The 57,671-nt window shown below is 51.9% G+C and carries 46 protein-coding genes; 25 read left to right on the top strand and 21 right to left on the bottom strand.

Features of this window, described 5'->3' with window-relative positions; translation table 11 throughout:
• Positions 1-39: 39 nt before the first annotated feature.
• The gene (locus H8L32_RS11385) at positions 40-858 is read right to left on the bottom strand and encodes a sugar phosphate isomerase/epimerase family protein (RefSeq protein WP_186947357.1); all 819 of its coding nucleotides are present in this window, start codon (positions 856-858) and stop codon (positions 40-42) included.
• A 38-nt stretch (positions 859-896) separates the two neighbouring features.
• A complete protein-coding gene (locus tag H8L32_RS11380; protein WP_186947356.1) occupies positions 897-1,736 on the bottom strand; it encodes a phytanoyl-CoA dioxygenase family protein in 840 nt (279 codons plus the stop codon).
• Positions 1,737-1,909: 173 nt separating this feature from the next.
• Here H8L32_RS11380 and H8L32_RS11375 point away from each other — a divergent pair, with 173 nt between their 5' ends.
• On the top strand, positions 1,910-2,839 hold the full coding sequence (locus H8L32_RS11375; RefSeq protein WP_230412167.1) for a LysR family transcriptional regulator: 930 nt from the start codon (positions 1,910-1,912) through the stop codon (positions 2,837-2,839).
• A gap of 1 nt (position 2,840) precedes the next feature.
• Here H8L32_RS11375 and H8L32_RS11370 read toward each other — a convergent pair whose 3' ends face one another.
• Positions 2,841-4,283: an aminotransferase-like domain-containing protein gene (locus H8L32_RS11370; protein WP_230412166.1), complete on the bottom strand. Its 1,443-nt coding sequence runs from the start codon at positions 4,281-4,283 to the stop codon at positions 2,841-2,843.
• Between the two features lie 88 nt (positions 4,284-4,371).
• On the opposite strand from H8L32_RS11370, the gene H8L32_RS11365 reads away from it, so the two are divergent.
• Positions 4,372-5,667: a benzoate/H(+) symporter BenE family transporter gene (locus H8L32_RS11365; protein WP_186947354.1), complete on the top strand. Its 1,296-nt coding sequence runs from the start codon at positions 4,372-4,374 to the stop codon at positions 5,665-5,667.
• A 12-nt stretch (positions 5,668-5,679) separates the two neighbouring features.
• Here the strand turns inward: H8L32_RS11365 and H8L32_RS11360 are convergent, their stop codons facing one another.
• From H8L32_RS11360 to H8L32_RS11350, 3 genes are all read right to left on the bottom strand, one after another.
• A complete protein-coding gene (locus H8L32_RS11360; protein ID WP_186947353.1) occupies positions 5,680-7,944 on the bottom strand; it encodes a CHASE2 domain-containing protein in 2,265 nt (754 codons plus the stop codon).
• Positions 7,945-7,982: 38 nt separating this feature from the next.
• Positions 7,983-9,623: a GAF and HD-GYP domain-containing protein gene (locus H8L32_RS11355; RefSeq protein WP_186947352.1), complete on the bottom strand. Its 1,641-nt coding sequence runs from the start codon at positions 9,621-9,623 to the stop codon at positions 7,983-7,985.
• Between the two features lie 102 nt (positions 9,624-9,725).
• Entirely contained in the window at positions 9,726-10,490 is a 765-nt protein-coding gene (locus tag H8L32_RS11350) for a 3',5'-cyclic-nucleotide phosphodiesterase (RefSeq protein WP_186947351.1), read from the bottom strand.
• A gap of 478 nt (positions 10,491-10,968) precedes the next feature.
• On the opposite strand from H8L32_RS11350, the gene H8L32_RS11345 reads away from it, so the two are divergent.
• Complete coding sequence (locus tag H8L32_RS11345; RefSeq protein ID WP_186947350.1) at positions 10,969-13,344, top strand: GspE/PulE family protein; 2,376 nt, start codon at positions 10,969-10,971, stop codon at positions 13,342-13,344.
• A 104-nt stretch (positions 13,345-13,448) separates the two neighbouring features.
• Positions 13,449-13,868, top strand: coding sequence for a VOC family protein (locus H8L32_RS11340; protein WP_186947349.1), 420 nt, complete (start codon positions 13,449-13,451; stop codon positions 13,866-13,868).
• 332 nt (positions 13,869-14,200) lie between these two features.
• Here the strand turns inward: H8L32_RS11340 and pgi are convergent, their stop codons facing one another.
• Entirely contained in the window at positions 14,201-15,847 is a 1,647-nt protein-coding gene (gene pgi / locus H8L32_RS11335; RefSeq protein WP_186947348.1) for a glucose-6-phosphate isomerase, read from the bottom strand.
• 488 nt (positions 15,848-16,335) lie between these two features.
• Here pgi and H8L32_RS11330 point away from each other — a divergent pair, with 488 nt between their 5' ends.
• A complete protein-coding gene (locus H8L32_RS11330; protein WP_222619325.1) occupies positions 16,336-16,773 on the top strand; it encodes a response regulator in 438 nt (145 codons plus the stop codon).
• Between the two features lie 50 nt (positions 16,774-16,823).
• Here H8L32_RS11330 and rsmA read toward each other — a convergent pair whose 3' ends face one another.
• The 4 genes from rsmA to H8L32_RS11310 form a co-directional block, all read right to left on the bottom strand.
• Positions 16,824-17,600, bottom strand: a complete 777-nt coding sequence (gene rsmA, locus H8L32_RS11325) for a 16S rRNA (adenine(1518)-N(6)/adenine(1519)-N(6))-dimethyltransferase RsmA (RefSeq protein ID WP_186947347.1) — start codon at positions 17,598-17,600, stop codon at positions 16,824-16,826.
• Positions 17,601-17,655: 55 nt separating this feature from the next.
• Complete coding sequence (pdxA, locus tag H8L32_RS11320; protein ID WP_186947346.1) at positions 17,656-18,690, bottom strand: 4-hydroxythreonine-4-phosphate dehydrogenase PdxA; 1,035 nt, start codon at positions 18,688-18,690, stop codon at positions 17,656-17,658.
• The gene (locus H8L32_RS11315; RefSeq protein ID WP_230412165.1) at positions 18,690-20,087 is read right to left on the bottom strand and encodes a peptidylprolyl isomerase; all 1,398 of its coding nucleotides are present in this window, start codon (positions 20,085-20,087) and stop codon (positions 18,690-18,692) included. The genes pdxA and H8L32_RS11315 overlap by 1 nt, the downstream gene beginning before the upstream one ends.
• 153 nt (positions 20,088-20,240) lie before the next feature.
• Positions 20,241-22,511: an LPS-assembly protein LptD gene (locus H8L32_RS11310; protein ID WP_186947345.1), complete on the bottom strand. Its 2,271-nt coding sequence runs from the start codon at positions 22,509-22,511 to the stop codon at positions 20,241-20,243.
• Between the two features lie 147 nt (positions 22,512-22,658).
• Between H8L32_RS11310 and H8L32_RS11305 the strand changes: the two genes are divergently transcribed.
• The 6 genes from H8L32_RS11305 to H8L32_RS11280 all read left to right on the top strand — a co-directional run bounded on the left by H8L32_RS11305 (position 22,659) and on the right by H8L32_RS11280 (position 29,349).
• On the top strand, positions 22,659-23,723 hold the full coding sequence (locus H8L32_RS11305; protein ID WP_186947344.1) for an aminoglycoside phosphotransferase family protein: 1,065 nt from the start codon (positions 22,659-22,661) through the stop codon (positions 23,721-23,723).
• Positions 23,724-23,732: 9 nt separating this feature from the next.
• The gene (murU, locus tag H8L32_RS11300; RefSeq protein WP_186947343.1) at positions 23,733-24,452 is read left to right on the top strand and encodes an N-acetylmuramate alpha-1-phosphate uridylyltransferase MurU; all 720 of its coding nucleotides are present in this window, start codon (positions 23,733-23,735) and stop codon (positions 24,450-24,452) included.
• Positions 24,449-25,819 carry an aminopeptidase P N-terminal domain-containing protein gene (locus H8L32_RS11295; RefSeq protein ID WP_186947342.1) on the top strand — a complete coding sequence of 457 codons (1,371 nt, stop codon included), beginning with the start codon at positions 24,449-24,451 and terminating at the stop codon, positions 25,817-25,819. The genes murU and H8L32_RS11295 overlap by 4 nt, the downstream gene beginning before the upstream one ends.
• A 14-nt stretch (positions 25,820-25,833) precedes the next feature.
• A complete protein-coding gene (locus tag H8L32_RS11290) occupies positions 25,834-27,027 on the top strand; it encodes an FAD-dependent monooxygenase (RefSeq protein WP_186947341.1) in 1,194 nt (397 codons plus the stop codon).
• Between the two features lie 96 nt (positions 27,028-27,123).
• On the top strand, positions 27,124-27,336 hold the full coding sequence (locus tag H8L32_RS11285; protein ID WP_186947340.1) for a hypothetical protein: 213 nt from the start codon (positions 27,124-27,126) through the stop codon (positions 27,334-27,336).
• A 366-nt stretch (positions 27,337-27,702) separates the two neighbouring features.
• Positions 27,703-29,349: a CehA/McbA family metallohydrolase domain-containing protein gene (locus H8L32_RS11280; RefSeq protein ID WP_186947339.1), complete on the top strand. Its 1,647-nt coding sequence runs from the start codon at positions 27,703-27,705 to the stop codon at positions 29,347-29,349.
• 256 nt (positions 29,350-29,605) lie between these two features.
• Here H8L32_RS11280 and H8L32_RS11275 read toward each other — a convergent pair whose 3' ends face one another.
• The 4 genes from H8L32_RS11275 to H8L32_RS11260 all read right to left on the bottom strand — a co-directional run bounded on the left by H8L32_RS11275 (position 29,606) and on the right by H8L32_RS11260 (position 34,078).
• Positions 29,606-31,267, bottom strand: a complete 1,662-nt coding sequence (locus tag H8L32_RS11275) for a DUF262 domain-containing protein (RefSeq protein ID WP_186947338.1) — start codon at positions 31,265-31,267, stop codon at positions 29,606-29,608.
• Between the two features lie 12 nt (positions 31,268-31,279).
• Positions 31,280-32,296 (bottom strand): hypothetical protein, encoded by a 1,017-nt coding sequence (locus H8L32_RS11270; protein WP_186947337.1) that lies wholly within the window; start codon positions 32,294-32,296, stop codon positions 31,280-31,282.
• Positions 32,293-33,549 (bottom strand): AAA family ATPase, encoded by a 1,257-nt coding sequence (locus tag H8L32_RS11265; protein WP_186947336.1) that lies wholly within the window; start codon positions 33,547-33,549, stop codon positions 32,293-32,295. The genes H8L32_RS11270 and H8L32_RS11265 overlap by 4 nt, the downstream gene beginning before the upstream one ends.
• A gap of 73 nt (positions 33,550-33,622) precedes the next feature.
• The gene (locus H8L32_RS11260; protein WP_186947335.1) at positions 33,623-34,078 is read right to left on the bottom strand and encodes an Lrp/AsnC family transcriptional regulator; all 456 of its coding nucleotides are present in this window, start codon (positions 34,076-34,078) and stop codon (positions 33,623-33,625) included.
• Between the two features lie 394 nt (positions 34,079-34,472).
• On the opposite strand from H8L32_RS11260, the gene H8L32_RS11255 reads away from it, so the two are divergent.
• Both H8L32_RS11255 and rocF read left to right on the top strand, forming a co-directional pair.
• Positions 34,473-35,546 (top strand): ornithine cyclodeaminase, encoded by a 1,074-nt coding sequence (locus H8L32_RS11255; RefSeq protein ID WP_186947333.1) that lies wholly within the window; start codon positions 34,473-34,475, stop codon positions 35,544-35,546.
• Between the two features lie 32 nt (positions 35,547-35,578).
• The gene (gene rocF, locus H8L32_RS11250; RefSeq protein ID WP_186947331.1) at positions 35,579-36,490 is read left to right on the top strand and encodes an arginase; all 912 of its coding nucleotides are present in this window, start codon (positions 35,579-35,581) and stop codon (positions 36,488-36,490) included.
• Positions 36,491-36,510: 20 nt separating this feature from the next.
• Here the strand turns inward: rocF and H8L32_RS11245 are convergent, their stop codons facing one another.
• Together H8L32_RS11245 and cadR are read right to left on the bottom strand one after the other, a co-directional pair.
• On the bottom strand, positions 36,511-37,563 hold the full coding sequence (locus H8L32_RS11245; protein ID WP_186947330.1) for a DMT family transporter: 1,053 nt from the start codon (positions 37,561-37,563) through the stop codon (positions 36,511-36,513).
• Between the two features lie 51 nt (positions 37,564-37,614).
• Positions 37,615-38,067 carry a Cd(II)/Pb(II)-responsive transcriptional regulator gene (cadR, locus tag H8L32_RS11240; protein ID WP_329605179.1) on the bottom strand — a complete coding sequence of 151 codons (453 nt, stop codon included), beginning with the start codon at positions 38,065-38,067 and terminating at the stop codon, positions 37,615-37,617.
• A 194-nt stretch (positions 38,068-38,261) separates the two neighbouring features.
• Between cadR and H8L32_RS11235 the strand changes: the two genes are divergently transcribed.
• The 5 genes from H8L32_RS11235 to H8L32_RS11215 all read left to right on the top strand — a co-directional run bounded on the left by H8L32_RS11235 (position 38,262) and on the right by H8L32_RS11215 (position 47,375).
• Positions 38,262-40,595 carry a heavy metal translocating P-type ATPase gene (locus H8L32_RS11235; protein WP_186947328.1) on the top strand — a complete coding sequence of 778 codons (2,334 nt, stop codon included), beginning with the start codon at positions 38,262-38,264 and terminating at the stop codon, positions 40,593-40,595.
• A 117-nt stretch (positions 40,596-40,712) separates the two neighbouring features.
• Positions 40,713-41,120, top strand: coding sequence for a hypothetical protein (locus tag H8L32_RS11230; RefSeq protein ID WP_186947327.1), 408 nt, complete (start codon positions 40,713-40,715; stop codon positions 41,118-41,120).
• A gap of 110 nt (positions 41,121-41,230) precedes the next feature.
• Complete coding sequence (locus tag H8L32_RS11225; RefSeq protein ID WP_186947325.1) at positions 41,231-42,601, top strand: TolC family protein; 1,371 nt, start codon at positions 41,231-41,233, stop codon at positions 42,599-42,601.
• Entirely contained in the window at positions 42,598-44,178 is a 1,581-nt protein-coding gene (locus tag H8L32_RS11220) for an efflux RND transporter periplasmic adaptor subunit (RefSeq protein ID WP_186947324.1), read from the top strand. The genes H8L32_RS11225 and H8L32_RS11220 overlap by 4 nt, the downstream gene beginning before the upstream one ends.
• An 11-nt stretch (positions 44,179-44,189) precedes the next feature.
• Complete coding sequence (locus H8L32_RS11215; RefSeq protein ID WP_186947322.1) at positions 44,190-47,375, top strand: efflux RND transporter permease subunit; 3,186 nt, start codon at positions 44,190-44,192, stop codon at positions 47,373-47,375.
• A gap of 133 nt (positions 47,376-47,508) precedes the next feature.
• Here the strand turns inward: H8L32_RS11215 and H8L32_RS11210 are convergent, their stop codons facing one another.
• The 4 genes from H8L32_RS11210 to H8L32_RS11195 form a co-directional block, all read right to left on the bottom strand.
• Positions 47,509-48,942 carry an NAD(P)(+) transhydrogenase (Re/Si-specific) subunit beta gene (locus H8L32_RS11210; protein WP_186947321.1) on the bottom strand — a complete coding sequence of 478 codons (1,434 nt, stop codon included), beginning with the start codon at positions 48,940-48,942 and terminating at the stop codon, positions 47,509-47,511.
• The gene (locus tag H8L32_RS11205) at positions 48,942-49,253 is read right to left on the bottom strand and encodes an NAD(P) transhydrogenase subunit alpha (protein ID WP_186947319.1); all 312 of its coding nucleotides are present in this window, start codon (positions 49,251-49,253) and stop codon (positions 48,942-48,944) included. Before H8L32_RS11205 ends, H8L32_RS11210 begins: the two co-directional genes overlap by 1 nt.
• A 90-nt stretch (positions 49,254-49,343) precedes the next feature.
• Entirely contained in the window at positions 49,344-49,709 is a 366-nt protein-coding gene (panD, locus tag H8L32_RS11200) for an aspartate 1-decarboxylase (RefSeq protein WP_110255112.1), read from the bottom strand.
• A gap of 73 nt (positions 49,710-49,782) precedes the next feature.
• Complete coding sequence (locus H8L32_RS11195; RefSeq protein WP_186947317.1) at positions 49,783-50,898, bottom strand: Re/Si-specific NAD(P)(+) transhydrogenase subunit alpha; 1,116 nt, start codon at positions 50,896-50,898, stop codon at positions 49,783-49,785.
• A gap of 541 nt (positions 50,899-51,439) precedes the next feature.
• Between H8L32_RS11195 and H8L32_RS11190 the strand changes: the two genes are divergently transcribed.
• The 7 genes from H8L32_RS11190 to H8L32_RS11160 all read left to right on the top strand — a co-directional run bounded on the left by H8L32_RS11190 (position 51,440) and on the right by H8L32_RS11160 (position 57,426).
• On the top strand, positions 51,440-51,928 hold the full coding sequence (locus H8L32_RS11190; RefSeq protein ID WP_186947316.1) for an NUDIX hydrolase: 489 nt from the start codon (positions 51,440-51,442) through the stop codon (positions 51,926-51,928).
• The gene (mnmA, locus tag H8L32_RS11185; RefSeq protein ID WP_186947314.1) at positions 51,928-53,040 is read left to right on the top strand and encodes a tRNA 2-thiouridine(34) synthase MnmA; all 1,113 of its coding nucleotides are present in this window, start codon (positions 51,928-51,930) and stop codon (positions 53,038-53,040) included. Before H8L32_RS11190 ends, mnmA begins: the two co-directional genes overlap by 1 nt.
• A 392-nt stretch (positions 53,041-53,432) precedes the next feature.
• On the top strand, positions 53,433-54,380 hold the full coding sequence (locus H8L32_RS11180) for a MurR/RpiR family transcriptional regulator (protein WP_186947312.1): 948 nt from the start codon (positions 53,433-53,435) through the stop codon (positions 54,378-54,380).
• A gap of 15 nt (positions 54,381-54,395) precedes the next feature.
• Positions 54,396-55,433, top strand: coding sequence for an isoaspartyl peptidase/L-asparaginase family protein (locus H8L32_RS11175; RefSeq protein ID WP_186947311.1), 1,038 nt, complete (start codon positions 54,396-54,398; stop codon positions 55,431-55,433).
• 102 nt (positions 55,434-55,535) lie between these two features.
• Positions 55,536-56,324, top strand: coding sequence for a prohibitin family protein (locus H8L32_RS11170; RefSeq protein WP_186947310.1), 789 nt, complete (start codon positions 55,536-55,538; stop codon positions 56,322-56,324).
• A gap of 31 nt (positions 56,325-56,355) precedes the next feature.
• On the top strand, positions 56,356-56,700 hold the full coding sequence (locus H8L32_RS11165) for a hypothetical protein (protein WP_186947308.1): 345 nt from the start codon (positions 56,356-56,358) through the stop codon (positions 56,698-56,700).
• A gap of 453 nt (positions 56,701-57,153) precedes the next feature.
• Positions 57,154-57,426: a hypothetical protein gene (locus tag H8L32_RS11160; RefSeq protein ID WP_186947307.1), complete on the top strand. Its 273-nt coding sequence runs from the start codon at positions 57,154-57,156 to the stop codon at positions 57,424-57,426.
• Positions 57,427-57,671 lie beyond the last annotated feature (245 nt).

The raw sequence follows: 57,671 nt of genomic DNA, 5'->3' as shown, positions 1-57,671 counted from the left end.
ATTTCAGTCCCGATTTCAGCCCCGATTTCAGCCCCGATTTCAGCCCTGATAGCGTGCACGCAATAACTGCATCATTGCCACATTCTGCTCCCACGCATCGGAAACCACCTGGTTCGTATACGGCAGGGTCTGCGTGTAGGGGGATGGCCCAAATTCTGGCGTCAGCGTGATCTGTTGTTTGCCGGATGCGCGCTGCTGGTGGATGATGGCATCCCACCACGACAGATGCTGTTGCAATGCAGCCGCATGTTCTGGTGCACGGAAATCATTCACCTGCGGACCCTGGCTATGACCAACACGGGCATGGATATGGCGTACATGCGGGTAGACCTGTTCCAGTACATGGGCCTGATCTTCGAGCAGCGATTCACAGGCGCAGCACCAGTGCGACAGATCGGCATTCAGGGCCAGTTGCGGTCGTTGCGCCAGGTAGGGCAGCAAGAGCATGGGATGGCCGCTGAAACGGCTACGGTGGATTTCATGCACGATGGGGACGCCGGTTCGGGCGGCGATCTCATCAGCCAGATCCAGCAATTCTGCATTTTGCGCATAGCTGTAAAAATCTTTGCCGGTATGCGTATTCACAAACAGGGGTCTGGCGGCACAGGCATTGCGCAGCAAGTCTGCCAGCGCCTGTTTGTGTTGCGCAAAGTCGCTGTGGAATACGGTTTCCCACTGCTGGGCGATCAGGTGCAGGCCGGCATCGGCGATGGCGCGGGTCCAGGCATCGCGTTCACTGGCATCCATGGGCAGAGACATTTCCACGCCGTCAAAACCGGCTTCCAGCACGCGGGCGATGAAAGCCTCACGACTCAGGTGGGCGCTGCCCCAGTGCGGGGCAAAAATCAATACACTCATATCATTACATTCATATCAATACACTCATACCCGGCCCTTCAGACAAAACCACGCACCGGGAAACTGTCATCGCGCTGTATCCAGTTGTGTGGTGAGTAATGGGTGCTGCCATCGGTGACATGCAGGGTATACGCATGGCGCGAAAAGGCCGAGCGATTGGGTGCGCTGTAATGCGGCAACAAACCATGGAAGCAGACCAGGCTGCCTGCTTTCACTTCCAGCGGTATGGCTGTACTGTCGTCGGGCCAGGGCATGGCATCAAGTTTTTCTACACGTACCTGATCACCTTCACGCACAAAGCGTTCACGCATGGGAGTGCGATGCCCGCCCGGTTCGGCCCACATGCAGCCGTTTTCCAGTGTCGCATCTTCGAGGGCAAACCAGAATGTAGTAACACTGACAGGATCGGTTTCAAAGTAAGTGGCATCCTGATGCCAGCGCACTTCACCACCTATGCCGGGTTGCTTGAAGATGTACATGGATTGCCAGATCTGTGGCTGCTGCAGGCCCAGTTGCTCAGCCACTTGTGCCAGAGCAGGGCCGCGAGAAAATGCGCTGAATACCGGATCAAGATCATGTATGGCATGCCCTATCTTGTTGATGGACAGGGCTTTGGCCTGACGCAGATTACCCTGCTCATCAAAGGCTTCTTCTTCAAAAAAACAACTGATATTGTTGGCCGAATTGAGGAAATAATGATCGACCTTCTTTTCCTGTTCTTTGGTCGTAAAGATAGACCTGGATGATGCAGGATCAAATTCATCGACAATTTTGGCAGCGCGTTCACGCAGGGCAGCAATGTCGGCCTGGTTTTTAAAATCCGGCACGACGATATAGCCGTCCTGATGAAACTGCTTGATCTGTTCGGCATTCAGCATGGCGACTCCTGTTGGCGTATGGCTGGATTGGTTGGACTAGCTGGACTGACTGGCACAGACTGATCAATATTGACGCTGCACCTTGACTTACATCAAGTGTAACGAATACAGCTTGTCTCTTACAACACCAACAATGGTTGACAGATTGTCTCCAATATATAGACAATCACTAGATGGACCAGTTAAAAGCAATGGAAATCTTTGTCGAGGTGGCGCGCCAGCGCAGCTTCAGTGCGGCCGGACGCCATCTGGGTATCAGTCGCGCCATGGTCAGCAAGCACATCATGCAGCTGGAAGCAGAGCTGGGGGCACGCCTGCTGCACCGTTCCACCCGTGAAGTCAGCCTGACTGAACTGGGTCAGGCTTATCTGGAACCATGCAGCGCCAGCGTCGAACAGGCTCGCCAGGCACGTCTGGTGATCAGCCAGGCCGGTCATGAACTGGCGGGTGGCATACGCATACAGGCACCCAGCAGCTTTGGCAGTGAATGGCTGGCCGATGCCCTGGCCCGCTTTGCACTGCTGCATCCCAAGCTGCAACCCACCCTGCATGTAGACGACAATTTGCTGGACCCGTTCAAGCATGGTTTTGACCTCAGCATCCGGGTTGGCGGCATACCGGACAGCCGTGGCCTGCATATGCGCCGCCTGGCACCCTGTCGCGGCATATTGTGCGCCAGCCCGGTGTATCTGGCGCAACATGGCATGCCGGTACACCCGGAACAATTGCTGCAACACCGCTGTCTGCATTTCAGCCACCTGACGCAAGGCAATACCTGGCATTTCGAACGCGCAGGCGAGCATCTTGCCATCGACATCACACCGGGGTTTTCATCCAATAATGGCAAGGTTTTGCACCAGGCAGCACTGCGGGGTCTGGGCATTGTGTATGACACGAGCTTTCTCGCATGGCGTGATCTGCTGGAAGGCCGTCTGATCCCCGTACTGACAGACTGGGCATTGCCACTGAACGACTTTACGGCCCTGTACCCGGCTACCCACAAAGTAGCACCGAAAGTCAGGGCTCTGATTGATTTTCTGGTGGAAGAATACCAGCCGGTGCCGGAATGGGATAAGGCCCTGTTAGCGGCCAGGCTGATCTGAATCAGGCGACATCCTGCGCCAGTCTGCCCAGCAGCTTCATCCCCTGTTCCATCTCACGTCCCCAGGGGCGTCCTATATTCAGGCGCAGATAATTCGCATATTTGCCAGAGCCAGAGAACAGGCTACCCGGCGTAAACGCAATGCCGACGCTGACTGCCTGGCGCAGCAGTGCCAGGGTATCGATATGTTCCGGCAATTCCAGCCACAACCACCAGCCGCCAGCGGGGCTGATGACTTGTGTCCCGGCTGGAAAATAGCGGTGTATCGCCGCTGTCGCCAGCGGTATGGTCGCAGCCAGTCGTTCACGCAATTTGCGCAAATGCGAAGGCAGGGTACCCGATTGCATGAATTCTGCCAGCACCGCCTGTTCAAACAAGGGCGTGATCAGGGACGTACTGAGTTTCAGCGAATTGATCCTGGCCTGGTAACGCCCGCCAGCAATCCAGCCTACGCGGAAAGCCGGTGCCAGGCTCTTGCTGCATGAACCACAATAGATGACCCTGCCCTGTCTGTCCCAGGCCTTGATGGCTTGCGGTCTATGCTGCAAATGCGAAAGGTCGCCGAATACATCATCTTCTATCAATGCCAGGTCATGTTGTTCTATCAAGCGCAGCAGACGTTTCTTGTTTTTTTCAGACATACTGCAACCTAGCGGATTCTGAAAGTTGGGCATGGCGACCACGGCCCGCACGCCCGTCTGATGTTCGAGTGCATATTCCAGTGCTTCCAGGCTGATGCCCTGGCCTGGCACACAGGGCACTTCTATCGCTTTGATGCCCAGGTTTTCCAGCATTTGCAGCAAGCCAAAGTAGACGGGCGATTCAACAATGACGGCATCGCCTGCCTGCGCTACCGCGCGCAGGGCTACGCTCAGGGCTTCGGTACTGCCATTAGTGATCAACAGGTCTGACGCCTCAAGGTCGACACCAGAGGTTTTCAGCCATTGAATCAATGCGGTCTTCAATGCAGGTAATCCCGTGCCACCCGGGTACACGCCGATGAGCATGGGATCCTGCCTGAGCTGGCGTTGGGCAATTTTTGCCAAGGCGTCGCAGGGGTACCATTCGGGTGCGGCACTGGCCAGATGCAGGCCCAGTTGCAGGGGTTGCGCTGTCAGCGAATACAGTTCTGTCATGCGGTGTTGCAGCGACACCAGTTTGTCATATTCAACCGCTGGCGGTGTCAGCTTTGTTTTCGATGCGAGGGTTCTGGCCTGATCCGCAGCACGAACCTTCCAGTCCGCCACATACATGCCAGACTTGCTGCGCGCTTCTACCAGCCCCTCGGTTTCAAGATACCGATAACAACGTATGACGGTGGATACACTAAGCTGCTTCAGGCTGGCAAATTCACGCACCGAAGGCAGGCGTTCACCCACCTGATAGCGGCCAGCCCGGATATCGCTGTCCAATGCCTGTGCCAGTTGTCTGTAACTGTGCTGCATAACAGATGCCCTCATATTCAATCTGTACAGCATAAATCAGTCTGGCACTGTAAGCAAATAACAGTCGCTGCTGCACTAGACTAAGCACATGACTACATCCCACACATCATCCCCTGCCACCAGCTCCCTTCTCTCTACTGCCAGCAATGTCAAGCCGGGTATTGCTCATAGGGCGGTTGATCTGTTCCCCGCCGTGCTGGCTGGCCTGATTGCCGTATTGATCTCTTACGCGGGTCCCATGCTGTTGATGTTACAGGCAGCACAGGCTGCCCATTTGACTTCTGCCCAAACCAGTTCATGGCTCTGGGCAGTCTCTATCGGTTCTGGCCTGTCTGGTGCATGGATGAGCTGGCGCTATAAAATCCCGGTCATCTGTGCCTGGAATACACCTGGTGCTGCCCTGCTGGTGACAGCGCTGGCGACACTGCCCTACAATCAGGCGATTGCTGCGTATCTGTTTGCAGCGGCCATTATCTTCCTCATCGGTGCCACCGGGATTTTTGAAAAGCTGATGGCGCACATCCCGAAAAGCCTGTGTGCCGCCATGCTGGCCGGCATACTGATGCGCTTTGGTGTCGATGTGTTTGCCAGCGCCCGCAGTGAAGCCCATGGTGCGCCGTATCTGGTGGGCCTGATGTTCATTGCCTATCTGTTTTACAAAAAACGTTCTGCCCGCTATGCCATCGTACTGACCCTGCTGACCGGGGTACTGCTATGGAGCGTGCTGGGCTGGGGTGATGCAGCCAATACAGCCGCCAATTCAGCAGCCATCACCTGGCAGGCCGGTCTGACCTTGCCAGTCTGGACTACACCGGAATTTTCTGTCAGTGCCCTGCTCAGCCTGGGCCTGCCGCTGGCACTGCTGTGCTTGACCGGCCAGCAGGTACCCGGCGTTGCGGTCCTGCGTGCTGCGGGTTATGAACGCGCACCCAGTAGTAAACTGGTCAGCGGCACTGGTCTGGCCAGTCTGTTGCTGGCACCATTCGGCGCACATGGGGTTAACCTGGCGGCGATTACTGCGGCTATCTGCACGGGGCCAGAGGCGCATCATCAACCAGAAAAACGCTGGGTAGCCGGCCTTGCCTGCGGGGTGTTCTATTTGTTGATAGGCAGCTTTGCCGGTTCGCTGACCACGCTGTTCCTGCATCTGCCGCATGCATTGGTGACCACGGTGGCCGGCCTGGCTTTACTGGGCGCGATACAGAATGGTCTGGTAAATGCCATGCAGGAAAACTCGGAACGTGAGGCTGCACTGATCACCTTTATCGTCACTGCCTCGAATATCAGCCTGCTGGGTCTGGGATCAGCCTGCTGGGGCATTGCGCTGGGCGTACTCAGTTATTACCTGCTGCGGGTAAAGACAGCATCACATGCCACTCAATAAAAGTGCATGCAATTATTCGCTGAACTTGCTGGCAAAGGTGGCAACGCCATCCCAGTCGGCAGGTGGCGGATTGTCACGATAATACGCAATACGTTCCAGGAAAACCTGGGCTGCGACATCGGCTGCATGGGTTTGCAGATAGTCTTTGAACAGCACCTCTGCCTCATGCCATTGCTGGGTACGAAAACTGTTCAGGGCGCGATGCCACAGGTCAAGTATTGCCGCCATACCTGCATCCAGATTGACCAATTCCACGACGGGTTCAAAAATGGAAATGGGCTGTGTCTTGCCCTTAACCCTGACTCGGTCAAGTTCTCTATACGCAAATTCCGGCGCAGCATTTTTTGTCGCCTCACCGACGATAATACCCACGCCGTATAGCTTGGTCACGCCTTCCAGTCTGGACGACAAATTGACGGCATCCCCCATCACGGTATAAGCCAGACGAATTTTGGAACCCATGTCGCCCACGCGCACTTCACCAGTGTTCAGGCCTATACCTATTTTCAGGGCTGGCCAGCCACGCTGGACAAATTCCTCACTCAGGCGTCGTGCTGTCACCTGCATTTTCAACGCGCTTTCTACCGATCGTCTGGCATGATCGGTAAGTCTTACCGGCGCACCCCAGAAGGCCATCACGGCATCACCTATATATTTGTCAAGCGTACCCCGGTTACCCCGAATTTCTTCAGACATCGCAGTCAGATAAATGTTGATGTATTCACGCAGGTCAACTGCACTCAGGGTTTCAGAGATAGAAGTGAACCCCCTCACGTCTGAAAACATGACAGTCAGCTCACGACTTTCGCCTTCCATGGTATAGCTGTCAGGTTCATCAGCCATCACGGCTACCAGTTCAGGTGCCACATATTCACCAAAACGCCTGACCACACCACGCAAGCGGCGTGATTCAACCACATAATTCCAGCCAAACACAAAGAGGAAAAGTAAAAATATCAACAGTAACGGCGTTGCCAGCGGCAGCACCTTATCAAAACTTTGATACATCCAATAATTAAAACCGATGGCTGCCAGCAGACATGACAGCGTGAACAAAATTGCCGATACTGGCTTAAGGCGTATGAGTGCAAACGTCAGGACAATGCCCAGCAAAATGACCTGTATCAATTCTATGCTGCGACTATCACTGGGTCTGACCTTGAAATCATTATCCAGTATCGAAGCAATCACATTGGCATGCATTTCAACACCTGGGTAATCAATACCAACTGGGGCCGTGCGCAAATCCTTGAGCCCTACTGCCGTAGTACCAATCAGTATAATTTTATCTGCGAGAACAGCTTCAGGTAGCTGTTTTTTTAAAACGTCAGTTGCCGATATGTAGGTGAATCGCCCGCCATCCGGGCCGCCCTTGCCTTTGTATTGAATCAGACTTCTCAACAAGGGTTCCAGAGGAATCGTCTTGCGTGGTGATGAATTCAGTACGATAGCTTCAATTTCATCATCCTTGCTGGCATCTGCCTGCAAGCTCTCGGCATCTTTGGAAAATTTTGGTTTCAGTCTGGTCGCATTCAGCGCCACCCTGGCAGTGGCCAGCGATAAGGCTTCATAATAATTTGATTTATATTTTGCCAGCAGAGGTATGCTGCGTATGACTCCATCAGAATCTGGTGTTGGGGTCAAGAAACCACCCGCTATGGCAGCATCCTGAAGCTGCTGCATATTGGCGATAAAACTGAAATATTCTGCCGATTCAACATCACGGCCACCCAACTCTGCTTGCAACAAGGCAGGTTTGGGCAAAGCCCCCTTGCTAACAGCTTTTTTATCATCTGAAAAAAAATAGCCAAGCACGACGGGGCGACTTTCAAATGCTTTAGTCAGGCGGTCATCAAAATCGAGTTGATGTTTCAGATTTGCCACCTGTTCGGCAAAGCCCTTATCGTCTTTTAACTCTTTCTTCGCCAATCCCTCCAGTATCTGGAAACCAGAGCTGCCATCTGGCTCAGGAAAAACAACGTCGACGCCCACGGCGCGCACATGGTAATCATCCGTCAATCTTTTGATCAGATCCGCCACAACCGAACGCTTCCAAGGCCATTGGCCTACCTCTGTCAGGCTTTTTTCGTCGATGTTGACGATGATGATATCTTTATTGAGCTGCGGGACTTCCAGGCGCATCCTGACGTCATAAGCAAAAAAATCGATCAGGTTGACCAGTCTTACCGGGAAAATAGCATTGGCCTGCAAGGCAACCAACACGGTCACAACCAGACCGATTATCCAGGGCACCTGTTTTCTGATATTTTTTAGCAAGCCGCCTCCCCATCAAAAACCATCTACGTCATCAACCCTCAGGGTTTATAACCTGGTATCCCGCTCTCATCCACGTTATCTATCTGCGCCTTATCCATAAATTTTTCGGCATAGGTCAGATAGACTTTCTTGCGAACGAAGATGTCAAACAGATCGGGATCAATATGGCCGTTCAGCGCGAAGCTGCCTAGTATGCGCAGGGATTCGGTCAGGGTCTTGCCGTCTTTGTAGGGTCTGTCCTTGGCGGTCAGTGCTTCAAAGATGTCGGCAATCGCCATGATCTTGGCCTGTACTGACATCTGCTCGCCACGCAGGCCACGCGGGTAACCTTTGCCGTCCATGCGTTCATGATGCCCGCCTGCGTATTCAGGCACGTTCTGCAAATGTTTGGGCCAGGGCAGGGCTTCCAGCATCTTGATGGTGGTGATGATGTGGTTATTGATGATGGCCCGTTCTGCCGCATTCAGGGTACCGGCGCGCACAGACAGGTTTTCCATTTCATCCGTACTCAGAAAGGTGCTGCTGGTGCCATCAGGGGCGGTCCATGGCCAGTTGGCAATTTCAGCGATTCTGTCCAGGTCTTCCTGACTGGTTCTTTCTGATCCCATGTTCAGTTTCTTCAGGAACTGGCGTGCATCTTCTATCCTGGTCAGTTCTGTCTGCAAATCATGGTCCAGTTCCGCCGCCAAAACTTCATTTTTGACATCCGCCTGGTAGAGCGAGCATTTGCTTTTCAAGACCCGGATTTCGGCGTCGCGCTTCAAGACTTCAAAACGGGTATCAAGCAGGTGTATGCGGTCAAAAATGGTTTCCAGCTTGGTCGATTTTTCAACCACATGAACCGGGGTGGAAATCTTGCCGCAATCATGCAGAATGCCAGCCATCCATAATTCCTTGCGGTCCTTGTCTGTCATGACAAAGTGCGCCAGCGGACCAGCCCTGGTTTCATGCACGGCACTGGCCAGCATCATGGTCAGTTCGGGCACATGCTGGCAATGCCTGCCAGTGTGTGGCGACTTTTCATCAATGCCGATATTGATCAGGTGCACCAGCGATACGAACAGGTTTTCCAGTTGCGAAATAAGTTGCTGGGTGGTCAGGGCAATCGCTGCCTGGGATGCCAGGGCTTCTATAAAGCGCTGATCGGTTTCAGTGAAGGTACATGGTTCACCGGTCTCAGGATCAGTCGCATTGATCAGTTGCAGTACACCGATCAGTTCGCCCTCGTGATCGTGCATGGGCACGGTCAGCAGGGATTTAGTGTGGTAATTGAATTGCTGGTCAAAATTGCGGGTACCCGAAAAATTGAACACGCCAACGGTGTACACGTCCTGGATATTCACCGACAGTTTGTAGTTGGCTGCATAGGCTGCCACGGCATTCAGGTTTTTGATGCCGTTGTCATCGATCAGGGGAATATTCGGGATATCCACCGCCTGCCCTTTGACACCACCCTGATACATGTTGAGTTTGTCATTCAACGAGATATTGAAGCACAGGCTTTTCTTGTCCTTGCTGGTGCGATACAGGGTACCACCGTCGGCATAGGTCATACTTTTCGCCGACCGCAATATGTTTTCAAGCAATAATGGTATGTCGTGATTATTGCTCAGCTCCAGACTTAACTCTGTGAGTTTTTCCAGGCGCTTTGCAATCTCGTCACTGCTTAATGCAGTCATAATCACTTTCTCCAAATCAAGGAACTGCTACAAAAACTGTTTTAAAAATTGTTTCAAAAACTGTTTCAAAAACTGCCAACGGCTACCGACTGACCAGTAGCGTCAAAATTGAAAACTGTCGCCTGCTCGCAATGCGGTAAATTTGCCTGGGCGTGTCGCTTCCAGTTCGGACATGATCTGTGTTTCCTGCGCGGGCTTGAGGTGGTAGATCAAAAAATCCACTTCCTCCGGCATGTCCTGAATATCCTGCAATAATGCACCCGGACAAAAATGCCGGGATATGTGCGCCAGTTCGGCTTCGGCATCCGGGAAGGAACAATCCACGATCACCTTGCGCAAGCCTGTTTCATTTTTCATGGCGGCCCATAAATCCGGGGTGGTCGCCATGTCGCCAGTGAACAGAAAGCCGGCGTCACGGTTTTTGATCCAATACCCTACCGAACCCGGTGTATGGTTGACCGGATGTGAACGGATGCTTCTGTCACCCAGGGTCAGCGTGCTGCCAGCCGGCATTTCTTCAAATCGCATGGATGGCTGTTCTGCATTGGGCAAACTGGCAAAATCAGGCCAGATCACCCAGTTGAAGATGTGGGTTTTCAATGCCTGCACGACCTCTGGCGTAGCATGTACGGTAACTGGTGCGCTTCTTTTACCAAACACGGCATCCATCAACAAGGCCAGACCAGCTACGTGATCGAGATGGCAGTGGCTGATAAACACATGGTCAATGGCAACCAGTTGCTCTACGCTCAGACTGGCCAGACCGGTGCCGGCGTCGACCAGCACGTCGTCATCGACCAGCATACTGGTTGTATTTGGCTCTTTTCCGCCGATACCGCCCGCGCAGCCAAGAATTTTTAATTTCATAAATATTGTTTTGGCAGTGAATTAAAACTACCCTATTTACAGCGGACAGCCTCAAGAGAAAAATCATTCCAGTTCAGGCAAGCCACGACAGCCTAGCTTAACACTTTCTTTGAGGGCAACGAAATTTAGTGGCAGTCAAACCACGGACTTGCCGCCTTTTTCGTCATGCTATAACAACAAGAAACAGGGAATAGGTCTATATTTGAGAAAATTCGAGGAAATTCCAGAAAAAGCTGCCCTGTAAATTGCAAATAAGCGCCAGCAAGAACCAATAACAGTTAATTTATGTCGCCAGCGCTGGAGGAAATCTCTTGCATTCTGGTCATACATGCACTTCCATGATACATTTTTGTACAAACTGGCAATCGGGCAGCACAGCAACAAACAACAGCAGCGGATCAGTGGTGCAATTATTGATCAGACAAGCCCTGCCTGCCTCATAATTTAGCTGAGCAATTAGACTAATCAAGGAAAAAGAATGGCGGTTACCGGCAACATCGCACATGCATCCAAAGAAGGCGTGGATCATCGCCTGCTGTTCTTTAAAAAATTACAGACACTAACCAATAAAATTCACGGTGCAGATGCGCTTGACCAGATCATGCTGGATGTGTCCCAGGATATCTGCGACCTCTTTGACTGTGACCGCCTGACCATTTATGTGGTGGCACAAGACAAAACCACGCTGATTTCCAAAATCAAGACCGGCCTGAATTCCTTCAAGGACCTGCGCCTGTCGATTTCTGAACAAAGTATTGCCGGCCATGTTGCCCTCACCCGCACCATGATCAGCCTGCGTGATGTGTATGATGAAAACGAATTGCGCTCGCATTCGCCGACGCTGAAGTTCCAGCGTGCAGTTGACCAGCGCACTGGCTACCGCACCAAGCAAATGCTGGTGGCACCGATAGTTGATGCGCAAAGCAATGAATTGCTGGGCGTAGTGCAGTTCATCAACCATCGCTTTGGCAATGCCTTTACCGATATTGCGGCAGAAGGCGTGCAGGCCCTGTGCGAAACTCTGGCTGTTGCGTTTTCGCAAAAAAGCAAGGCTTTGCCGACCAACACACCACGCACCAAATTTGATTTCCTGGTATCCGAGGCGATTATTTCGGCGCAAGAGCTGGAGCTGGCAGTCAGCTCAGCCCGCAGGAACCTGCAGGATCTGGAAGATGTGCTGACCGACGAGTTTGATATCCCCGTTTCCAGTCTGGGCCAGGCGCTGGCAAAATATTTCAATGTGCCGTATGAACCTTTCAAACCCGAACGCCTGGTACCGGTCGACCTGGTCAAGCGGCTCAAGCGCCAGTATGTGGAACAGAATTCCTGGTTGCCCGTCATGGAAGACCAGAATGGCCTGACCGTGCTGGCAATTGATCCCGAGCATATCAACACCACCCACGTGGTGAATCATGTGTTTGCCACCTCGAAGATCAATTACAAGGTCACGACCAAAAAAGAATTTCGCCAGACCATAGACCAGTTCTTTGGTGGCGTGGCCGATACCGGCTCGGTCGATGACCTGCTGTCGGGCATGGAAGATGAAGACGAAGAACACGGTGGTGGTCAATCCGCTGTGGAAATTTCGGCTGCAGTCGAGAATGAACTGGTCAAACTGATCAACAAGATCATCATCGATGCTTATCAGCAAGGTGCATCCGACATCCATATCGAACCTCGTCCGGGCAAAGAAAAAACCCTGATCCGCTTCCGCAAGGATGGTTCACTGTCGCCGTATATTGAAATACCTGCCAGCTATCGCAATTCGCTGCTGGCACGCATCAAGATCATGTGTGATCTGGATATCTCTGAACGCCGCAAGCCACAGGATGGTAAGATCAAGTTCAAGAAGTATGGCCCCTACGATATCGAATTGCGGGTGGCGACCATACCCTCGTCTGGTGGCATGGAAGACGTGGTCATGCGTATCCTGGCCGCTGGCGAACCTATTCCGCTGGATAAACTGGGTATCCTGCCGTACAACCTTGAACGTCTGAAACAGGTGGTCAGCAAACCCTATGGCCTGTTCTTTGTCTGCGGCCCAACAGGCTCGGGCAAGACAACCACCCTGCATTCGGTATTAAGCCACCTGAATACGCCAGAAACCAAAATCTGGACGGCAGAAGACCCGGTAGAAATTACCCAGAAAGGCTTGCGCCAGGTGCAGGTCAACCGCAAGGCCGGCATGGATTTCGCCACTGTCATGCGGGCCTTCCTGCGGGCTGATCCTGACATCATCATGGTGGGTGAAATGCGCGACAAGGAAACCGTCGCCATCGGTCTGGAAGCCTCGCTGACAGGCCATATGGTGCTGGCAACCCTGCATACCAACAGTGCACCGGAATCCATCGTGCGCCTGCTGGACATGGGCATGGACCCGTTCAACTTTGCCGATGCCCTGCTGGGTATCCTGGCGCAAAGGTTGACCAAGCGTCTGTGCGGCAAATGCAAAGTGGCTTACCACCCGGGCAAGGAAGAAATGAAAGACCTGCTCGACGAATACTGCGTGGAACTGCTCAATACCGAAGCCTTTACCAAAAATGCGCTGGAAGCCAAGAAAAAAGTATTCACTACCTGGCAGTCACTGTATGGCGACAAACAAGGCAAGTTCACGCTGTACAAGGCAGTCGGTTGCGAGCATTGCTCCAATGGCTATAAAGGCCGACTGGGTCTGCATGAATTAATGGTGGCAAATGACATCGTCAAAAAGCTGATACAGGATCATGCCCGGGTTTCAGAATTGCTGACAGCGGCACTGGCAGATGGCATGCTGACCCTGAAAATGGATGGCATAGAAAAAGTCTTGTCCGGGCTGACCGACATGAAGCAGGTCAGGATAGTGTGCATCAAATAGTTTCTTGAGAATACGCTACAATTTTGAATCTGAGACCGCAGTCATAGCTCACGAAGCAGCTGCGGTGACAGCCTCACAGCCATCCTTATTTTCAGAAAGCACACATGAAATACCTGCACACCATGGTCCGTGTTACCGACCTCGACGCCTCCATGCGGTTTTACCGCGATGCACTGGGACTGGAACTGGTGCATCAAAAAGAATATCCGAAAGGCCGTTTTACCCTTGTGTACCTGGCAGCGCCAGGCGACCATGACGCCCAGGTGGAACTGACCTATAACTGGGATCCGGAAGAATACACCGGCGGCCGCAACTTCGGCCACCTGGCTTACCATGTGGATGACATCTACCAGGCTTGCCAGCGCCTGATGGACCATGGCGTTGTGATCAACCGTCCACCACGCGATGGTCACATGGCCTTTGTCCGTTCACCGGACAATATCTCGATAGAACTGTTACAGGCCGGTGAAGCACTGGCCCCGGCTGAACCATGGGCATCAATGCCGAATACAGGCAACTGGTAATACATTGATGCCGTGATACCAGTGGTGAACTCCACCAATGAAAAACGCAGACCGTGGTCTGCGTTTTTTTAATTCTTCACCAGTCAAAAATTCAATTCTTGTAATCCGGGCGACGTGCTTCCTTGTTCATCGCGCGAATCAGACCCACCATAGTGACAACGACAACAATAGAAACGATACTCAAAATACCGGTCCACATAGGCACATCCTGAATTGAAATAATGATGTTTCCTTATATCAACTGAGATGCTGTGCGTCAACATTGCAAACAGACTTTCGAGGAGTTTTAACCTTTTCTTGCAATCTATCCATACCTGTCCTCGAATATACACCTACACATGTCCATGCCGGCGGAAATAAGCAATCAAACCACTGGTGGAGGTATCAAGATTGGAATCATATTCCTGATTCCCCAGAATCGCCGGCAACAGCTTATTGGCCAGTTGCTTGCCCAGTTCCACACCCCACTGGTCAAAAGAATTGATTCCCCAGATCACGCCCTGCACGAAGACCTTGTGTTCATACAGAGCCAGTAACATGCCTAACTGGAAAGGGTCCAGGCTGGGCATCAGGATGGTGGTGGATGGCTGGTTGCCAGCAAATACCTTGTGCGGCAAGAGCTTGGCGATATGATCATCGCTGAGGCCCGCCTGTGACAGCTCTTCCTTTGCCTGCGCTTCCGTCTTGCCAAATGCCAGTGCTGCACTCTGGGCCAGGCAATTTGCCAGCAAGGGTGCCTGGTGACCCGGCAAGGGGTAATCGCTGGAAGCAGCCACCACAAAATCGCATGGTATCAGCCAGCCGCCCTGATGCAATAACTGGAAGAAGGCATGCTGGCCATTGACGCCGATCTCACCCCAGACGATGGGGTTGGCGCGGCAGGTCAGGGCTTCGCCATCACGGCTGACGGTCTTGCCATTGGATTCCATTTCCAGTTGCTGTAAAAAGGCGGGCAAATGGCGAATCGATTCGTTATACGGCAGGATGGCTGTCGTCTCTGCCCCCAGGAAATTGGTATTCCAGATCGAAATCAGGGCCAGCAGCACAGGCAGATTTTTTTCCAGCGGTGCCTGGCGGAAGTGCTTGTCCATGGTTTCGGCACCGGCAAGCATGCGCTCGAAACCACTCATGCCGATAGCCAGCGCCACCGACAGGCCAACAGCAGACCACAGCGAATAGCGCCCCCCGACCCAATCCCAGATTTGCAGGATATTACTGTCAGGAATGCCAAATTCATGCGCCTTGTCGGGGCTGGATGTGACGGCGATGAAATGTTTGGCTACCGCCCATTCTTCCATCGCTGCCGCCATCAGCCAGGTACGTGCGGTCTGGGCATTGATGCTGGTTTCCTGCGTGGTGAAGGTTTTGGAGGCGACGATGAACAGGGTCGTGCGCGGATCAAGTTTTTCCAGTAAGGGGGCGATATGCGCACTGTCCAGATTAGAAACATAATAAAAAGTCAGTCCAGGATGCTGCATGGCCGATAGCGCACGGGTGGCCAGCTTGGGTCCAAGATCTGAACCACCAATGCCTATGTTGACGATATTCTGTATGGCGTCACCTTTAAAACCGCGCCACAGGCCGCTGCGCACCCGTTCGACGATATCACGCATCTGCTTGCGTACAGCCCGGACCTGCGGCATGACATCATGTTCAGCATTCGGGAAAGGAGTGAAATCGGTGTGACGCAAGGCGGTATGCAACACGGCCCGGTCTTCACTGATATTGATTTTCTCACCGGCAAACATGCGGTCGCGCCAGCTTTCCAGATTTGACAGGCGCGCCAGTGCCATCAGGCTGTCGAGAGCCGGCTGGTCTATACGCTGCTTGGAATAATCCACCAGCAAGCCATCCAGCTCAGCCGAAAAATGGCCAAACCTGTGCGCATCGGCGGCAAACAATTCACGCAGATGCTTTTTTTCCAGTCGCTGTTGATGCGCCAGCAATGCCTGCCATTCGGGCGTGTGGGTGATATTCATATTCTTCCTGGGCTGGTAAGGGTGAGCCGTAACTAAGCTCAAACTGAGCTCAAACTAAGCTCAAACTAAGCTTAAATCAAGCCTGATCTGGACGATGCCAGTGCTGTGACAGCACCAGCACAGTCCAGAACAATTATGCATGCAGCGAAGCCAATTATTGTTAAAATCAACATCAGGCTGTGTTAACCTATGTTACATCGCTGCACCTCTGTGACCAAAATAACATAGGGCAAGAACATCAACAAGATTAGGGCGTGTTGACATATCTTTTAGGCAAAGCATTTCACCTAGGCGGCCCCCGCCATACCGCGGGGGCCGCCTAGGTGAAACCCGGAGGGAATGGGTCCGAAACCTCGCCTGGCGTTGTTGTGCGTCGCTCACTTGGATTACCAAGCAGCGCTCCGCACGCCTAGCCAGACAAGGTTTCAAACCCATTTGCTTACCCAAAAGATATGTCAACACGCCCTAGCCTGACAAAAAGGATGATCATGCTGAGTAAACAGGATATCGGTATCTTGATTGTGGATGACAATGACATCAGCCGTTCAATGCTGCGTCACATCCTCGAAAGCGAACAATTCAATGTCATTGGAGAAGCCAACAATGGCGTCACCGCCCTTGAGTGGATGGGGAAAACCATCCCCGAAGTGGTGTGCCTGGACGTGATGATGCCCGACATCGACGGGCTGGATATACTGGATCACATCAAGAGAATCTCACCTGAAACCGTGGTATTGATGGTCACCGGCAGCAACAAGAAGGAAACCGTGGTCAAGGCCATCAAGGGCGGAGCCAGCGGTTTCATCGTCAAGCCTTTCAATCCCGCCACCGTGTTGCAGAATATGAACAGCCTGCTGACGAAGTCATACCGACCACTGAAGTACTTGATAGACCGCCGCAAAAGCTGGAGACAGTCGGGGTTTTAAGCTGTATCAGGTGAGCATGGCGCAAACAAACACCATGCCGGACAGGGTTGTTAGCGTGCGCTGAGCAGATTCGCCATGGCGACATAGGCTTCCAGTGACAAGGTCTCTGGACGGCCCTGCGGATCGACCCCACATGCGAGCAGATCGGCTTCTGTCAGCAAACCGGCGACGCAATTGCGTACTACCTTACGCCTTTGGGAAAACGCCTTGGTGACGACTTCTTCGAGCTTTTTGATGTCGCAGGGGAAGGCACCCGGCTTGGGTATCATGCGCACGATGGCAGATTCAACCCGCGGCGGCGGATCAAAGGCTTCTGGCGGCACGATAAACATCAATTCCATGTGGTAGCGTACCTGCAACATCACAGACAGGCGGCCATAGGTCTTGCTACCTGGCTCAGCCACCATGCGTTCCACCACTTCTTTTTGCAGCATGAAATGCTGGTCTTCCACCAGATGGGCAAATTCAGCCAGATGAAACAATAGCGGGCTGGAAATGTTATACGGTAAATTGCCCACCACGCGCAGCTTCTGTCCTGCTGGCACACTGATGCCAGAAAAATCAAATGCCAGGGCATCGCCCTCGTGCACCGTCAGTTTTTCTGCGGGAAAATTCTTTTTCAGGCGCGCCACCAGGTCACGGTCCAACTCCACCACGTGCAGGTGATCCAGATCTGCCAGCAACAGACGTGTCATGGCCGCCAGGCCAGGGCCGATTTCGACCATGGTCTGACCCGGCTGCGGGTGTATGGCGCGAATGATCTGGCTCAATACCAGATCGTCAGTCAAAAAATTCTGACCAAAACGTTTACGTGGGATATGTTTCATATTATTTCTTTGAAGCTGGAACATGTTTGCTCCAGCCAGTTGCCACAACAAAATGTCAATGCGTTTTTGCCATGCTGGCCGCAACACGTATGGCGACTATCATACTACCGATATCGGCATGACCGACACCCTGTGCTGCCAGGTCAAGCGCGGTACCGTGATCCACCGAAGTACGTATCAGCGGCAAGCCCAGGGTGATATTCCCCCCCAGTCCAAAGCTTGCGTGTTTCAGTACCGGCAAACCCTGATCGTGATACATGGCCAGTACGCAGTCGGCCTGTTCCAGGTATTTTTGCTGGAACAGGGTATCCGCCGGATACGGGCCACTGACTTGCATACCGGCTTGCTGTGCCTGTCTGATGACGGGCGTGATGACGTCAATCTCTTCCCGGCCCAGATAACCGTTTTCACCTGCATGCGGGTTCAGCCCGGCCACCAGTATGCGGGGTGCCGCGATACCAAACTTGTCGCGCAGGTCAGCATGGATAATTTCCAGCGTGCGCAACAAATCATCAAACTGGATCGCATCTGCCACCTGCCGCAAGGGTAAATGCGTGGTCGCCAGGGCAACCCGTAAAGGCTGCGGCAAGTGAGCATTGGCTTCACTCGCCAGCATCATGACGACACGACTGGTATTGGTTTTTTCGGCGAAATACTCGGTATGCCCGCTGAAAGCAACGCCAGCATCATTGATGGTGCTTTTTTGCAGCGGGGCCGTGACGATGGCGTCACACCAGCCCTGCTGCACACTTTCAATTGCCACATCCAGGGTTTGCAAGACAGAACGGCCATTGCGGGCATCCAGATGGCCGGCAATCACATGGGCATTCAGGGGGCAATCAATCACTGTCATTCGGTCTGTGCCACAGGCGGGCAAACCCTGATTGCGTAGTGCCTGCAAAGACACACCCATGAGATTGATGTCAGGATTGATATCCGCTGCCAGCATGGCCAGATAGGCAGCGTCGCCTATCAGGACCGGTCTTACTTCATGCCGCAACTGCCAGGCTGCGGCGATGGATATTTCAGGCCCGATGCCGGCTGGTTCCCCTACGGTCACCGCGATCACCGGCAAACTGGGCTGCGGCATTATTTGTCTTCCAGGCGATAATCCACGTAAGCACGGTCACGGATTTCGCGCAGCCAGTCCTGCAAGGCTTCATCGGCCTTGCGTTCACGTACGGCCTGACGGGCAGCAATACGCTGACGGTCTTTCGACAATTCATCAGTTTTCCGTTCCAGTACCTGGATGATGTGTACACCAAACTGTGTCGTGACCGGGTCACTGATCTGGTTGATGGACAGCTTATCCATGACCTGTTCAAATTCAGGCACGGTGACACCTGGATAAATCCAGCCCAGATCGCCGCCTTTGGAGGCAGAACCGTCGACGGAGTTGGCCTTGGCCAGGTCTTCAAAAGTCGCCTCTTTGGCTTCTATCTTTCTTTTGAATTCCATCAGTTTCTGGCGCGCCTCGGCCTCGGTCACGATCTGGCTGACCTTCAGCAGAATATGGCGGGCACGGGTCTGTTGTTCAACTGCTGCTGCCTTGCTGTCATTCATGGCACGCTTGCCATTGACTTTGACAATATGGAAACCATTCGGGCTACGCACGATATCGGATACTTCGCCCACTTTGACTTTGCTGATGGCATCAACAAACAATTGTGGCAAACGGTCTTGTTCACGCCAGCCGATGTCGCCACCTTTAAGCGCTTCGGAACTGTCGGAATAAGTCACCGCAAGCTTGGCAAAGTCTGCACCGCCACGCAATTTACCCAGCACTTCTTCAGCGCGCTTGCGACGCTGGGCAATTTGTTCAGACGAGGCGTTTTCCGGAATGCTGACCAGGATGTGCGCCAGATTCAATTCCTGCTTGCCAGCCTTGGAATTGGCTTCTGCAGCCAGGTAGTTGTCGATCTCGGTTTCAGATACCTGGATCTTGCTGTCAACTTCGCGGTCACGGATACGCTGCATCAGGATATCGTCACGCATTTCTTCACGGAACTTGGCGTAAGACGTACCTTCGCGTTCGATCTGGTTTCGGAACTCGTTCATGGACATCTTGTTTTGTTCCGCCAGACGCAACATGGTGCGGTCCAGCATCACATCATCAACACGCATGCCGTTTTCTTTTGCCAGCTGCATTTGAGCGCGGTTAACAATCATGCGTTCAAGCAATTGCTTTTGCAGATCAGCGCGGTCTGGCAGGGGTGTGCCCTGCTTTTTCAGGTTGGCTTCTACGGCCAGCAGGCGTTCATTCAATTCCTGGCGGGTAATCACTTCATCATTCACCACCACCACGATGGTATTGATGACTTGCGACTTGCCGTTGGTCTGCGCTGGCTTGGGCTTGACGACAGGTGCAGGTGTGAGCAGTGGATTGATTTTAACTTGTGACCACGCTGCCGGACTGGCAAGCAGGCCAACAGAAACCGCGAATACTGAGAGAAATTTACATTGTTTCATTTGCAATAAATGTCGCATATCGATCCAAAATCCTGTTACGCCTGGTCACGTGTCTGAGCATCGACACCGGGCAAAAGTTGCAATATACACGTTAGCACCCGTTTCATAAACAGCGCAGGCCATTCAATCGCCGGTGACGGCTACTACAATTGTTATTACAGCAAAAAATATCTACCGTTCGTTGATCGGCTGATAACCCGAAATATTTTTCCTCAAGGCATCAATTGGATTGCCACCGAAGCCCAGACGGGCGAGGCCATTCAATTCCAGCTGAATCGAGAAGCCCGACGTGTTATTGACACTGTTCGTGGCAAAACGTTGCGCAAGGAAACGCAAAGACCAGCAGTCTGCCTTGTATTCAAAGCCCAGCAAACCATCCACCATGCGTTTGTCCATCATGGAATAATTGCTGCGGCCCACCATATACCAGCGGTCTGCCATTGGCCATTGTGCCGACACATCCACCTGTTCCAGCGTGTTGCGCTGATAACGGTAAGCCAGATTCAATACTTTTTTAGGTGAAGGCTGCCAGCGAATACCGTAGTTGGAACGCACCGACTGGCGGTCAGTCTGGCTCAGTTGCAAGGCCATCTCGCCACTCAGAGTCGATGATAATTTGCCTATGGCTGCCAGCAACAGGTCGGAACGACTCGGGCTGACGGTATTGTCCAGCGTGACTTTCTGGGTATTGAAATAAAAGCGCTGGCCTATGGCCAGTTTCAGACTTTCATCTCCATTACCTTCAATAAAACGCGAAATCAGGGCCGCCGTGATCTGGTTGGAATCACCTATCCGGTCCTGGCCGGTGAAGCGGTTTTCACTGAAAATCTGGGCAAAGTTAAAATCGGCAACCGCGCTGTCAAAATTCGGCATGTTCGACTGGTCGCGGTAAGGCGTGTTCACATAGAACAGGCGCGGTTCCAGCGTCTGCGTCAGGTCGGTATCAAACATCCGGGTTTTGCGTTCAAACACCAGGCCGCTATCGACAGAAAAAGTCGGTACGGCCCGATGGAAATCAGATTCCTGCCCCGGGGCCGGATTCACCAGATGGTAATTGGTGGCGTGGAAAGAAATTTTCGGGATAATGAAAGCACCCGCCTGCACCAGTGGCAAAGACACACTGGGGTTGATCACCATGCGGTCACCACGCACCATGGTCGGATGCCAGAAGCGCGTCAGAATGGCATCCATGGACCAGTCCAGGCCACCTACGTCATGTTGCTCTGCATGCAGTTGCAACTGTGGCAAACGGTCATAAGGCCGGTCAATCGGCGCTGCCAGATCCTGCAAGACCTGATAGTTCGAGGTTCTGAGTGCCAGGTTCCAGAATGAGCCGTAATACGTCAGATTAGCTTCACGCAACAACAGGCGCTGGGCAGTTTTCGTAATAGTGCGGGAAAAATCGGTAGGATAATTGTCATCTGACGCGGTATTGATATTCCACGAAAAATCCAGCTGCGGCAGCAATTTTTGCTGATGCACAGACGCCACCGCATAACGGTTGGTACCAGTCACGCGGTCATTGAGCAAACCTTCAACACTGGTTTCACCAGAATAGGTTTCCCCCAGATAGCGCCCCTCCAGCCCCAGTTGCAGACCGCGTCTGGCGATCATTTTGGGGTAGACCGTCAAATCACGGTTGGGCGCGATATTGAAGTAGTACGGTACCGTCAGCTCTGGCCCGCCCTTGGATGACGCCCCCATGACAGGTGGCAGGAAACCAGAATGGCGCGCTCCCGACAAAGGGAAAGTCAGCGAAGGCGTCGCCAGGATAGGCATGCCAAGAAAATACACCACCGATTTGCCCGCTACACCACGGTCAAGGCCAGTATCCAAGTTCAGCGTATCGGATTGCAGGTACCAGTCAGGGTTCAGGCCTTCACAGGTACTATACGTACCGCTGGTGATAATAGAGCGTTCTTCATCCTGAAAATCAATGCGCTTGGCGTGGCCCTGGGCATTATTGCGCAAGAGCCTGTAGATAGGATTGCTGACGAATCCGGCGCCTGAATCAAGTTGCAGGCGCATGCTGTCGCCGCTGTAGCAGTCGCCATAGCGATTCATGCGCACATTGCCGGATGCATCCACCTCATCGTCGAGGTTGCTGTACATGGCCTCATCCGAATTGAGCTTGGTGCCGCCTTTGATGATTTCGACATCGCGTTCAAACTTGATAAAACGTTCCGGCCGGCCATTGAAGGCTTCTGCGCGTATCGTCACAGGCGCGTTTTTATCGTCCTGTTTTGCTTTAGCAAGCTGCAGTTTCTCTTTCTGCGATTTTTCTTCCAGCTGATTTTGTACCTGAGCCTCGGCAGTGATGCCTGAAGTCTGGGTCTGTGCCATCGCCTGGGAAAAATAGGCAGGCACAAGAACCGACACCAGAATCGCCGGGATAGTAGGAAACAACAGCGGTGAATGAGATAATACGGGTTTCCTGCGCATGAATTCAGTGGTCAATAAGCGTTTTGCCAAGTATGCTGGTCGATGTCATACAGACAATCCGCCAGAAATCAGTCGCCTATTATAGGTGAAATGCTGGCAAAACCACTTGAAGTATGCAGACAAACTAACTTCTATTAATATTTATACATGTCCTCATCAGCAATCCCAGCGAATTCTGCATCATCTGCAGCGATCTCCTCCGAAAAAGAACAACGCAAGCAGGCGCTGCAAACCTGGCTTGCAAGTTTAAACGGACATGCCATGAAACTGGACAGCATACGTGCAGCATCTGCCGATGCCAGCTTTCGCCAATATTATAGAATTGATACCGAAGACGGCGGCAGTCTGATTGCTGTTGATGCCCCACCCGCGACCGAGAATAGCGCGGCCTTTATCAAGATGGCGAGTCTGTTGAAAAGCATCAACCTGACTGTGCCCGAAGTACTGGCACACGACATAACACAGGGTTTCCTGCTAGTCACCGATATGGGCATGCATACATATGGCCAGGTCCTGAACAGCGACAATGCCCATAAGCTGTATCTGGATGCGATTGACAGCCTGATCCTGTTCCAGGCACAAAGCCAGGCCGATGTGCTGCCTGAATATGACCGCCCTTTCCTGCTGCGCGAATTGAATATTTTCAAGGAATGGTATGTAGGCAAGCATCTGGGTGTTGCCCTGACTGATGCGCAAAATGCCACGCTGGACAAGGTATTTGATCACCTGCTGGCCAGCGCAATGGCACAGCCACAGGTGTATGTGCACCGCGATTACCATTCACGCAACCTGATGTGGATGGACAAGGGCAATCCCGGCATTATCGATTTTCAGGATGCCGTGTACGGCCCTATCACTTACGACCTGGTGTCGCTGTTGCGCGATGCTTACGTGCAGTGGGATGAAGAAATCGTACTCGACTGGGCCATACGCTATTGGGAAAAAGCCAAGCGTGCCGGCTTGCCAGTGGCACCGGACATTGACAGTTTCTACCGTGATTTTGAATGGATGGGTTTGCAGCGCCATCTGAAGATTCTTGGTATCTTCGCCCGCCTGTCACACCGCGATGGCAAACATCATTACATAGGCGATATCCCGACTGTGATGGAATACGTGCGCAAGACTTCACACCGCTACAAGGAACTGATCCCGCTGCTGCGCCTGCTGGACGAACTGCAAGACAATGCGCCACAAGTTGGCTATACGTTCTAAGGTAGCGTCATGAAAGCCATGTTACTTGCCGCCGGGCGCGGCGAACGTATGCGCCCCTTGACTGATAACTGCCCCAAGCCTTTGCTGAAAGTGCGTGGCAGGCCACTGATCGTCTGGCATATCCTGAATCTGGTGAAAGCTGGTATCACCGAAATGGTCATCAATCATGCCCATCTGGGTCAGATGATAGAAGATACCCTGGGTGATGGTTCCCGTTTTGGCGCAAAAATCCAGTACTCTGCCGAAGAGCAACCGCTGGAAACCGCAGGCGGTATTGCCAAGGCCCTGCATTTGCTGGGTGATGATCCCTTCATCGTGGTGTCTGGCGATATCTATATCCCGCATTTCAATTTTGCTGAATGTCTGAATACCCTGGAAGAAAATGACCCATGGGGCAATCCACATCCGGCAGACAAGCGTGATATTGCATGGCTGTATATGGTCAAAAACCCCAGCTTCCATCCTGGCGGTGACTTTGCACTGACGTTAATGGGTCTGGCCAATGAAGGTTCACCAAGGCATACCTTTGGCAATATCGGCGTGTACCGGCCTGAGATGTTCCATGCCATACGCCCCGGTGACCATGCAAAGCTGGGCCCCTTGCTGCGTGAATATATTGATGCAGGCCGCATAGGTGGTGAACTGTATCGCGGCGAGTGGCATAATCTGGGTACCCCTGATCAACTGGAAGCGCTGAACGCGCCCCTGAACTTCAAAGGATCAGCATGAACCTGCCCACTCTGTCTACTATACCTGCCCTGCCCTGCTATATCAGCCGTCGCCAGCAACTACAGGCGCAGATGCTGGCACAAGGCGGTGGTGTTGCCGTCATCCCCACTGCAAGTGAATTGATACGCAACAACGACAACAGCTTTCCTTTCCGGCACGATAGCCATTTTTATTACCTGTCCGGTTTCAATGAACCGGAAGCCATCATCGTGCTCGTCGCCACTGCTGATCAGCAGCAAGCCATTTTGTTTTGTCGTGAAAAAAATCCTGAACGTGAAATCTGGGATGGTTTTCGCTATGGTCCGCAGGCAGCAGAAAAAGAATTTGGTTTCGATGCAGCCTATCCCATAGAAAGCCTGGCTGAAAAACTGCCAGAGCTGCTGGCCGATGCCCCCAAGCTGTTTTACAGCAGTGCCATGGAACCGCATATCGATGAACAGTTGCAGCAAAGCCTGCAAGCCGTGCGAGCCAAAAGCCGCAGCGGTATCCGCGCACCGGCCATCACGGTCGATGTGCGGGAACTGATTGATGAAATGCGCCTGTTCAAGGATGCCACTGAAATCGCGTTGATGCAGCGCGCCGCCAGCATTTCCGGCATGGCCCATGCACGTGCCATGCGCAGTGTGCAGCCCGGTAAATATGAATATGAACTGGAAGCCGAACTGCTGCATGAATTCCGCCGTCAGGGTGCGCAGTCACCGGCGTATGGCTCCATCGTTGCCACCGGTGGCAATGCCTGCATATTGCATTATCAGAGCAACCAGGCGCAGATACAGGATGGCGACCTGGTGCTGATCGACGCTGGCTGTGAATACGACAGCTACGCATCTGACATCACCCGCACTTTTCCGGCTAACGGCAAGTTCAGCACCGCACAGCAACGCCTGTATGAAATCGTGCTGGCCGCGCAACAGGCTGCCATGGATTGTGCCCGACCTGGCTCACGTTATATGGATGGGCATCATGCCGCCGTGCGCGTACTGACCCAGGGCATGCTCGATACCGGCCTGTTGGATAAGAACAAGGCAGGCAGCCTTGACGACGCCATCAGCAGTTCAGCTTACCGGCAGTTCTACATGCATGGTACCGGCCACTGGCTGGGGCTGGATGTACATGATGTCGGCAATTATCGCGAAAATGAAAAAGTCGGCGATGAAAAACCTTACCGCCTGTTGCAGGCTGGCATGGTCATCACCATAGAACCCGGCATTTATGTACGGCCTGCCGAAGGCGTACCGCAAGAATACTGGAACACCGGCATACGCATAGAAGACGATATTCTGATCACAGCAGATGGCCACCTGAACCTGAGTCGTGACACACCCAAGACCGTAGCAGAAATTGAAGCAGAAATGCGCAGGCATTAAAGATACCAGGACCTATGGATCAAATCATCAATGATGTGGATATCGCGATTTGCGGTGCCGGCCCGGTAGGCCAGGCACTTGCCCTGCTGTTACACCAACAGGGTTTCAAGGCAGATCGCATTGCCCTGTTCGATGGCAAAACCGCAGAACAGGCCGAACATGATGCACGCTCCATCGCCGTGTCGTATGGCAGCAGGCAAATCCTGGAATCTGCCAAAGCCTGGCCCATCAAGGCGACCGCCATCAGCGAAATCCATGTCTCACGCCGTGGTCATTTTGGCCGCAGCCTGATGCGCGCCAGCGACTATGATTTACCGGCACTGGGTTATGTCGCACGGTATGGCGACATCATCCGCCCGTTGCAACAGGCAATCACACAATCTGGCATTACCATCACGCGGCCACACACCATTACCGCGATTGATGAAATGCCCGACCATGTGCGCCTGAGCCTGCGCCCGGCTGACAGCATGGATACGCAGGCCATCAGCCATATCAGCGCCGGCATCGTGATACAGGCCGAAGGCGGCACCTTTGGTGACCAGCAGCAAAGAACGCAGCACCATGATTACCAGCAAACCGCCATCATCGCCCATGTAAATACCGACGCCCAGATCGCCGGGCGTGCATTTGAACGTTTTACTGAACAGGGCCCGCTGGCCCTGCTGCCACAGGAAGATGGCTATGCCCTGGTATGGTGTGTCAGGCCAAAGCAGGCCAGCCACCTGCTGGCGCTGGATGACGCCGCATTCAGGCAAGCCCTGCAAACAGCATTTGGCAATCGTTTGGGCAATGTCATCAAAACCTCGGCACGCCTGTCCTATCCGCTGGGCCTGAATGCCCAGGCACAGGCCACGGCCCGCACGGTTGCCATTGGCAATGCCGCCCAGACCCTGCACCCGGTGGCAGGCCAGGGCCTGAACCTGGGTTTGCGTGACAGCCTTGTATTGGCACGCACAATGGCCCCGCATACCAACGGCAGCGCCGCCATGACCGATCCCGCTGCTGCCTTGCAAGCCTATCTGGCGGAACGCCAGGCCGACAGAAAACTGACGATACGCATCACCGACAGCATGGCCCGCGCCTTTGCCAGCGCCCCGGACGGCGCTTTCAGCCAAACCCTGCTGGGCATGGGATTAGGTGCACTGGATCTGATCAAGCCAGCAAAAAAAATGCTGGCTGAACAGATGATGTATGGCTGGCGCTAAGTGTTTTCAGGCCCCCGTATCCAATGCAGGAAGGACAAAAATGAAGCAGATGCAGGGATTACTCTATAATCCGCCCTTCAACTGAAAGGAAACACCATGAAATTGCGCATCAAGAGACGTCATCTGAATTATGGCCGTTTGTACAATCACCAACTGGCTATCGTGCTGGAAGCTGCATTTGAAGAATTCAGAAGCAACTTCAGCGAACAAGGTGCATCCATTGCCGAATCCATCGACTCACTGCAAGACCTGGGCGCCAGCTACCGCCACTTCAAGAAGTTTGCCCTGCGCTTCGCCAAGGCGCACTAAGTAATACATTAGCAATACCTTTGACGAGTCGTGGCGGATGGCGCTAGCCGACAGACACGACTCGTATTTCATCGCTGACGACATTAAGCCCAGCCTGCGCGACAATCCCCGCTCGACATAAAACTGCATCAGCACCCCCTATTGGGCATTCATTCGCACTTCGTGCATCCAAACAGCGCTTGTTTCTCAGCACACATTCCCTATTCATTGATGCTTACTGCTGAATGCAGACTTCGATGAAATCGATTGTAATTCTGACGTCACAGTCATCCTTTACAATGCATTCATATACTACAAATATATTTATATTGCATATTTATATTGCGTATATATGAAAATTAATTGCATCAGAAAAAAGGATTTCCCATGCGCCCCCGTTTTTTGAGTTTGATTGCCATTTCCTGTGCTGTTCCTTCTGCCGTCTTCTTGCTGCATGGCTGTGGCAGTTCTTCTGACAATGCCTCGCAAGCACTCAACCCGAATTTGCCAGTCACGTCACAGGGCGGATGGACGACCGGTGACTTGCATGTGCACACCATACAATCCGACGATGCGCGGACAACACAAACACTGGATACGGTGCTGGACAAAGCATTTACCAGCTATGGCCTGGACTGGACCGCCATCACCAATCACCTGCGTTCTTCAAAATACGACAATAACGGTGCCCTGCTGGCAAACCCCGTGCCTTTTGCGTACGGCATGGAGTCATATGAAATTCCCAGGATCAAGGCCTTGCAAGCGTCTGGTCGTTATGCAGACAAAACCATCTTCTCCGGTTTTGAATGGGATATGCCCACGCATGATCACTTGGGTGTCAGCATTTTTGATGTTGCAGATGGCAAACTGATTTCATCAGCATCAGCGGCCAAGGAATTTCAATATTTGTTCACCACCCTGGAAGACAGCAAGTTTGACGCTGCCGATGTCAGCAAATGGAAAGCGAAATATCCGCAACGTTTCAACAGCACGGCGGCAGATGCCCTGCAGGCAGTGTCCTGGTTGAAGAAAAATTATCCCGACACCAGCTTTATCACCATCAACCATCCTTCGCGCAATCCTGGCAAATACACGATTGCCGATTTCCGCACAATGAATGATATGGCACCCAACATCATGTTCTCGATAGAAGGCATGGTCGGCAACCAGATGGAACCTGATCGTGGCGGTTATACCTCCAGCTACATTGATGCCAACAAACCAAATCGTGTGTATGGTGGTGTTGATGCCGTCGTTGCACAGGTGGGTGGGGTCTGGGATGCCTTGCTGGGCGAGGGTCGCCGCATCTGGAATATTGCCGATTCTGACTCGCATTTCAAAATCGATGACGCAGGCAATAGCAGTGGTTACTTCCCAGGCGAATACGCCAAAAACTATGTGTGGATGAACGACAAGAAAGCTGGCGTCAATGAACTGATCAAGAGCCTGCAGTCAGGAAGATCATTCAGTGTCTTTGGTGATCTCATCAATGCCATGGAATTCACCGTCAGCAATGTCAACAATGCCAGCGATGTCAAAAACATGGGACAAGAACTGAAGGTAGCAAACGGCAGCACGGTTGATGTCACCATACGTTTCAAAAGCCCTGTCAGGAACAATTATGAATTTCCCGTGGGTAGTGGCGTATCCGGCAACAAGGCACCGAAAGTGGATCATGTGGATTTGATCGTCGGTGATGTTGGCGCCAAAGCAGCACCGGATTCCAGCGCCTACAATGTGGCGACCAACTCCAGCACCAAGGTCTTGAAACGCTTCACCAGTGCCGACTGGAAAACAGATGCCGATGGTTACAATGTCATCAAGTACCAGATGCTCGTGCAGAAAAACCAGTACCTGCGTCTGCGTGGCACCAACCTGGGTATCAACGTCGCAGACCTGACAGACAATGGTGAACCTTTGGCTGATGCAAAAATCACGACAGCGGACAATCCAACACGCCATAACCAGATCAATGAGCGCAACTACGCCAGCCTGTGGTTCTATTCCAATCCCGTCTTTGTGAGCGTGAATTAGACTTGACTGTTGTCGTTTTAGCGACCAGGGTTAGGACCATGCAACTAGCAATTGCATGGTTCATACCCAAGGTAAAATTCACCGTGGCAATTCTTACTTCAAATGGTATAACTGCAAATCCATCTGTGGCATCTCCGTCGATTAAATCTGTATTTTGGAAAAAAATCCGAAAATGACCTCATGCTGAGGACCTAACTTAGGAAAATCTGCCACAAATATGGATAGAAAAGACAAATAAGAGATAGCTTCGATTCCACTAACTAAAATCGATTTTGGCTTGGTTCATTGCTCGTCTCTCGTCTTTCCAATCTGCCTTATCCCATTCAGCAATTGTTACGTTTCGTGCTTGAATAAAGCCTTCTAAATTTCCTGCGCGCAATGCAGACAATGCTTTATGAGTGATTAAATGGCTATCCAGAAAAGACTGAGGAATATCTGAATTTTCTCGCAAAGAATTGCGCATTGCTTTTAATTTAGAAGCGTCAATAAATACACGATTACCTAGAGTTTGAAGCAAAGCCCGAAGGTTTGTTGAAGCTCCTGCTGGAGTTGTAAATAATTTTGTAAATGCCTCTTTTCCGTATGATGCTAGTAGTGCCTTACCGTCAACACTGATACCATTTTCATCGACTAAATCTTTGCGCGCAGCCATTCTTAACATCCAAACACGAATCCGAGCAAATCTTGAGTCGAAACGATTACGTAAAACCAAGTTTTCATCCCAATACTCAAGTTCACTTAAAAAACTAATGTTTCGCAACTTTTCTTGCTCAGTTCTAACTTGCCTAAATGATCCACTGCCAAAAACCTCAACGCACCCTGTTCTCCAAAACCAATGGACAAATGCATGTTCTGGAATTGCCGCGTCGCCACGACGCGCATACTCAACTGATAAGAACACCAATTGTGGTGCATAAGGTAACAAGTCTTGTCGAACCACACCCATTCGGTTAATCAACAGATTTATCGCTGCATTTAATCCAGCTGCAGCTCTGTTTAATAGATCATTATCTTCTCTTATATTTTGAATTAATTCTGTCTCGTCGATTTTAGATATGTCTGGGGTAATCAAACCTTTACAAACTTGTAAAAAAATATGGTCATCTAGATCACGCCATCCCAGTGGAAAATTCTCACGGAGCGATGCTAGTCTCTCTCTAAGATCAAACTTGGAAGTCCAAGTAAGAGCAGCCACAAGATGCGCCTCTCCCATCGGAGTACCCTGACTATTAATTCTCTGGAATGTCCTCGCAGCTAAATCTAAGTCATCCGTGACCATCACAACTATCGGAATTCTATATTGTTGGAATCGATACGATAGCTGATCAGCTCTTTCTTCCCAAATCTCAAAGTCAGATTCGTTCCAATTCTTCTGTTTCCCTAATTCACGCATTCCTCGCATGTGGCGATTCACCATCCGCCCATCAAATAGTGTAGAGAGTGGTAGCAGTGGCCTACTTTCCGTAATTTTCTTTGGCCGATTAACGAATACAAAATCTTGATCCATGAGGTCGTATTGAATGTCCCAGTCAATACTGTCTTCCTCTTCTTCGCCAACGACCGTCGAACTAGATAGTGGTGCTAATAAGACACCAAGCAGCGTCGAAACTCGTTGATGTCCATCTAAAAGATATTGTCGACCACGTAATGTAAGTGTTTCGTTGAGCTCAGGAATTATATGAGGGCCTATCGTAGGAAAAGACGCTAGTTCAAATTGAGCTGTACTCCAAACCAATAAACTACCAATAGGCATATTGTCTCGAATTGATTCTAGCAATTGCAACCGTTGCTGGTCCTTCCATACAAAAGGTCTTTGAAATCTCGGAACCCGAATGTGTCCTCGTTGCACGTCCTCCAACAAACTCCGCAAGCTAGGGTTTAAATTTTCGGAAGCAAGTGAAGTAAGTGAATCTGACATAAATAATCTCTTTTAAAGCATATTAAGAAGTTTGGGGAGCACACTGTTAGCTTCAGCTAACGCCTCTGCGTCCCAAGTAAATTGGCTTGTTATTGAATTTTTATAATGCTTTGCCAACGTCCGCCCAAAGCCATTAGCAAGAATTTGTTTTTTTTCAGGTGTGAGATTATCGTATAAGTTTTTACATCGCTCGATATCGTGGCGACTACCGTCTTTGATAAATCCGGCTTTCATATTGTAATGCCATCTTTGCTCATTACTCATCGAAAATAGCGCTGCGATGGCGTCTTGACAAGGTTTAGCTGCAGTTGCCAATGTCAGTTCGTTCTGAGGCATATATGACTCTATGAAACGACGGCTCAGCATCCAATATCTGTTTGCAAGAAACTGTTTTGCGGTAACTTCCCACTCATAAGCATTACAACTGGAAGGTTGTTGTCCTTGCCTAACGGGTGTCCAATTTTCATCAAACTCATCTGGATGTAAACGATCACTATCAAAAATCACAAATGTCCGGAGTGCTTTCCAGTGATGTTGGATTCTATTATCCATAATCATTCCAAGAGTATCCCCTCCACCGTGCCCGGGCTCCGCCCACCCTTTTGCCACGTAATCGCACATTCGTGCACGATCACGGGAGTTCATAATTCCCAATAGGAAGTACCAATCGTTCTCAGCATTTTCAAGCAATATTACAAGCTTTTCAGTAAGTACTTTTAATGCATCATTCAAGGTTACGACTGGAATTGGGATATCCCATTGCGAACTACCAACTAGATCGATCTTTATTGCCGCTCTTTCACTAGGATAAGTTGCTGCCTCTCTATATGAATCAAGAAAGAATTTTTTATATAGCGGCTGCAAATTTTGTGCATATCCCTGTACCGCTAGCTCTATAGCGTTATCAGTTTCAAAAAACAAAAAATGCTGGCTTCCTTGAGTTGCAATAGCAATAAGCTGATGAAATAACAATATTTGTGATGGATTTATAGATGCCGCAACAAGTTCTTCAGAAATAATCACTTTCACGATGGCTGACTCGCTAATTGTTTACGCAGGAGTTTACGTCCTAAATCGCTGGCATCACTGAATGCATCAACTAAGGTTGTGTTCGTGGGTTGTCCTTGGGGATCAAAGTCGACGGGTAGAACGTCACTTGTGCCGTCAGCGCGAGATTCGACCCAATATACTCGTACCATTTTTTCACTAATTTCTTTATTGGCGATCGCGAGTTGAATGCTGGTCAATAAAACCTCAGAGTGCGTCTCCATTAGTACTGTGGGCCTACTACTTGAGTTTACTGTATTAACTAAGATTTTTGCCAATTCAGCTTGTGCGCGTGTATGCAGGTGCAACTCTGGTTGCTCCAGACAAAGGAGGTTAGGCCCGCCAAATTTCGCTCTTGCTAATGCGACAAGTACAGGTAAAACTTGTGCGTAGCCTTCTCCGGTATCACAAAGGTTTACTTTGACATCTGGAGAGTCTAATGGCCTTAACATCACACGCCATGCACCGTCCATTGGATTGTCTAATACTAATTGTTCCCCTAGAGCAGAAAAGAATTCTCGAGTTTCTTCCAGAACTGGATCAGTTGTGCTATGAAGCATAGCCTCTATCAGGTGATTTGCCGCGTTGCTCCCATCTGGCTTTAATGTCGGAGAGTTTCCTCCGCCATACGTCACCAGACGTTGTGGACGTGCACGGACACCGCTTACCCATTGAACGTTTGACAAAAGCGGCATAAGAAAAGATTTTAGGTGCTGATTTAGCAATAATATTTCTTTATTCGCATCTGCTGCCATCTCAGGTAAATTGGGGGACGGAGCATATCCCTCCCACTCAAAAGAGCTTTGCTTTCTAAGCGTATCAAAATTCGTTTGATATAAAATGCCAAAAGATTTGTTGGATTGAACTTGTCTGCTATTGAACGATATTGACTGAGTATCTTGCCATTTACCTGCTAAATCTCCGTTTACGTCCCATTTAATTGTAAAGACTTCATCCTTGGACGAGCCATTCAAGCCAAATTTAAGATTCGAGCGCTGAGTTGATTTACAAACCAATTCCGGCCAAGTGGAATCACGACCAACTTCGCCAGCTAACCAGATTGGAGGCCCGTTTGCTTTGATTGACTCGACAAGAAGTGGCAAAAAACGTATTAAAGCGCTTTTACCTCCGCTGTTCCAACCAAAGAAAAGAGTAAGGGGACGTATTTCAATGTTCTGCTCTCGGGCGAAAGCCCGATAGTTTTCTACAGTAAAACCCGTGAAATTTTCAAGCATATAGCCCCCTTAGCAAATCAAGAAAAATAACAAAATAACACCTTATTTTACTCGATTCCTCGATATTAGATAATCACTCTATCGGCAAACCACTGACCGGCTTGATTTCTTCCATGCAAATCATCGACCTTAAAGATGCCACACCCGGCACCTGCATCAGCGTGTCCGTCAGGAATTGCGACAAATTTTTCAGGTCACTGGCAACCACCTTCAATATGTAATCAAAGTCGCCTGAAATGGTGTGGCATTCTATGATTTGAGGGAATGCCTTCAACTGACGTTCTACCTCGCGCACATTGCGGAACTGTTCACGGTCCAGTGACAGGTTCACAAAAGCCATGACGCCCAGGCCCAATGCTTCCGGCGCCACCTGGGCGACATAGGCGCGTATCACAGCTTTTTCTTCCAGCATCCTGACACGCCGCAAGGTCTGTGGTGCAGACAGATGAATGCGCTCAGCCAGGCTTAAATTACTCATACGACCATCTTGTTGCAGATGACGCAGGATACTGCGGTCATATACGTCCATTTTAAACTCCCGATTTTCGGTATATTTTACCAATTTCAATATATAAGAAATTTAAACACATAATTTTCTTAAATATGAAATTAAATTTCTATTTACATGAAATTTACATCTTATTTAGCAATCTAATTCTTGCTGCCGCTGGCTACAATGGATAACAGAATACATAGCACAACAGGTGCATAAGAGCCTGATGCGAAATGGGTCTGGTGGATTTCAACAAGCTTTGTCCTTCCTGGAAGGAACAACTTGGAAGTCTCGCAACATCAGGAAAACCAGGGTGATTTCGCAATAGCCTCTCAAATGTGTTCCCGCCAGTCCACCCGGACTTACGCAAAAATTGCCTCAGCAAGGCAGCTTTGCCTGAGTCCGGTATTTAAAACATACGGAGAACATCATGGTGACCTTCATCGGCACGCAAGAAATGCAAAACCATTTGAAAAAAACCCGGCTTGAAGACGCCATCACACGTCTGGCCGGTATGATCAAGGAAGATTATTTACGCTGGCAGGCTTTTGACAAATCGGCGCGGGTGGCCAATCATTCTGACGTGGGCGTCATAGAATTGATGCCAATTTCCGACGGTACACAATATTCATTCAAATATGTGAATGGCCACCCCAAAAATACCCAGTCTGGATTGCTGACGGTCACCGCCTTTGGCGTGCTGGCCGATGTCAGTACCGGCTACCCTCACCTGCTGTCTGAACTGACATTGACCACCGCCATCCGTACCGCCGCCACTTCGGCACTGGCAGCTACCTATATGGCCAGACCAGACAGCCGCAGCATGGCGCTGATTGGCAATGGTGCGCAAAGCGAGTTTCAGGCAATTGCGTTTCATGCCATGCTGGGCATCACCGAGTTGCGTGTGTACGACATCGACCCTGCGGCAACCGACAAATTAATCCATAATTTGCGCATGTATCCTGCATTGCGGGTTGTACGTGCCAGTTCCACTGCCGAAGCAGTCAAGGGTGCGGATATCGTGACCACGGTCACGGCAGATAAAACCAATGCCATCATACTGACACCGGACATGATAGAACCAGGCATGCACATCAATGGCGTCGGTGGTGATTGCCCCGGCAAGACCGAATTGCACGCTGATATTTTGCATCAGGCCCATGTCGTGGTTGAATATGAACCGCAATCCAGGATAGAAGGTGAATTGCAACAAATGCCGGCAGATTTCCAGGTAACCGAATTGTGGACTATCCTCGCAGGCAAGGCATCTGGCCGCACGTATGCGGAACAGGTCACGGTATTTGATTCTGTCGGTTTTGCGCTGGAAGATTTTTCTGCCATGCGCTATCTTGAAAAATATGTGATGCATGCCAATTCACCCGTGCTCGATCTGATACCCGAAATGATGAACCCGAAAGATTTGTTTGGCATGGGAATGGCAGGTAATACAATGACTAATCCGGCCCGCAGCACAACTGCAAATGCCGTACCGATAAACGCCTGATCCAGGCACTATAGCAAGAACGAAACCAGAGAATGAAAACCATTTCCTTGATTGGGGCGCCAACCGATGTTGGCGCAAGCGTCAGAGGCGCGGGCATGGGGCCCGACGCATTGCGTGTGGCGGGCCTGAACGAAGCCCTGACGGCACGTGGCCTGAAAGTCATCGACCATGGCAACCTGCATGGTCCTGCCAACCCATGGGAACAACCCGTCAACGGCCTGCGTCACCTGAAAGAAGCCATAGACTGGAACCAGGCAGTGTATGACGCCGTTGACCAGGCCTTGCGTGACGGCCACATGCCCATGATGCTGGGTGGCGATCATTGTCTGGCGATAGGTTCCATCAGCGCGGTGGCCGCCCATTGTCGTCGCGTGGGCAAAAAGCTGCGCGTATTGTGGTTTGATGCCCATGCTGACAGCAATCTGTCCACCATCAGCCCCACCGGCAATATCCACGGCATGCCAGTCGCCTGCCTGATGGGTCATGGCCCGAAAGAGTTGATCAATTATGCCGGCCATACGCCAGCCATACAAGCCACCGACATCCGCCTGATCGGCATACGCAGTGTGGACGATGGTGAACGACGCTTCATCCACGAAATGGGCATGCAGGTATTCGATATGCGCTATATCGATGAATATGGCATGCGCAATGTCATGTCTTCGGCCCTGGCCAATCTGGACAGCAATACCCACCTGCATGTAAGCTTTGACCTCGACTGCCTCGACCCCGGCATCGCCCCCGGCGTCGGCACCGCTGTACTGGGCGGCCCCAGCTACCGCGAAGCGCAGTTGTGCATGGAAATGGTAGCCGATACCGGCTTGATGGCATCGCTGGACGTGGTCGAACTGAACCCGGCACTGGACATCCGCAACCAGACCGCCGTACTGGCTGTGGACCTGATCGAAAGCCTGTTTGGTAAATCTACGCTGGTCAGGATGTAAGGCCTGAAAACACGCGACCGTCAGTGCGTATGCTGATGATGTATATCCGGGTAATGCGGATGTTTATGCCTTACCGGATGATGCTGGTGTTGATGCACATGCGGCTCGCTGCCATCCCAGTCAGGGTCATGTTCATGCTGATGATGCGAGTCATGCGTATGTTCATGCGCATGCAGCAGGGGTTCATGGGCGTGTTCATGTTCATGGTTTTCGGTCAGGTGTAGCCAGATGCCGGCCACCATCAAAAATGCCGCCAGCCAGAACATGTTGCCGGGCTGTTCACTCAACAGCAATAAGGACACGACCGTGCCGACAAACGGCGCTGACGAAAAATAGGCACCGGTACGTGCGGCACCCAGATGCCGCAGTGCCAGTACAAACATGACCAGGCTGAGGCCATAGCCACAGAAACCGATCAGACCAACCGACAGCAAAGTGTACGCCTGGGGCAACTGATGGCCGGATAACAAGGCTATGCCCAGATTCACACTACCGGCTACCAGCCCCTTGATGCCGACAATTTGCAAGGCATCACTGGCAGCCACCTTGCGTGTGAGATTATTGTCTATGGCCCAGCACAGGCAGGCTGCGATGATAGCCAGTGCGCCCCAGGGCACCCCCAGTACCGGCACCTGTTCCCAGGACAGAAGTGCACCTGCCACCACGATCAGCAACATGCCCAGAAAAATACGCCGGTCAAAATTTTCCTTGAAAACAAACCAGGCCAGCAATGCAGTCAATACCCCTTCCATATTCAGTAACAGGGAAGTTGTCGAGGCGGGTGTCAGCGTCAGCCCCGCCATCAGTAACACTGGTCCGGCAATACCACCGGTAAGAATGGCACCAGCAAGCCATGGCAGATCTACCCTTGTGACTGCTACGAATTTATCCTGTCTGTTACGAAACATGGCAGCACGCAAAAGAAAGACCAGCAACAAGCCCAGGCCGCTCCCCAGGTACAAAACGCCTGCCAGCATGACAGGGGCAATATCTGCCACCATGGTTTTGGCAAAGGGTGTGCTGATGCCAAACAGGATGGCTGCCAGCAATGCGTAAATAACACCTTTGTGCATCCGATGCGCTTTCTATGATGTGTTAAATCTGCCGTTTGTTGATGAACCTCATCAATGACAGCCACTGCCATGGCTACCCAGATTACGTACAGGATGTTCTTCCGCTGTCCCCAGGTTCTGCAAGATGCCGCAGTCTTTTGTGGCCTGCGTGGTCTTGCACAGATTGCGCAAGGATTTTAATTGCAGCTCCAATCCCTTCAATTCCTTGATGCGGTGAGCGACGTGGCCTATATGTTTGTCCAGCAAGGCATTCACTTCTGAGCAATTGTCTTCCGGTACATCACGGAACTGCAGTAACTGGCGTATTTCATCCAGCGTCATGTCCAGTGAACGGCAATGCCGTATGAATTGCAGACGTTCTGCATGCACTTCGCCATACAGACGGAAATTACCCTGGGAACGGTTGGCCTGGGGTAATAAACCTTCTTTTTCATAGTAGCGTATGGTTTCTACCAGGCATCCGGAACGTTTTGCCAATTCGCCAATTTTCAATTCCATTTGCATTCCTAACTTATTTTAAGTAGGACTTACGCAAAATTGTTCCAACAAGGCGTAGCGACGAAGACAGTACTTTAGTACGGCTAGGAGCTGCAACGCAGTTGGGGCGATTTTGCGTAAGTCTTTTTGAACGGTAGTGCTTGACTCTATACCTGCTACAGGGTGTCTAATACTAACTATACCCCTTTTTCGGAGCAAGCATGACGAACCGGCATCAACATGAACACGAGCATGTGCACTCACATGAACATGCCCATACTCATGCAGACCAACATGAGCATGGCAACAAGCATGATCATCAGCACGCACACGCCTGCTGCGATCATGGCGATGTCAAAATGGCTGGCAATGTAGAAAAAGCAATAGGGTCTTCAGATGTAGTATCCCTGCCTGCAGGCGCTTCCACCGTGGTGTATTCCATAGAAAACATGGATTGCCCGACCGAAGAGGGTCTGATCCGCAACAAGCTGTCAGGCATGACGGGCATCGTCAGGCTTGACTTCAATCTCATGCAACGCAAATTGACGGTCAGCCATACGCTGGAAAGCCAGGAGCCGATTCAAGCTGTCCTGACATCCATCAGCATGCAGGCGGTGCTGATAAGTGAAGACGGTCGCAGCAATCAGGATGCGGCAGTAGCGCCAGCAGCCAATATAGCCAATGCAAGCCGGAAATGGTGGCTGTTAGGTGCAGGTGCAATTGCGGCCATACTGGCCGAGGTGTTTACCTACATCGGCAGTACGGAAATAGCTTCGCCAGTCGTTCTGTTATCCGTTTTCGCCATTCTTGTCAGTGGTACCAGCACGTATAAAAAAGGCTGGATTGCGCTGAAGAATTTCAATCTGAACATCAATGCCCTGATGAGCATCGCCGTCACAGGCGCGATTATCATCGGTCAATGGCCAGAAGCGGCGATGGTCATGGTCTTGTTCAGCCTGTCAGAAGCCATAGAAGCGATGTCGCTGGACCGCGCCCGCAATGCCATACGTGGCCTGATGGCGATGACACCAGAAAAGGCCAGTGTCTTGCAAGCAGATGGTAGCTGGCAAGAGCTGGAAGCGAAATCGATCGCCATTGGCGCAACTGTCCGTGTAGCCCCCGGCGAGCGCATCCCGCTGGATGGCGAACTGAGCAAGGGCCAGTCATCCGTCAACCAGGCCCCTATCACGGGTGAAAGCATACCCGTCGCCAAAATCGTCGGCGACAAGGTGTTTGCCGGCACCATCAATGAAACCGGTTCTTTTGAATACCGTGTGACGGCAGCGCAAACCGATTCCACGCTGGCGCGCATCATCCATGCGGTTGAAGAAGCACAGGGCAGCCGTGCGCCAACGCAGCGCTTTGTCGATAGCTTTGCCAAAGTGTATACGCCCATCGTGTTTGTGCTGGCACTGGGTGTCATGCTTGTTCCCCCACTGCTGCTGGGCTTGCCGTGGATGGTCTGGGTGTACAAGGCCCTGGTCTTGCTGGTGATTGCCTGCCCGTGTGCGCTGGTTGTCTCTACCCCGGTGACGGTGGTCAGTGGCCTGGCAGCAGCGGCAAAGGCCGGCATCCTGATCAAGGGTGGCGTCTATCTGGAAGAAGGCCGCAAGTTGAAGTCGCTGGCGCTGGATAAAACCGGTACCATTACTCAGGGCAAGCCTGTGGTCACCGACATCAAATTGCTGACTGGCGAGCAAGACACTGTACTGCAACTGGCAGCCAGCCTGGCGGGCCGCTCTGATCATCCGGTATCAGGTGCTGTGACCTCGCACTGGAAAACAGCAGGCAATGGTACTGCCGTATTCGAAGTCAGTGACTTCGAAGCCCTGACAGGACGTGGTGTCAAAGGCCAGATTGCCGGCAAATGGTATTACCTGGGCAATCATCGCCTGATAGAAGAATTGAAGATTTGCAGCCCGACGACCGAGGCCGTGCTGTATGCGCTGGAAGCCGCAGGTAAGACAGCCGTGATCATTGCTGACGAACAAAGGCCACTCGCCATCATCGGTGTGGCAGATACCGTACGCGAGAGCAGTCGTCAGGCGATTGCAGAACTGCATGCGCTGGGTATTCGTACCGTGATGCTGACCGGTGACAATGAACTGACTGCAAAAGCCATCGCAAAAGATGTCGGCATTGATGATGCACGTGGCAACCTGCTGCCAGAAGATAAACTGGCCGCCATCAATGATGAACTGGCAAACCATGGCACGGTTGGCATGGTGGGTGATGGTATCAATGATGCCCCGGCGCTGGCCAAATCCAGCATAGGCTTTGCCATGGGAGCCGCCGGTACCGACACGGCACTGGAAACCGCCGATATCGCCCTGATGGATGATGACTTGCGCAAGATACCGCAGTTCATACGCCTGAGCCAGCGCACCGCTGCCATCCTGAAACAGAATATCGCGCTGGCACTGGGTATCAAGCTGGTGTTTCTGATTATGGCCGTCATGGGCATTGCCACCTTATGGATGGCCGTGTTTGCCGATATGGGGGCAAGCCTGCTGGTGATTTTTAATGGCTTGCGTCTGGTGAAGAGTTTGAAATAAAAATGTGACCTAAGTACGTGACCTAAACGTGTGAACCAAGCGCGTGGATTAAGCGCTTGAGCCAATCACGACATAGAATCCATTTTTTCTTTTTGAATACAGTTTATAATCTGCACCATGTTAAAAAAGTTTGTCTTCATGCTCATCATCGTTTTCACAGCCCAGTTGAACTGGGCCGTGGCGAGTGCCTATTGCATGCATGAAACAGACAAGACTGCGCAACACTTCGGTCACCATCCACATCAGCATCAGGCTGCGGATGGTGATGCGCATTCAAATAAATCAGTTGGTGAATCCGCAGATCAATCCAAAGATAAATCCAAAGATACGTCGCCAATCAAAAAAGCGGATTCTCATCCCGATTGTGCATCCTGTGCGCACAGCCCTCTGGGTAATCATTCGTCCGGTTTCCTGCTACACCAGCCATCGCTGGACAGCTATCAATTGCTTGCCGCATCGCTGCAAGCCCCCAGCCCTTTCCTTGGACAACCTGAACGTCCCAAATGGATGCCCGCCTACGCCTAATCCGGCCAGGCATCTGTCTGTATCACTTCCTGTTTTTCATGCATTGCGTCATATAAACATCTGACAGCGACCTGCTGGATTCTTCCTTTTCGTTTTTTCAGGAGAATGCCATGCAAAAATTCTTGTTGCCGCTACCTATAGCGGCTGCCTTACTGTGCCCGTTACTTGTGCAGGCACAAAATCTGGCGGATGCGAACAACGCAGCTGTCCTTACCACGCGCCAGGCTTTGTCGGCGAATGTCGCCTTATCTGCCACTACTACTGTCACTGCCACTACCACCACTGCCCCGCCGATTGTCCTCACTCTGCGGTCAGCACAGGCTTATGCCATGTCAGCAAACCCCGAGATTGCCGCCGCCAGGCGTGAAATCCAGGCCAGCGAAGGCATCTTGCGTCAGGCCGGTGTCATGCCCAATCCGGAACTGTCTGTACTGATGGAAGATGCCAGACAAGACACACGCAGCACCACGGTGCAGATCAATCAGCCGCTGGAACTGGGTGGCAAGCGGGCCGCACGCATCAGCGTGGCCGAACGCAACCGTAGTGCTGCATTGAATGAACTGGCCATCAAATCAGCCGAGATACGGGCAGCAGTCACCACGCAGTTTCATGCCGTGCTGATTGCACAGGAACGTCAGCGCCTGGCCCTCAGTTCGCTGGAACTTGCACAGCGCGCCAGCAATGCCGCCAGCCGGCTGGTCAGTCTGGGCAAGATCCCGCCACTGGAAGCGGCCAGGGCAGACATTGCCAAATCGGGTGTACGGGTCGAACTGGCGCAGGCAAACAGTGAATTACTGACATCCAGGCAGCGTCTGTCTGCGGCACTGGGCAATAGTCAGACTAACGACCAGCAATTAGAAGGTGAATTCAATACGCTGCCAGCATTACCTTCCATGCAAAAGCTGGCATCACACCTGACGCACTCACCACTCATGCAGCGCGCGCGCCTGGAACTGGACAAGCGCCTGGCCATGTCTGAACTGGAAAAAAGCCGGCAAATCCCGGACCTGAGCTTAAGTCTGGGAAACAAGCGTGAACAACAAAGCGGACGCAACCAGGCCATCATCGGGATCAGCATCCCGCTGGCCCTGTTCGATCGCAATCAGGGCAATCTGCAAGAAGCACTGAGTCGCAGCGACAAGGCCAGGGATGAATTATCTGCCACAGAAATCCGCCTGCACAACGAAATGCTACAGGCACATCAGCGCCTGAGCCTGGCCAGAGATGAGGCTGAACTGCTGAAAAAGGAAGTGCTGCCCGGTGCACAAAATGCCTTTGATATCGCCATCAAGGGCTTTGAATACGGCAAGTTCAATTTCATGGATGTGCTGGATGCCCAGCGTTCACTACTGCAAGCCAAGGCCCAGTATTTGCGCAGCCTGTCTGAAGCGCAGCGTGCTGCCGCTGACATTGAAACCTATATCGGCGATCGTGAATTCAGCCTGTTCACTGCCCTCTCTTCATTCCAGGAATTTGTATGAAACTGAATATCAATAAAAAAACCGTTGTCCCGGTTGCCATTGTCATCGCCGTGGGACTGTTATTGGCAGTCCTGATACTGAATAGCGGCAAGTCAAAAAATACTGCTAGCCATGACAGCCACACAGAACAATCTACCCACGCAGACCAGGAACATCATGGCGAAAAAAACAAGGATGCCCATACTGATGGTCAGGGCCACGCGGACAAAGAACATCATAGCGATGCCATTGCCCCTCAAAAAGGTCCGCATGGCGGCAAGCTGTTTACAAAAGATGGTTATGCGCTTGAAGTCAGCATCTTCGAACAGAATACAGCACCAGAATTTCGCCTGTATACCTACCAGGATGGCAAGGCTTTGTCACCGGCTGACAGTCAGTTGACGCTGAAGCTGGAACGTCTTGGCAGGGCCGCACAAAGCTTCAGCTTTACAGCAGAAAAAGACTATCTGAAAAGTACGGTCACCGTTGATGAACCACATTCCTTCAAGGTCGGCATCACGGCGATGCATGCTGGCAAAAACTATCAGTTCAATTATGAACAGATAGAGGGCCGCATCAGCATGGATGCCTTGAAGCGCAAACAGAACGGGGTCGAAATTCAAACCGCCGGCTCGGTAAAACTGCAAGGCAAACTAAGTGTGCTGGGTGAAGTGCGACTGAATGAAGACAGCATGCTGCAAATCGTACCGCGTCTCGCAGGCATAGTGGAAAGCGTGGCTGTGAATGCCGGTGACAAGGTCAGCAAGGGTCAGGTATTGGCAGTGATATCCAGCCAGGCCCTGGTGGACTTGCGTAGTGATTTACTGGCGACACAAAAACGCCATGCACTGGCACGCAATAATTTTGAGCGTGAAAAGAAATTGTGGGAAGAAAAAATCTCTGCCGAACAGGATTACCTGCAGGCCCGCAACACCATGCAGGAAGCAGAAATCACCCTGCAAAGCGCGCAGCAAAAACTGAACTCACTGGGAGCTGGCAATACAACCGGCAAACAGCTGAGCCGCTATGAAATCCGCTCGCCAATTGCTGGCACCATCACTGAAAAACAGATCACGATGGGGCAGTCGCTCAAGGATGATGTGGTGATTTTTACGGTAGCAGACCTGAGTAGCGTCTGGGTGGAAATCAGCATACCGGCAAAAGACCTGAGCCAGGTCAGGACCGGGCAAACCGCCAGGGTCAGCGCCAATGCATTCGACGCCAGCGCTGATGGCAAGCTCAGCTATGTCGGTGCCGTCATGGGTGAGCAGACACGCAGCGCCAAGGCCCGCCTGCTCTTGCCCAATACCGCCGGTAACTGGTACCCGGGTCTGACAGTGAATGTAGCTTTGTTGTCTGGTGATATGGAAGTAGCGGTCGCCGTTGCCAACGATGCGATACAACTCATCAATGAACGGCCTGTGGTGTTTGGCAGTTATGGTGATCAGTTTGAAGCACGCCCACTGGAACTGGGCCGCAGCGATGGCAAGTTCACCGAAGTGCGGAAAGGCTTGCAGGCGAATGAAGCCTATGTCATCAAAAACAGTTTCCTGATCAAGGCTGAGCTGGGTAAAGCCGCTGCCAGCCATGATCATTAGGAGAACAGACCATGTTTGAAAAAATCATTCGCTTCTCCATCGCCCAGCGCTGGCTGGTGATCATGCTGACACTGACCCTGGCGGCGCTGGGTGTATTCAGTTATCAGCAATTGCCCATCGATGCCGTACCCGACATTACCAATGTACAGGTTCAGGTAAATACCGCCGCCCCAGGTTATTCGCCGCTGGAAGCCGAGCAACGCATCAGCTTTCCGATAGAAACCGTGATGGCAGGTCTGCCGCATCTGCAGCAAACCCGCTCCCTGTCACGTTATGGCCTGTCGCAGGTGACCATCATTTTCAAGGATGGCACCGACATTTATTTTGCCCGTCAGCTTGTCAATGAACGCATACAGGAAGCCAAAGGCAAGTTACCGGCTGGCATAGAACCGACAATGGGGCCTATCTCTACCGGTCTGGGCGAGATCGTCATGTGGACCGTCGAAAGCAAGGAAGGCGCTGTAAAGCCTGACGGCCAGCCTTACACGGCAACAGACTTGCGCGAAATCCAGGACTGGATCGTCAAGCCGCAATTACGCAATGTCAGCGGTGTGACTGAAATCAATACCATAGGCGGCTATGCCAAGGAATTTCTGGTAGCGCCAGCGCCGGAAAAACTGGTGGCGCATGGTCTGAACTGGCAGGACGTGGTCACCGCACTGGAAAAAAACAATGGTAATGCCGGTGCCGGTTACATAGAGCGGCGTGGCGAGCAATATCTGGTGCGGGCACCGGGGCAACTGGCATCAATGGAAGATGTCCGCAATGTACTGGTCAGCAGCCAGCAAAACGTGCCGGTGCGCATTCGTGATGTTGCCGATGTCAGCATAGGCCAGGAGTTGCGTACCGGTGCAGCCACCGAAAATGGTCGTGAAGTGGTACTTGGCACGGTATTCATGCTGATAGGTGAGAACAGCCGCAAGGTGTCGCAGGCGGTCACCAAAAAACTGGAAGACATCAATCGCAGCCTGCCCGCAGGCATTGTGGCCAGCATCGTATATGACCGCACCACTCTGGTCGACAAAGCCATCAACACCGTCAAGAAAAACCTGCTGGAAGGTGCGGTACTGGTGATCGTCATTTTGTTCCTGTTTCTGGGCAATATCCGTGCTGCCCTCATCACTGCCATGGTAATACCGTTGGCGATGCTGTTCACGTTTACCGGCATGGTGGGCAACAAGGTCAGCGCCAACCTGATGAGCCTGGGAGCGCTGGATTTTGGCATCATTATCGACGGTGCCGTGGTGATCGTCGAAAACTGCGTGCGCAGGCTGGCCCACGCACAGGCTGCGGTAGGACGGGTACTGAACCGCAATGAACGCCTGCAAGAAGTGTTCACTGCGGCAAAAGAATCACGCCGGCCCCTGCTGTTTGGACAGTTGATCATCATGGTGGTGTATCTGCCGATCTTTGCACTGACTGGTGTCGAAGGAAAAATGTTTCACCCCATGGCTTTTACCGTGGTTGCAGCGCTGATTGCGGCAATGGTGTTGTCGATGAGTTTCATCCCTGCCGCCGTTGCCCTGTTCATCGGTGACCACGTCAGCGAAAAAGAAAACCGTCTGATGACCTGGGCCAGACAGGCGTATCAGCCATTGCTGACTTTTGCATTGCGCAGCAAGGCGCTGGTTCTGAGTATTGTACTGGTGGCACTGGCCTTGAGCGGCTTGCTGGCGAGCCGCATGGGCAGTGAGTTTGTTCCCAGCCTGAATGAAGGTGATATTGCCCTGCATGCCATGCGCATACCCGGCACCAGCCTGACCCAGGCCCTGCAAATGCAGACAGAACTGGAACACATCATCCGCACTTTCCCCGAAGTGGATAAAGTGTTCGGCAAACTGGGTACTGCTGAGATTGCTACCGATCCCATGCCACCGAATGTGGCCGACACCTTTATCATGCTAAAACCGCGCAACACCTGGCCAGACCCGCAACGCAGCAAGGAAGACCTGGTAGCCGCCATCCAGCAAGCAGTGGAAAAAGTGCCGGGCAATAATTATGAATTCACCCAGCCCATACAAATGCGTTTTAATGAACTGATCTCTGGCGTGCGCAGTGATGTAGCGGTCAAGGTGTTTGGTGATGACATGGATGTCATGAACCGTTCAGCGGAAGAGATTGCCGGAGTGCTGGAAAAAATCCCCGGTGCTGCCGACGTCAAAGTGGAACAGACCACTGGCCTGCCCATGCTGAGCATACAGATAGACCGTGAAAAAGCGGCCAGACTGGGCCTGAACATCAGCGAGGTACAGGAAGTGATTTCTGCGGCGATAGGCGGCAAGGAATCCGGCACCCTGTTTCAGGGCGATCGGCGTTTCGATATCGTGGTGCGTTTGCCAGAAAAACTGCGCAGCGATATTGAGGCCATCAAGCGCCTGCCTATTCGCCTGGGTGGCAATATGAGCAAGGATATGGGCAGCGACAAGAGTGCTGCCGGTGCTACCGGCATCGCACATTCCGCACACACCGGCTTTGTCACGCTGGCAGATCTGGCAAGCATAGATATGACACCTGGCCCCAACCAGATCAGTCGCGAAGATGGCAAACGGCGGGTGGTGGTTACTGCCAATGTCCGTGGTCGTGACATCGGTTCTTTTGTGACAGAGGCGCAACAGCAACTGGCAAAACAGGTCAAAATTCCAACAGCTTACTGGACGACCTGGGGCGGCACGTTCGAGCAATTGCAGTCCGCAACACAGCGTTTGCGAATTGTCGTGCCGGCAGCATTGCTTATGGTCTTCCTGCTGCTGTTTGCCATGTTCGGCAATATCCGGGATGGCTTGCTGGTCTTTACCGGTGTGCCGTTTGCTCTGACTGGTGGCATCCTGGCATTGTGGCTGCGTGATATTCCCCTGTCGATTTCAGCCGGGGTTGGCTTTATCGCGCTGTCCGGCGTTGCTGTATTGAATGGCCTGGTCATGATCGCCTATATACGCAGCCTGCGTGAAGAAGGGTTGGCACTGGATGCGGCAATACAACAAGGTGCCCTGACACGCCTGCGCCCGGTATTGATGACGGCACTGGTGGCATCGCTGGGCTTTATCCCCATGGCGCTGGCGACCGGTACCGGTGCTGAAGTCCAGCGTCCACTGGCTACTGTGGTCATCGGCGGTATCCTGTCATCTACCATACTGACGCTGCTGGTACTGCCTTTGCTGTATCAACTGAGCCATCGAAAACTGGCTAACTCACTGTAAGCCCATACCGCCTGGTGCATAAAAAATGCCCAAAAGCGAATAAACGCTTTTGGGCATTTCCAGTCCTGCATTTCAAACCAGATCAGATCAGATCGGGCTTTGTCGCATCGATTCAATCAGTCTGCCAGCTCGATTATTCAACTGCTTTCACCATGTCTTCAATGACTTTCTTGGCGTCACCAAACACCATCATGGTTTTATCCATGTAGAACAATTCATTGTCCAGACCTGCATAGCCAGAAGCCATGGAGCGCTTGTTGACGATGACGGTCTTGGCTTTGTAGGCTTCCAGGATAGGCATGCCGGCGATAGGTGATTTAGGATCTTTTGCCGCGGGGTTGACCACGTCATTTGCACCCAGTACCAACACCACATCCGCCTGACCAAATTCGCTGTTGATGTCTTCCATCTCGAACACCTGGTCGTAAGGTACTTCAGCTTCTGCCAGCAAGACATTCATATGACCAGGCATACGCCCTGCCACAGGGTGAATTGCGTACTTGACGGTAATGCCTTTGTGCGTCAGTTTTTCTGTCAGCTCTTTCAGGGCATGCTGGGCACGTGCGACTGCCAGGCCATAGCCAGGAACGATGATGACGGTTTCGGCATTACCCAACAAAAAGGCAACGTCATCAGCAGAGCCGGATTTGACGGTACGCTGTGCCTGGTCGCCGCTGGCAGCAGTAGCCGCTTCGCCACCAAAACCACCCAGTATCACATTGAAGAAAGAACGGTTCATCGCCTTGCACATGATGTAAGACAGGATGGCACCGGACGAACCCACCAGCGAACCGGCAATGATCAGCATGGAGTTATTCAGCGAAAAGCCGATACCCGCAGCCGCCCAGCCAGAATAGCTGTTCAGCATCGACACCACCACCGGCATGTCAGCACCACCGATAGGGATGATGATGAGCACACCCAGCACAAAAGCCAGGGCTGTCATGATGATGAAAGGTGTCCAGCTTTGCGTGACGCAGAAGGCAATGCCGCAACCCAGCATGGCTATCGCCAATACCAGGTTCAACTGATGCTGCCCACCGAAGCTCACCGGCGCGCCCTGAAACAGGCGGAACTTGTACTTGCCCGACAATTTACCAAAGGCGATGACAGAACCAGAGAACGTAATCGCACCGACAAAAGTACCGATAAACAATTCCAGACGATTACCGAAAGGAATAGGCTGGTCTCTTGCGACGATATTGAATACCCATGGTTCAGACACGACAGCTACGGCGATACACACCGCTGCCAGACCGATCAGTGAGTGCATCGCTGCGACCAGTTCCGGCATCTTGGTCATCTCTACGCGTTTGGCCAGCGTTGCGCCTATGCCGCCACCAACGATGACGCCGATGGCAACCAGACCGTAACCCAGACCTGCACCAGCGCTTTCGTTTTTCAGCTTGACGATGAGGGCGATGGTAGTCGCAACTGCGATTGCCATGCCTATCATGCCGAAGCTGTTACCACGGCGTGCCGTGGATGGATGGGACAAACCTTTGAGGGCCTGGATAAAGCAAACGGATGCAATCAGATAGAGCATCGTTACCAGATTCATGCTCATTATTTGTCCTCCTTCGGTGCTTTAGGCTCTTTTTTCTTGAACATTTCCAGCATTCTCTGGGTCACCAGAAAACCGCCGAATACATTCACTGCCGCCAGTGCCACGGCAACCGTGCCCATGACCTGGGCCAGTACGCCTTCGGTCAGGCCGGCAGCCAGCATGGCACCAACGATGATGATGGCAGAAATGGCATTCGTCACAGCCATCAAAGGCGTGTGCAGGGCCGGTGTTACTGTCCACACCACGTGGTAACCGACATAAATTGCCAGCACGAATATGATGAGGTTGGTAAGGGTATGACTAACTTCCATGATGTCCTCTCTTTAATTGGATTGAGACATGCAAATCGCTAGGTGGACAAGGAGCAAACAAGATTTTGCATGCTGCCTGCCCCGGCTACGTTATTTATACTCTTTAATACTGGTGATCTGATTCTTGCCATTCACAAAAACGACATTCGGTTTATACGCTTTTGCTTCTTCTTCTGTCATCGGCGCATAGGTACAGATAATCATCAAATCGCCCAGTTGTACGCGGCGGGCTGCAGCGCCATTCAGTGAGATTTCACCGCTACCACGTTTGCCCTTGATGGCATAGGTGGAAAAGCGTTCACCGTTGTTGACGTTATACAGCTCTATCTGTTCGTTTTCGATGATGTTGGCAGCGTCGAGCAGATCTTCATCTATACCGCACGATCCTTCGTAGTGCAGGTCACACTGGGTCACAGTTGCGCGATGAATTTTGGCGCGGAGCATATTTCTTTGCATGGTCTTTCTACTTTCTGATACTTAAAAAAATCTTAAATCTTAAATCTTGAATCTTGAAACTTTACTCGGCTGCTTATTTCTTCAGGACTTCACCAGCCGAACACACCAGGGTGGCGGCGACGATTTCATCTTCACGATTAATCGCCAGCGCAGCATCCTTGTCGATGATGAGCTTCAAAAAATCCAGCACATTACGGGAATACAGGGCTGATGCATCGGCGGCCACCAGGGTCGCCAGGTTAGGCTCGCCGATGATGTGTACGCCATATTTGGTGACGGTCTTGTTAAGTTCAGACAAGGGGCAATTGCCGCCCTGCTCTACCGCCATATCGACGATGACTGAGCCTGGTTTCATGGCCTTGACGGTTTCTTCCGAGATCAGGATTGGTGCCTTGCGACCTGGAATCAATGCCGTGGTGATGATGATGTCTGCCAGCTTGGCACGTTCATGCACGAGAGCTGCCTGCCTTGTCATCCATGCTGCCGGCATGGGGCGGGCATAACCGCCCACACCTTTGGCGATTTCGCGTTCTTCATCGGTTTCATACGGCACATCAATAAATTTCGCACCCAGGGATTCAACCTGTTCTTTCACTGGAGGACGTACATCGGATGCTTCAATCACTGCACCCAGGCGCTTGGCTGTGGCAATCGCTTGCAAGCCGGCCACACCCACACCCATGATCAATACACGTGCAGCCTTGACCGTGCCAGCCGCTGTCATCAGCATGGGCATGAAGCGTTGATAGGTATTGGCGGCCAACATGACAGCCTTGTAACCGGCGATATTGGCTTGCGAAGACAAGACGTCGAGCGACTGCGCACGGGTAATGCGCGGTGCAGCCTCGAGTGCAAATGCGGACAGGCCGTGTGTGGCCATTGCCGCAATATTGTCTGCGTCAAAAGGATTGAGCATACCGACCAGCACTGTGCCCGATTTCATCAGCGCACGTTCATCTGCATCTGGCGCACGCACTTTCAAAACCAGCTCGGCGCCAAGTGCATCGGCTGCCGTGCCGATTTCAGCACCAGCCGCCTGGTAGGCTTCGTCGGTAATGCTGGAAGCTACGCCAGCACCAGACTGCACGATGACCTGGTGTTTGGCGGCGACATATTTTTTTATGGTTTCTGGGGTTGCCGCAACACGCGTCTCCCCCGGCCGTGACTCGGCGGGAATGCCGATTTTCATAGATTGCTCCCTGATGTGAATAAATTCGGTGAATAAATTCCGTGCTGATCATTAGATGCTGATCATTCCGTACTGGTCGTACTGATAATTCCGTACTGATAATGCGGTACCCATGATTCTGCACTGATGAGGCCAAGGGCAGGCTCTGGCCTCAAGACTAATTTTGTCGGACCCAGTTGTATGACAACTTATACAATTCTTACCCGAATCTTACATTTAGTATTCGACAACGATATTACACGCAAATTGTTTTTTAGCACAACCGTTCGTTTTTCTTTATTTTATGATTTTCACGACGCAAATTTCAGGATGTCGCCCGGCATCAGGAAGCATGGAATTATTTATTTCTTTATTAAAAACAGTCACTTAAAGAAAACTCTTCAAGCCGCATCAGTTTGGTGCAAATTAAAAAATCAGGAATTTTGCTGTCTGCAATCAGGCCATAGATAAATTACGCATTAGCTAATTCGGTCTCAAATTTGCTGGATTGCCACACAAAATCTGACGGCAAAGTAAAATGTCGGACTTACCGGGAAATGCTATGTCTGCCATTTGGAAACCCTCCGTCACTGTAGCCGCAATTATCGAACGCGACCAACAGTTTTTCATGATTGAAGAAGAAACACCTGACGGTATCCGCATCAATCAACCTGCCGGTCATCTGGACCCCAACGAATCGCTGGAACAGGCTGTCATCCGCGAAACACTGGAAGAAACCGCGCACGCTTTCACACCTACCGGACTGATCGGTACGTATATGTCACGTTTCATTTCCCCCACAACGGGTGAAGCCGTGACTTACCTGCGCTTTGCCTTCAGCGGGGAACTGGGCGCAGCGCAGGACAGGCCGCTTGATACCGGCATCCTGCGCACCGTGTGGATGAGTTATGCCGACTTGCTGGCATCACAGGACAGGCATCGCAGCCCTCTGGTCATGCAGTGCATCAATGATTATTTGCAGGGGCAGCATGCGCCGCTATCCCTGTTGTTTACCCATCCAAGCGCACTTGGAAACTTGGAACATCAATAATGAGCAAGAAAAAAGTCGTAATCGGTATGTCTGGTGGTGTGGATTCTTCGGTATCCGCCTGGCTGCTGAAAGAACAGGGCTACGAAGTCATCGGCCTGTTCATGAAAAACTGGGAAGACGATGACGATTCCGAATACTGCTCGACCCGTGAAGACTGGATCGACGCAGTCAGCGTTGCCGACGTGGTCGGTGTCGATATCGAAGCCGTCAATTTTGCCAGCGAATACAAGGACCGTGTCTTCGCAGAGTTCCTGCGTGAATACCAGGCTGGCCGCACGCCCAATCCGGACGTACTGTGCAATGCCGAAATCAAGTTCAAGGCTTTTCTTGACCATGCGATGAAGCTGGGTGCCGATTACATCGCCACCGGTCACTATGCGCGCGTGCGCGAAATGAATGGCCAGTTCCAGTTATTGAAGGCAATGGATGCCAGCAAGGACCAAAGCTATTTCCTGCACAGGCTGAACCAGCAGCAATTGGCAAATACCCTCTTCCCCCTCGGTGAAATCCACAAGACCGAAGTGCGCAAGATTGCCGAACAGTTGCAACTGCCCAATGCAAAGAAAAAAGATTCCACCGGCATCTGTTTCATCGGTGAACGTCCTTTCCGTGAATTTTTGAATCGTTATCTGTCCTACAAGCCGGGCGACATCCAGACGCCTGAAGGTGAAATCATAGGCCAGCACGTGGGCCTGAGCTTCTATACGCTGGGCCAAAGAAAAGGCATAGGCATAGGCGGTATCAAATCCCATCAGAATGCCGATGGCAGCAGTGACGCCTGGTATGTAGCGAAAAAAGATGTCACAGCCAACACCCTCTACGCGGTACAGGGGCATGACCATCCATGGCTGTTGTCAGAATCGCTGGAAGCCGGACAGGTGAGCTGGGTGGCAGGCCATGCACCACAGGCAGGTGACCTGTCTGCCAAGACACGTTATCGCCAGCCCGATGTCGCCTGCGAGTTCAATGGCGACGAACAACGCTTTTCCCTCGCCTTCCCGCAGGCACAATGGGCTGTCACGCCCGGACAGTCAGCCGTCCTCTACGATGGTGATGTCTGCCTGGGTGGTGGTATTATCGACGTCGCTGCACGCGCCCACACAGAAAGCTGATCAGCAGTTGCACCCATGCCAGATAAATACCTATCCGTGTTTATCTGGCCAGCCAGCAAAACTGGCCCATCCATTCGCCAAATTCCTCCAAAAAGCCGGAAAAACAGCGTTCAGCACACAGAAATTGATATAAATCATATGCCAGCCAAGGTCTCTCCTGACTGGTGATCGCAATCTTTCCTCTGGTACACATATTAGCTTGAGCGAATAAGTCTAATTTCAGAACAAAATTTGATGTCTTTTGTTTATTCTGACAATTCTCCTTAAATGCGCGATTTATCCAAAATATGTACGGAGAGAGACAATCATCGATTTGACACGATTCATTTCTTTACAATTTAAATCGATGAAATTATATTTACATTTCTACTTCACCAGAAAAGCCAGTCGATATGAATCGTCCTGATACGCAAGCACTAGGTGGTACTGTTAATGCACGCATAGGCAAGGTCTATATGAGCTTGTCAAAAGCACATAGAAAAGCAGCAGACTATGTGCTGTCGAATGTTTTTCGCTCTGCCACGATGTCTATCGATGAACTGGCAAATGCAGTCGGTATCTCTGTTGCAACAGCGAATCGTTTCGCCAGGGCGCTGGGATTTGAAGGCTATCCGCAATTTCGTGCAGAACTGGTATATGGCTTCGAAGCCATGCTGGCCCCTATTGACAACCTGCGCAGTGAAATCCAGCGCCCTGCCACCAGCACAGAAATCATTTCCAGTTCTCTGAATGAAGACATGGCCAATCTGGAAGCCACCCGCCGCGGCCTGGCGCCTGATTTGTGTAACCATGCCGTACGCCAGATCCTGAATGCGGAAAGAATTTATATCGTCGGCTATGGCGCCAGCGCCTTCCTGGCCGGCTTGATGGCGCATAGCCTGGACCCCTTCTGCAACACCGTGCAATCCACCCTGGGTTCTGGTGGGCCATCGAATGTAGCGCGACAATTATTCAAGTATACCGAGCGCGACCTGGTGATCGGCATTTCCTTCCCGCGCTATGCCGAAGACGTGGTCACCATCCTGCAGCAATTGCGTGAAAAGGGTGTGCCTATCCTGGCCCTGACAGACGCCCCTAGTTCACCCCTGGCATCGCTGGCGAATGTCACGCTGTATGCGCAGACCCGACGTAATTTCTCGCCTAATTCCGAAGGTGCTGCCCTGTGTCTGATTGAAGCCATTTGCAGCGCCGTCGCCCATCAGGCCAAAGCGCCCGTCCATGCAGCATCAGAGATGACCAAGTTCATGCTGCCATGGCTGTATCAGGAACCCAACGCCACCAGCCGCAAATCCCAGGCTGCTGCTGCCAGCAAGATCATCGACATGGATCGCCCGGCCTGAACGCGGGTATTCAAGATGAAAACCAAAGCATCTGCCGGCATCGCCATCCATGGTGGTGCCGGTACTATCTTGCGCAGTTCACTGACGGCAGAACAAGAACAGACTTACCTGACTGCCCTGCATGACATCGTAGTTGCCGGTGCACGCATACTGGCCGACGGCGGCAGCGCGCTGGATGCCGTTACTGTGGCAGTCAGCCTGCTGGAAGACTGCCCCCTGTTCAACGCGGGCAAAGGCTCGGTATATACCAGTGCAGGTCAGATAGAAATGGATGCTGCCATCATGGACGGCCAACATCGCCGTGCCGGTGCAGTCGCCTGCGTGACAAACCTGCGCAACCCTGTGCGGGCAGCGCGCATGGTCATGGAGCACAGCCCGCACGTGTTGATGGTAGGACCAGGTGCTGAACAGTTCGTCCGCAAGCATGGTGCACAAATAGAAGATGCCACTTACTTTCATACCGAGCAGCGTTATGTGCAATTACTGCGCGCACGACAGGAAGCCGGTATGCTTCTCGACCACGACGCCGACAGAGTGGCCGCTGAATCAGGTACAACCTCAGACACAACACCAGGCACAGCGCCCAAGATGACACCCGAAGCAGCACCACTGGATCCGGATAAAAAATTCGGTACCGTTGGTGCCGTCGCACTCGACATGCATGGCAATCTGGCAGCAGCCACCTCTACAGGTGGCATGACCAATAAACTGCCAGGGCGTGTCGGCGACACGGCCATGCTGGGTGCCGGCTGCTATGCAGACAACCGCACTGCTGCCCTGTCTGCCACCGGCACTGGCGAAGCCTTCATGCGCAGCCTGGCACTGCATGACATCGCAGCACAGATGGACTATACCGGCCTGAGCCTGGAACAGGCCGCATACAAGACCGTGATGGAAAAACTGCCGCAATTGCAGGGGCGTGGTGGCGTCATAGGTATAGACAGGCAGGGCAATATCGTCCTGCCCTTCAATACCGAAGGCATGTACCGCGCCAGCATGCACATCGGGGATGTGCCACTGACAGGCATTTACCGCGACTTTCAAAAACTGTAGTTTTCAGAAGCGGTAGTTTCTTCCTCCGATTACCGGAAACAGTTATTCAAAGTACACCTATACTGCGGATGTCTTCACTTAACGAAACCGGAATCACGCATCATGCAAAATCTTCCTAAAATTGGCCTGGCATTACTGGTTATTGTCATCCTGTTTCTCTTGAATCCCTTTGCCACCATCCCGGCTGGCCATCGTGGCGTGCTGACCACGTTTGGCAAACCCTCGGATGAGGTATATAGCGAAGGCATACACTTTGTCTGGCCGATAGCGCAAAAACTGCACAAGGTGTCGGTCGCCATCCAAAAAGGTGAAGGCGATGGTGATGCCGCATCAAAAGACTTGCAAACCGTACACACCAAGATTGCCATCAACTATCATGTAAGGCCAGATGCTGTGGTCTCGGTCTATCGTGATCTGGGTAACGAGGCTGGTGAGCGTATCATCATCCCCAGCGTACAGGAAGCCGTAAAAGCCGTCACTGCCAGGTTCACCGCTGAAGAACTGATTTCACGCCGCTCGCAGGTACGTGATGAAATCGTGCTGGCACTCAAAGAACGCATGGCAAGGCATGGCCTGATCGTGGATGAATTTTCCATCGTGAATTTTAACTTCAGCAAAACCTTCAATGAAGCGATCGAAGCGAAAACTACCGCCGACCAGTTGAAAATGAAGGCCGAACGCGACCTGCAAAGGATAGAAGTGGAAGCCAAACAGAAAGTATCCCGCGCCCGCGCTGAAGCCGAAGCACTGGCCTTGCAAAGACAGCAGGTAACACCAGAATTATTGCGCCTGCGCGAAACCGAGAATCAGGCCAAGGCGATAGAAAAATGGGATGGCCGCCTGCCCACGACAACGGGTGGTGCAATCCCCTTTCTCAATATCGGTAAATAATTTCGCACCTGATTGTTAACAGAGCCCAGCCATGTCCGAACAAAAGTCTTCCGCCCGCTTCACGCTGTTTTGCATACTCTTGCTGTTGGTGTGGTACATGCTCGACACGCCGATGGACCTGAACATGGACTGGGACCTGGAAGACTTCGACATCTTCTCCAGCACCGGCATGTCCCTGCCCGGCATCGCCGTCGCCATCATCGCTGTCGTCTTCGCCATGATCATGGTTGGCCTGGTCATCGCCGGTGTATCGTTTTTACTGGTAGGCATAGCCGTACTGATAGGCGGCCTGTTCCTGATGGTGTTTTCACCATTCTTGTTACCGCTGGTGCTGGTATTGATTGTGGTGAGTATTTTTAAGAGGAAGTCGCGGTAATGCTGATATTTTGACTTTGCAATTAACTTGGACGTTAATCCGCCTGAGGCATAGCATTTTCTGTACATTACAAAAAATGTGCCGGAGCATAGCGCAAGCATCGGAATGACAAGTCTGCGTCGCCCTTACTTTGAATGCATATTCTGGCAAAGCGTTTTTATTCACCATATTCGTTGAGTTACGATTGCTGGTCGGGGGTAGCCCGACAGCTACTCACTTTTCTTTTCTTGCAAAGAAAAGTAAGCAAAAGAATGCGCCCGCGGCGTCGCATTCCACTGCGCCGCTTGCAAGCGGCTTAGATGTCGGCAGCGCAAAGCATGCTTTGCGAAACCCTGCCAACATCCCCTTCGGGGTCCCCGTTTGTGCAATACAAAAAATGGGAAGGTCCGAAACTCGCCTGCGGCCTTGCTTTAGGAACATGCGTTTGCAAGCGCATGCCGTTACGCAGGCGAGGTGCATACACCTCGAAACCCCTGCTACACCTCAAACATCGGCCCTTCTTTTTCCATTTCCTGTACCGCACAAACGGCATCGCCACAGCGGAACTGCAAAGATCAAAAACAGCAGCAAAGTCAAAAACAGCTTCAACGTCAAAAGCAACAGCAACCCCAAAAACCCAGGTTAATTAACGGTATTCATTACAATTTAAGTTTCGGCTGCATTGACGTTGCTGTTGCTGTTGTTTTTGACTCTGTTTTTGACTTTAATCCGCTTGGGACGATGTAATTTGTGCTTCACAGAAAATGGAATCAGAAGAGCCGATGTCTGAGCGAAGCGAGTTTCGGATCTTCCCATTTTTTGCGACGCACAAATTATGCTGAAGCGTAGCGTAAGCACCCGAAGGGCGAGTCTGCGGTCGCCTTTCTTTGATTCCTTTCTTTGGCGAAGCGTAACTATTCAGCAGTTGTAAACATTCCCGACTTACTGCATAGTGCAGAGGATGATAAAAATTCCTGACCTTAGAGAGTTAA

Origin of the sequence: Undibacterium hunanense (genome assembly GCF_014284335.1) — a bacterium.
GTDB classification, from domain to species: Bacteria; Pseudomonadota; Gammaproteobacteria; order Burkholderiales; family Burkholderiaceae_D; genus Undibacterium; species Undibacterium hunanense.
The sequence above is the reverse complement of the archived record's forward strand: the minus strand, read 5'-3'. Positions and strand labels throughout refer to the sequence as shown.

Coding starts and splice junctions, on each gene's coding strand:
- H8L32_RS11330 (WP_222619325.1), top strand. CDS start 16,336: ATGCTGAGTAAACAGGATATCGGTATCTTGATTGTGGATGACAATGAC.
- H8L32_RS11210 (WP_186947321.1), bottom strand. CDS start 48,942: ATGAGCATGAATCTGGTAACGATGCTCTATCTGATTGCATCCGTTTGC.
- H8L32_RS11265 (WP_186947336.1), bottom strand. CDS start 33,549: ATGCTTGAAAATTTCACGGGTTTTACTGTAGAAAACTATCGGGCTTTC.
- H8L32_RS11385 (WP_186947357.1), bottom strand. CDS start 858: ATGAGTGTATTGATTTTTGCCCCGCACTGGGGCAGCGCCCACCTGAGT.
- H8L32_RS11375 (WP_230412167.1), top strand. CDS start 1,910: ATGGACCAGTTAAAAGCAATGGAAATCTTTGTCGAGGTGGCGCGCCAG.
- pgi (WP_186947348.1), bottom strand. CDS start 15,847: ATGAATATCACCCACACGCCCGAATGGCAGGCATTGCTGGCGCATCAA.
- H8L32_RS11170 (WP_186947310.1), top strand. CDS start 55,536: ATGCAAAATCTTCCTAAAATTGGCCTGGCATTACTGGTTATTGTCATC.
- H8L32_RS11245 (WP_186947330.1), bottom strand. CDS start 37,563: ATGCACAAAGGTGTTATTTACGCATTGCTGGCAGCCATCCTGTTTGGC.
- rsmA (WP_186947347.1), bottom strand. CDS start 17,600: ATGAAACATATCCCACGTAAACGTTTTGGTCAGAATTTTTTGACTGAC.
- H8L32_RS11280 (WP_186947339.1), top strand. CDS start 27,703: ATGCGCCCCCGTTTTTTGAGTTTGATTGCCATTTCCTGTGCTGTTCCT.
- H8L32_RS11165 (WP_186947308.1), top strand. CDS start 56,356: ATGTCCGAACAAAAGTCTTCCGCCCGCTTCACGCTGTTTTGCATACTC.
- H8L32_RS11380 (WP_186947356.1), bottom strand. CDS start 1,736: ATGCTGAATGCCGAACAGATCAAGCAGTTTCATCAGGACGGCTATATC.
- H8L32_RS11305 (WP_186947344.1), top strand. CDS start 22,659: ATGTCCTCATCAGCAATCCCAGCGAATTCTGCATCATCTGCAGCGATC.
- H8L32_RS11215 (WP_186947322.1), top strand. CDS start 44,190: ATGTTTGAAAAAATCATTCGCTTCTCCATCGCCCAGCGCTGGCTGGTG.
- H8L32_RS11175 (WP_186947311.1), top strand. CDS start 54,396: ATGAAAACCAAAGCATCTGCCGGCATCGCCATCCATGGTGGTGCCGGT.
- H8L32_RS11340 (WP_186947349.1), top strand. CDS start 13,449: ATGAAATACCTGCACACCATGGTCCGTGTTACCGACCTCGACGCCTCC.
- H8L32_RS11350 (WP_186947351.1), bottom strand. CDS start 10,490: ATGAAATTAAAAATTCTTGGCTGCGCGGGCGGTATCGGCGGAAAAGAG.
- H8L32_RS11220 (WP_186947324.1), top strand. CDS start 42,598: ATGAAACTGAATATCAATAAAAAAACCGTTGTCCCGGTTGCCATTGTC.
- panD (WP_110255112.1), bottom strand. CDS start 49,709: ATGCAAAGAAATATGCTCCGCGCCAAAATTCATCGCGCAACTGTGACC.
- H8L32_RS11180 (WP_186947312.1), top strand. CDS start 53,433: ATGAATCGTCCTGATACGCAAGCACTAGGTGGTACTGTTAATGCACGC.
- H8L32_RS11355 (WP_186947352.1), bottom strand. CDS start 9,623: ATGACTGCATTAAGCAGTGACGAGATTGCAAAGCGCCTGGAAAAACTC.
- H8L32_RS11190 (WP_186947316.1), top strand. CDS start 51,440: ATGTCTGCCATTTGGAAACCCTCCGTCACTGTAGCCGCAATTATCGAA.
- H8L32_RS11195 (WP_186947317.1), bottom strand. CDS start 50,898: ATGAAAATCGGCATTCCCGCCGAGTCACGGCCGGGGGAGACGCGTGTT.
- H8L32_RS11310 (WP_186947345.1), bottom strand. CDS start 22,511: ATGCGCAGGAAACCCGTATTATCTCATTCACCGCTGTTGTTTCCTACT.
- H8L32_RS11290 (WP_186947341.1), top strand. CDS start 25,834: ATGGATCAAATCATCAATGATGTGGATATCGCGATTTGCGGTGCCGGC.
- H8L32_RS11370 (WP_230412166.1), bottom strand. CDS start 4,283: ATGCAGCACAGTTACAGACAACTGGCACAGGCATTGGACAGCGATATC.
- H8L32_RS11315 (WP_230412165.1), bottom strand. CDS start 20,087: ATGCGACATTTATTGCAAATGAAACAATGTAAATTTCTCTCAGTATTC.
- H8L32_RS11295 (WP_186947342.1), top strand. CDS start 24,449: ATGAACCTGCCCACTCTGTCTACTATACCTGCCCTGCCCTGCTATATC.
- H8L32_RS11205 (WP_186947319.1), bottom strand. CDS start 49,253: ATGGAAGTTAGTCATACCCTTACCAACCTCATCATATTCGTGCTGGCA.
- pdxA (WP_186947346.1), bottom strand. CDS start 18,690: ATGCCGCAGCCCAGTTTGCCGGTGATCGCGGTGACCGTAGGGGAACCA.
- H8L32_RS11230 (WP_186947327.1), top strand. CDS start 40,713: ATGTTAAAAAAGTTTGTCTTCATGCTCATCATCGTTTTCACAGCCCAG.
- H8L32_RS11365 (WP_186947354.1), top strand. CDS start 4,372: ATGACTACATCCCACACATCATCCCCTGCCACCAGCTCCCTTCTCTCT.
- mnmA (WP_186947314.1), top strand. CDS start 51,928: ATGAGCAAGAAAAAAGTCGTAATCGGTATGTCTGGTGGTGTGGATTCT.
- H8L32_RS11275 (WP_186947338.1), bottom strand. CDS start 31,267: ATGTCAGATTCACTTACTTCACTTGCTTCCGAAAATTTAAACCCTAGC.
- H8L32_RS11235 (WP_186947328.1), top strand. CDS start 38,262: ATGACGAACCGGCATCAACATGAACACGAGCATGTGCACTCACATGAA.
- rocF (WP_186947331.1), top strand. CDS start 35,579: ATGAAAACCATTTCCTTGATTGGGGCGCCAACCGATGTTGGCGCAAGC.
- cadR (WP_329605179.1), bottom strand. CDS start 38,067: ATGCAAATGGAATTGAAAATTGGCGAATTGGCAAAACGTTCCGGATGC.
- H8L32_RS11260 (WP_186947335.1), bottom strand. CDS start 34,078: ATGGACGTATATGACCGCAGTATCCTGCGTCATCTGCAACAAGATGGT.
- murU (WP_186947343.1), top strand. CDS start 23,733: ATGAAAGCCATGTTACTTGCCGCCGGGCGCGGCGAACGTATGCGCCCC.
- H8L32_RS11285 (WP_186947340.1), top strand. CDS start 27,124: ATGAAATTGCGCATCAAGAGACGTCATCTGAATTATGGCCGTTTGTAC.
- H8L32_RS11255 (WP_186947333.1), top strand. CDS start 34,473: ATGGTGACCTTCATCGGCACGCAAGAAATGCAAAACCATTTGAAAAAA.
- H8L32_RS11225 (WP_186947325.1), top strand. CDS start 41,231: ATGCAAAAATTCTTGTTGCCGCTACCTATAGCGGCTGCCTTACTGTGC.
- H8L32_RS11345 (WP_186947350.1), top strand. CDS start 10,969: ATGGCGGTTACCGGCAACATCGCACATGCATCCAAAGAAGGCGTGGAT.